We start from the raw sequence: 56,329 nt of genomic DNA, 5'->3' as shown, positions 1-56,329 counted from the left end.
CTCGCGCGCCCGGCGCCAGGCCTCGACCTCGATGCGCAGCGAGGTGCGACCCACCCGCGCGATGTTGGCGAACAAGCTCACCTCGTCGCCCACCGCCACCGGGGAGAGAAAGCTCATCGCCTCCACCGCCACAGTGGCCGCGCGGCCACGCGAGCGCCGGGCAGCCACGTTTCCGGCGGCAAGGTCCATCTGCGACATCAGCCAGCCGCCGAAGATATCGCCGCTCGGATTGGTGTCCGCCGGCATGGCGATGGTGCGGATGACCGGAATCCCGTCCGGCATCTGCGACTCCTTGTCGTGCATCCCTACTCCCCGCACGCCTGAGGCGCGCTCACTCCAACGTTCCGCCGAAGCTGATAGCAAAATTTCGCCGCAGCGCAGCCAAATTTGATCCATCTCAGAGAATCGGGAGCGCAGGCGTGGTTTCTAGCACTTGTCCATGTCTTTTCGGGGCAGACAGGGCATGGATGACCGGCTCCGCCTTGCTGTGTGGGCGGAGCCGGTATCTCTTTCAGCCGAACCTTTTCACAAGGCCGGCGCATGATTCCGCCGGAACGAGGCTTCCTCGTTACCGGCGGTTTTCATTTGGGGCCGGCCGCATCGGAGGCCGCCATGGTCCAGATCCGTCCCGAAAGCCGCATCCGCCGCCGCGCCCTCGCCGCCACGGTGCTGGCCGGAGCGCTCGCCTCCGCGCTCGCCCCGATGGCGCAGGCCTGCACGCGCGCGGTCTATCTGGGCTCCGACGGCATCGTCATCACCGGCCGGTCCATGGACTGGATGGAGGACATGCGCACCAACCTGTGGGCCTTCCCGGCCGGCATGGCGCGCGATGGGGCGGCAGGAGCCAACACACCGAAATGGGTGTCGAAATACGGCAGCGTCGTCGCCTCGGGCTATGATGTGGGCTCGGCTGACGGCATGAACGAGAAGGGCCTCGTCGCCAACCTGCTCTACCTCGCCGAATCCGAATATGCGAAGCCCAACGGCAAGCCGGCCCTCTCCATCAGCGTCTGGGCGCAGTACGTGCTCGACAATTTCGCCACCGTCGCCGAGGCGGTCACGGCGCTCTCGGCCGAACCGTTCGTGGTGGTGACGGCGGATCTGCCCAACGGCTCCGGCGCCCAACTCCACCTCGCCATCTCCGATCCGTCCGGCGACAGCGCCATCTTCGAGTATCTCGGCGGCAAGCTGGTGGTGCACCACGGCCGGCAATACCAGGTGATGACCAACTCGCCGAGCTACGACCAGCAGCTCGCGCTGAACAGCTACTGGCAGGAGATCGGCGGCACCGTGTTCCTGCCCGGCACCAACCGCGCGGCAGACCGCTTCGCCCGCGCCAGCTTCTTCATCAAGGCCGTCCCCGCCAAGGCGGCGCCGGAAATCCTGTCCGCCGTTCCGGACAAGACCTACGCCAATCAGGCGGTGGCGAGCGTCGCCAGCGTGATGCGGTCGGTGAGCGTGCCGCTCGGCCTCTCGACGCCAGGCGAGCCGAACATCGCCTCCACCCTGTGGCGGACGGTGAGCGACCAGAAGGACAGGGTCTATTTCTTCGATTCCGCGACCAGCCCGAACACCTTCTGGGTGCCCCTCGCCGACCTCGACCTGAAGGTGGGCGCGCCGGTGAAGAAGCTCGATCTCACCGGCGGCAAGGTCTATGGCGGCAACGCGGCCGCGCGGTTCGTGCCGGCACAGCCCTTCACCTTCCTGTCCGTCAAGGTTGACTGACCGGCGCGCCCGGGCCTCCGGTCACTGAGGCGGCGGCGAGAAGGTGCTGGTGGAGGGCGGCGGAGCAAAACCGCCGCTCGACGGGGGCGGTGCGAACCCGCCGCCACTGGTGCCGCCGCCCGACGGGGGCGGGCCGAACACGTCCTTGGAGCCGGAAGACGAGCTGGAGGACGACGTGCTTGCGGGCGGCGCGCTCGCGGCGGCCGGTGCCGGGGCGGGCTGCGCGGCGGTCGCCGGAGGCTTCGGCTTCGGCCGCGAGGCGGACGGCTTGGGCCGCTCGCGCACCTCGGGCGTGCCCTGCGGGTCGAAGCCCACATAGATGATGTAGCGCTCCATCTCGTTCGGCTTCAGCAGCGGGAACGCGATCTGGTCCTCCACCACGGTGAAGGGCGCGTGGCCCGGATCGGCCGGAACATCGACGGCAACGGCGAAGAACTTGGTGGTGACGGTCTTGGGCGAGGGCCCCTCGTTCACCACGGCAATGCGAACGGGGACCTTCACCTGCCCGGGGCTGCCCTTTTCGCCCATCAGGACGCGGCCTTCGATGCCCACCTTCACCAGCATCATGCCGTTGGCGATGGTGCATTCGCGGGCGAGGCGGCCGATGGTGGCCTGGTAGCGCAACCCGCCGCCGGTGGTGACCTGCCAGCTCCCAGCACCGGTGCGCACGGTGAGCATGGGGCAATCATAGGACAATTGATCCGGACCGGCACCGACCACGAGCGAGCCGGAGGTGGCGCTGTTCACGACACCGGCAGAGGTGGCGCCCGGCGTCGCAATGGTGGTGCCGCCGGCGACGCCCGTGTCCTGCGCACCGAAGGAGCCATCGAGGCCTTCGCCGCCGGCGCAGCCGGCGAGGACGGCCGCCATGAGGCCGGGCAGCATCAGCCGCGCGACGGGCAGCCGGAGGAACGTGAGGCCGCGGACAGCCGGCGGAGACGACAGGGGTGCGGACACGCGCGTGGGCACCGTCACGGGCCCGTCGGTGGCCCGGATCTGCGCGACCGTCCGTGTTGCACCCGCCATATCGTCAACTCCATGGGCGCCCTGGATCGCGCGCTTATAGCAAAGGGAAGCCGGCATGAGGACTCCCCGCCCGCCCCTGCGGGTCCCCGGCGCCGGCTCCGTGAAAGTAAGGTTACCGGGCCCCGTCAGCCCCCGAGACCGACGGGCTTGCCCACCACCACCGTCAGCGCATCCTTTGCCGTGGCCAGACGGCCGGCGACGCGCTTGAGGTCGTCGAGGGTGACTGCAGCGATCAGCGCGTTGCGACGGTCGATGTAATCGATGCCGAGCTCGTCGAGCTGGATCTGCAGCAGCTGGCCGGCGACCTTGGACGAGGTGTCGAAGCGCAGGGCATAGCTGCCCATCAAATAGCTCTTCGCCTCCTCCAGCTCCTTGGCGGTCGGCCCGTCCTTCAGGATCTGGCCGAACTCGTGGGTGATGAGGGAGATGGATTCCGCCGCCCGCTCGTTCTTGGTGGCCGTGCCGGCGAACCAGAGGCCCACGTGGGAGAGCGCCACCTGATAGGAATAGACCGAATAGGCGAGCCCGCGCGCCTCGCGCACTTCCTTGAACAGGCGCGAGGAGAAAGCGCTGCCGCCGAGGATGTGATTGAGCACATAGGCCGGGATGAAGTCCGGATCGCGCCGCTCGAGACCACCGGTGCCCATCACCACCACCGACTGCGAGACGTCGAGGGGGATGACCTCCACCGTGCCGATCTTCTGCGGCGTCACATTAGCGACGGGAACGAGCGTCGCCTGGGCCGGAAGCTTGCCGAACACCTCGTCGAGCCGCTTGCCCAGCTCCTCCGCGCTGATGTCGCCCACCACGGCGACGCGCAGGTTCGAGCGGGCGAAGGTCTTGCCGATGAAGCCGGCGATGTCCTCGCGGGTCAGCTTGGCGACGCTATCCAGCGTGCCGTCCACCGGCCGGCCATAGGGATGGCCCGGGAATGCGAGCGCGAACCAGCGGTCGTTGGCGATGGCGTTGGGCTCGGTGGAGCGGCGGCGCAGCATGGCGAGCTGGGAGGCGCGGATGCGCTCCACCGCCTCACCATCGAAACGCGGCTCGTTCACGGCGAGGCGCAGCAGTTCGAAGGCCTTGTCGCGGTTTTCCGAGAGGGTGCGCAGGGACCCGCGCATCTCGTCGCGGCCAGCGTCGAAATGCAGTTCCACCGCATGATCGGCCAGCGCCCGCTGGAAGGCATCGGAATCGAGCGACCCAGCGCCCTCGTCCAGAAGCGAGGAAGCGAGGTTGGCGAGGCCGGCGTGATCGGGACCGTCCTGGGCGGCGCCGCCGAGGAACGCGAACTCGAAGGCGATGAGCGGGAGCGTGGTGTCGTGGACCAGCCAGGCCTTGATGCCGCCGGGGCTCGTCACCTCGGTGATGCGGCTCGACTGGGACTGCGCCGTATCAGCGGCGAGAAGGGAAAGGGCCATCGTAACCATCGCAAGAAAGAGCCGGGCGGCAGGGCGAAGGCCCGCGCCCGCGAAAAAGGCGCGCCGGCCCGAACGGGCCGGCGAACGGAACGCGAAAGCCGGGACGGCCGTCGTCACGAGCGATTGTCCTTCTTGCCGTCCTTGCCCGCCTCGCCGGCCTTCGGCTCGGCCTGCTTGAGGTAGCCGGTCACGGCGCGATCGGTGACGAGGTAGCGGCGGGCCACGTCGCGGACCTGATCGGCGGTCACGGCCTTGAGCCGCTCCGGCCATTCGCGGACGTCCTTGGCAGACAGGCCGGTGGCCCAGGAGGCGCCATAGATCCGGGCGAGGGTCGCCTGGTTGTCCTGCGCGTAAATGGTGTCGGCGATGAGCCGGGTCTTGGCGCGGGCCAGTTCCAGGTCATCGACCCCCTTGTCCTGCAGCTCGGCCACCACCGCATCCACGGCGGCCTCCAGCGTCTCGAGGCTCACGCCCGGGCGCGGCGAGGCATAGGCGACGAAGCGCGTCGCGTCGTAGGCCGTCCCCTGATACCAGGAGCCGGCACCGGCCGCGAGGCCCTTCTCCGCCACCAGCGTGCGGTACATGCGGCTGGTCTGTCCGCCGCCGAGGATGTGGGAGAGCACTTCCAGCGCTTCCGCATCGCCCGGCGCGGCGGTGCGAGCGGACGGCACGAGATAGGAACGCTGGAGGCTGGGCTGGGCGACGCGCGGGTCGGCGAGCGACACCCGCCGGTGGGCACGCGGCTCGGGCTCCTGCGGCCGGCTGCGCGGCGGAGTGTCGGCCTGGGCGACCTTGCCGTAGGTCTTTTCCGCCAGCGCCTTGACCTCGGCGGGGTCGACGTCGCCGGCCACCACCAGAAGGGCGTTGTTGGGGGCATAGAAGCGGCGGTAGAAGGCCAGGGCGTCCTCGCGGTTGAGGCCCTTGATCTCGTGTTCCCAGCCGATGATCGGGTGCTGGTAGGGATGGTTCACGTAGGTCGTGGCCTGCAGCACCTCGGAGAGGCGGGCACCGGGATCGTTGTCCGTGCGCATGCGACGCTCTTCCAGCACCACGTCGCGCTCGGGCAGCACCACCTCGTCGGAGAGCTTGAGGCCGCGCATGCGGTCGGCCTCGAAGCCCATCACGGTCTCAAGGTGCTCCTTCGCCACGCGCTGGAAATAGGCGGTGTAATCTTGCGAGGTGAAGGCGTTCTCCTGCCCGCCGAGCCGCGCCACCTCGGCCGAGAACTGGCCCTGGGGATGCGCATCGGTGCCCTTGAACATCAGGTGCTCAAGGAAATGGGCGATGCCGGACTTGCCCGGCTGCTCGTCGGCCGATCCCACCTTGTACCACACCATGTGGGTGACCACCGGGGTGCGGTGATCGGGGATGACCATGACCTGAAGGCCGTTGGCGAGCTTGAATTCGGTGACTTCGGGGCCCGCCGCGTCAGCAAGGCGGGGAGAAAATGCGGCCGCTCCAGCGGCGAGAATGGCAACCATGGCGAGACGGCTCATCTGCACGTGACGATCTTTCGGCATTCGACGCACCCGCGGGTGCGTCCGTCAAGGAAAGATAGGAGGCCCGCCGCCGCCGAAAAGGACCGGCCGGAGCGGTATCGGGCCGCGCCTGCAGACCGTTCGACCCTCGCGTCCGTCACTGGCGATCGAACAGGGTCGGCATCTTCCAGGGCTCCTTCTTCTCCTCCACCACGCCGTAGGGGGCATTGGGGGCGGGCGTCTGGTAGCCGGGCGGCGGCTGGATCAGGTTTTCACGGCTCGGCTCACCGTTGAACGTGAGCTGCTCCTGCTTGGCACCACCGAGCCCCGGGAAGCTGAACGAGCCCAGCTGGCTCGGCATCAGCACGTCGCGCGTGGAGCCGGCGCCCACCGGCTCGGTCGGCGCCGTGCTGTTGCCCACCGCCCGCTTCTTGTTGCGGTTCAGTTCGGACGGCATCAGCGGCTTGCCCGGATCATCGCGGAGGATCGGCTGCTTCGCCGCCTGCGCCGCGGCGGCGCGGCGCTGCTGGTCGTAATCCTTCGGCCAGTTGGGATTGACCTCGGCGGCGCTCTTCTGGGGCGCGGGAAGGGCATCCGGAACGCGCGGCGGCACCACGAGGGGCGCGCGCTCGCGATAGTCGATCTCCGGCTTCTCCTCTTCCTCCTTGAGGCCGAGGATCTGCATGGCGCTCTCGAAGATATTGGTGCTGCCGTCGAGGCTCTGCGCGGCGGCCGGGGCGGGCGCGGCGAGCATCACGGCAAAGGCGGCCAGCAGCACGCCGCCGCCGAGACGGCGCGGAGCCAGATGGAGTGCGGGGGGCAGAACGGTACCGACCGCGCGCGGCGCGGCATCAGCGCTATGCGGGAAAAGGGAAATCTCTCGCATGGGTCTCACGTCCTCGATGCCATCCTCTAATGCGTTCTCAAAGCATGCGCTCTCATAGCTCGCGCTCGGCCTTGGACCGGGGCGCCATTGGCGCGGCCGAGGGCGGCGATTTTGAGGCGCCACCGAGAAATGCATCGTAAAGAAGCAGGGCCACGCCCACAACAACCGCCACATCGGCCAGGTTGAACACGTACCAACGGTACCCGAAGGCGTGGAGCGACACGAAATCGAACACCGCGCCATAGACCACGCGGTCCACCGCATTGCCGATGGCGCCGCCGATCAGCAGGCCCAGCGCGAACGCCTCGAACCGGCTGCGGGCGCGGGCCAGCCACACGGCGAACAGGATGGCCGCCGCCACCTTGATGGCCACCAGCACCCAGCGCCCGGTCTCCCCCTGGGGAAACAGGCCGTAGCTGATGCCGTAATTCCACAGCGCGGCGAAGTCGATGAAGGGCGCGACGGGCTTGATCGGCGCATTCCAGGAGGCCGACCATGCGAGCACGAGGCCCTTGGAGGCCTGATCCGCCACCAGCACCGCGAGCGCGACGAGAAGACCGAAGAAGATGGGACGGCGCTGCAAGGGGCCTCTCTCAGGAACGGCCGCTCTGACCGATGGCCGGACGCGATCCGCCGTTCATAGACGAGCCGGCCCGCCCCGGCAACGCGAGGGCGGGCGGGGTTCGCTTCACTCCGCCGCAGCGCGGGCGGCGTAGAACTCCCTAAGCGCGGCGGCATCGCGCGGCGTCACGTCGGGGAATTCCGCGTCGCTGCCCACCTCGGGCGAGACCTTCCACGAGCGGGCGCACTTGGTGCCTTCCGCGCGAACCGGCACAACGGCCACGCCGGGCACGTCGGCAAGGCGGAAGGCATCGGCCGGCCCCTCGCCGCGGATCAGCTTCGCATCCGAGGTAATGGCGATCTCGGCGAGATCGAGCCCGGTGAGGGCCTCGGCCAGCGCGTCGTCGCTCACATGGACCTCGGGCGCGGCCTCAAGGGACGAGCCCATGCGCTTGGCGGCACGCTCGACTTCCAGAGCGCCGAGGACGACGCGACGGATGAGGCGGACCTTGCGCCACTGCTCCGCCAGAGCCTCGTCGCGCCACGCGGCGGGCGTCTCCGGAAAGGCGAGCAGATGGACCGAACCCTCTTCATCCCCGGTGCGGGCGATGTAGGCCTCCTCGCAGGTGAAGGCGAGGATGGGCGCGAGCCAGGTGATGAGGCGGTTGAACACCTCGTCCAGCACGGTCAGGCAGGCGCGCCGCGTCACCGAGGAGATGGGATCGCAATAGAGCGCATCCTTGCGGATGTCGAAATAGAAGGCCGACAGCTCGATGTTCATGAACTGGGCGAGCGCCGCGTGCACCTTCTTGTAGTCGAAGGCGCGATAGGCGGCGCGGATCTCCCCGTCCAGCTCGGCGAGCCGATGCAGGATGAAGCGCTCCAGCGACGGCATGTCCGCCACCGCCACCTTCTCCTCCGGCCGGTAGTGGTGCAGCGAGCCCAGCAGCCAGCGCAGCGTGTTGCGCAGCTTGCGGTAGGTATCGGCCGTGGTCTTGAGGATTTCCGGGCCGATGCGCAGGTCGTCCGCATAATCGGAGGCGCACACCCACAAGCGCAGGATGTCGGCGCCGGACTGCTTGATGACGTCCTGCGGCGAGGTGACGTTGCCCAGCGACTTGGACATCTTGCGGCCGTCCTCGTCGAGGACGAAGCCGTGGGTCAGCACCACGTCATAGGGCGGGCGGCCACGGGTGCCGCAGCTCTCCAGCAGCGAGGAATGGAACCAGCCGCGGTGCTGGTCCGAGCCCTCCAGATACATCACCTTGTCCCGGCCTTCGGGGGCGCGATCGGCCTTGACGTCGGGACGCACCTCCAGGGTGAAGGTGTGGGTGGAGCCGGAATCGAACCACACGTCGAGGACGTCATCCACCTTCTGCCAGCCCTCGGACGCGCGCTCGCCCAGGAAGCGGGCGGTGGCGCCCTCCTTGAACCAGGCATCCGCACCCTCGGCGGCGAAGGCCTCGGCGATGCGGGCGTTGACGGCGGCGTCCTTGAGGATTTCGACCGTGCCGTCGCCGTTGTCCTTCACGAACACGGCGATGGGCACGCCCCAGGCGCGCTGGCGCGAGACCACCCAGTCGGGCCGGTTCTCGATCATGCCCGTGATGCGGTTCTCGCCGGCCGCCGGCACCCACTCCACCGTCTTGATGCCGGCGAGCGCACGGGCGCGCAGGGTATCGGGCGCGTTGCCGGGGAGCGTCGCAGGACGCGGTGCCGCCTTGCCGTCCGCCGCGCGGATGTCCTGGTCCATGGCGATGAACCATTGCGGCGTGTTGCGGAAGATCACCGGCTTCTTGGAGCGCCAGGAGTGCGGGTACTGATGCTTCACCCGGCCGCGCGCCAGCAGGTTGCCGGCCTTGATGAGCGCGTCGATGACGGCGCCGTTGGCGTCGCCCTTCTCGCCCTTCTCGGTGATGACGCGCCGGCCCTCGAAGCCTGGCGCCTGGGAGGTGTAGAAGGAGTCCTCATCCACCGTGTAGGGGATGGCGGGATTGATGCCGCGCTCCTCCAGCCAGCGGCGATGATTCACCCACGCCTCGAAGTCCTCGCGGCCGTGGCCGGGAGCGGTGTGGACGAAGCCGGTGCCGGCGTCGTCCGTGACGTGCTCGGCCTCTAGCAGCGGCACCTTGAAGGTGTAGCCGCCGAGACCGAGGTCCGCGAGCGGGTGGGCGAGGATGAGGCTCGCCAGCACTTCAGCCGGCACGCCGCCCCACCGCTGGAAGGCGGTGACGCGGGCGGCCTTGAACACGTCGTCCGCCAGCTTGTCGGCAAGAATCAGGCGGTCGCCCGCTTTGGCCCAGTTGTCGGCGGGGGCGTCGATGACCTCATAGACGCCATAGGCGATCTTCGGCGAATAGGTCACCGCGCGGTTGCCGGGCATGGTCCAGGGGGTGGTCGTCCAGATGACGACGGTCGCGCCCTTCAGCTCGCCCTCGGACACTACCGGGAACTTCACCCACACCGTGTCCGAGGTGAAATCCTGGTACTCCACCTCCGCCTCGGCCAGCGCGGTCTTCTCCACCACCGACCACATGACCGGCTTGGAGCCGCGATAGAGCAGGCCGTTTTCGGCGAACTTCATAATCTCGCGGGCGATCTGCGCCTCGGCCATGAACGCCATGGTGGTGTAGGGACGGTCCCAGTCGCCCTCGACGCCGAGGCGCTTGAACTCCTTGCGCTGCTCGTTCAGCCAGTGCTCGGCATAGGCGCGGCATTCCTGGCGGAAGGCGACCATGGCGGCGGCGTCGGAGAAGTCGGGCTTCTGCTTGCCCTTCTTGCGGTAGTTCTCTTCCTCGATCTTCCACTCGATGGGAAGGCCATGGCAGTCCCAGCCGGGCACGTAGTTGGAGTCATAGCCCAGCATCTGCTGGGAGCGCGTCACCACGTCCTTCAGGATCTTGTTGAGCGCGTGGCCGATGTGGATGTTGCCGTTGGCATAGGGCGGGCCGTCGTGCAGCACGAAACGGTCGCGACCGCGGCCGGCCTCGCGCAGGCGCTCGTAGAGGCCGATGCGCGCCCAGCGGGCCAGCAGCTCCGGCTCCTTCTGGGGCAGGCCGCCGCGCATGGGGAAGGCCGTCTCCGGCAGGAACAGGGTCTTGGAATAGTCCGGGGCGGACGCCTTGGTCTCGGTGGCGCCGGACGTGCTGGGTTCGGTCATGGAAGGCTCGGGGGAAGAGGGCAGGGATCAGGCGAAAACACCCGGCGTCCCCCGCGCGCTCAAACGCGCCGGCGGGGGGCCGGGCCGATAATTCGCGCGCCGATGGCGAAGCCGGGGACGGCCGGGCCGCAGGCGCAGCGAAAGCTGATCCCGCCTATGGGCAGAAGGTGACGCATCGCACGGCTTATATCCGGCAAGCCCTGCGGAAAAAAGCCCATCCATGGCCGCAGCGCCTGTGCGCCTGCCCCGGAACGGAAAAAGCCCCGGCGCCGTGGCGCCGGGGCTCTTCCTGGTTCCCCTCTTTTTGAACCTGAACGGGGCGGCTTTGACCGCTCCCGAACCCTTGAACCGGGACGGCCGTGGCCGCCCCGGACCTGGGCCGAAGCTCAGGAGTGATACGCGCGCTCGCCGTGCTCGTTGATGTCGAGACCCTCGCGCTCCACGTCCGTGGAGGGACGCAGGCCGACGATGACCGAGATCACGAACAGGATGACGGCGGTGCCGACGCCCGACCACACCACGGTCACGCCGACAGCCTTGAGCTGGGCGATGACCTGGGCGGTCATGTCGTAGGCCGCGACCGCACCGGTGGTGTAGTCGTAGATGCCCGTGCCGCCCAGCGAGGGGCTCACCAGGATGCCAGTGGCGATGGCGCCGACGATGCCACCGATGCCGTGCACGCCGAACACGTCGAGAGCGTCATCATAGCCCAGCGCGTTCTTCACGGCGGTGCAGAAGATGAAGCAGATCGGCGACACGACGAGGCCGAGGACCAGCGAGCCCATGATGCCGGCGAAGCCCGACGGCGGGGTCACGGCGACGAGACCGGCGACGATGCCCGAGGCGAGGCCGAGCATGGAGGGCTTACCCTTCACCAGCCACTCCACGAACATCCAGGACATGCCGGCCGCGCAGGTGGCGATGAAGGTGTTCATCATCGCGAGGGCGGTGGTGGCATTGGCCTCGAGGTTGGAGCCGGCGTTGAAGCCGAACCAGCCGACCCACAGGAGGGAGGCGCCGACCATGGTGAGCGTCAGGGAGTGGGGCGAGAGCGCTTCCTTGCCGAAGCCCAGACGCTTGCCGACCATGATGCAGGCCACGAGACCGGCGATACCGGCATTGATGTGCACCACGGTGCCGCCGGCGAAGTCGATGGCGCCGAGCTGGAAGATGTAGCCCGAGTCCGCGTTCACGGCGTCGAGCGCAGCCTGCGCGGCGGCCTTCGCGGTGCCGTCAGCGGCGGCGGCGAGGGCCTTGGCGGCGGCATCGATCGCATCCGGGCCGGCCCAGTACCAAACCATGTGGGCAATGGGGAAGTACACGAAGGTGACCCACAGCGGCACGAACAGCACCACGGCGGAGAACTTCATGCGCTCGGCGAAGGCGCCGAAGATGAGGGCCGGGGTGATCATGGCGAAGGTCATCTGGAAGGCGATGTACACCCACTCCGGAATGGCCACACCCACCGAGAAGGTGGCGGCGAGGGATTCGCCCGTGACGCCTGAGAGGAACGCCTTGGAGAAGCCGCCGATGAAGGGCGAGCCGCCGGTGAAGGCGAGCGAGTAGCCGTAGAGCACCCAGATCAGGCCGACGATGCACACGCTGTAGGCGACCTGCATCAACACGGAGAGCATGTTCTTGGCGCGCACGAGGCCGCCGTAGAACAGGAACAGGCCTGGCACCGACATCATCAGCACCAGCAGCGCGGACGTGAGCATCCAGGCGACGTCGCCCTTGTTCACGGTGGGGGCGGCTGCAGCGGCGGGAACGGCGGTTGCGGCGTCAGTCGCCGGCGGGGCCGTCTGGGCCAGTACCGGCGCGGCTACCGCCAGCGCCAGAAGAAGCGCGGGAACCCCCACGCGGGACCACGTCTTGGACGTCATGGATGAATGCTCCGTGAAAGAGATGAGGCTCAAAGGGCGTCGGCGTCGGTCTCGCCGGTGCGGATGCGCACGGCGTGCTCGATCGGGATGACGAAGATCTTGCCGTCGCCGATCTGACCGGTCTTGGCGGACGCGGTGATCGCCTCCACCACCTTGGAGACCTGGTCGGCGGACACCGCGACCTCGATCTTCAGCTTCGGCAGGAAGCTCACGGCGTATTCGGCGCCGCGGTAGATCTCGGTGTGGCCCTTCTGACGCCCGTAGCCCTTGACCTCGGTCACGGTGAGGCCGTGTACACCGATACCGGTGAGGGCGTCGCGCACCTCCTCCAGCTTGAATGGCTTGATGATGGCCATGACGATCTTCATGGATCGGTCCCTGTCCCCTGATGCCGCTGCGCTTCGCATGAAGCCCGAGCGGTGTTTCTCGCGGCGGCTTCGCCGAGCGGGTCGGGGAGATCCGCGCCGCGGCTGGCAAGCCTGCGGCCAGAGGAATCAAGTACCGTGCCAAGAGAGTGGCAAGGCGGCGGATGCCGGGAGTCCCGTGCATATTTTTCCGCCACGGCGCGCGCCGCAGGGGCTTCGCCGCCTGCTCGCCGCTTTTAGTGCCTATTTTTTAATCTTAGCGCCCAAGGGAACGACACATATCGTTCGCACTTGCGTGATGACGCACTGCGGCGCCGAAGACGACGCCTGCCTATGCGCGCGGCGTTACCGGCCGCATGAGGCCTTCCTGTGCCGCCGAAGCAACCAGAATCCCGTCGCGGGTGAACAGCTCGCCGCGGCAGAACCCACGTCCGGCCGAGGCTGCCGGGCTTTCCTGGGTGTAGAGCAGCCAATCGTCGGCGCGGAACGGGCGGTGGAACCACAGGGCATGGTCGAGGCTCGCCACCTGCACGTCCTCATCGAACACGGACTTGCCGTGGGGCAGCAGCGCCGCTTGCAGCAGGGACAGATCGGAGGCGTAGGCGAGCACCGCCTGATGAATGGGCAGATCGTCCGGCAGCGGGCCGCGGGCACGGATCCAGATGCTCGGTCGGGCGCCCGCTGATCCGAGATAGGACATGTCCAGGCTGGTGGGCTTCACCTCCAGCGGCCGGTGCGCCATCCAGTCGCGGCCGGCGGCGCCGGGGAAGCGGGCGAGCAGGCGATCCCGCCACACCTCGTCGCCGGGCAGATCCTCGGGCTGGGGCACGTCGGGCATCTGGCTCTGGTGGGTGAAGCCCTCCTCGGGCTTCTGGAACGACACCGACATGCTGAAGATGGCTTCGCCATGCTGGATCGCCACCACCCGGCGGGTGGTGAAGGAGCGGCCATCGCGGATGCGGTCAACATCGTAGATGATGGGGACGGTCGGATCGCCGCCCAGCAGGAAATAGCCGTGCAGCGAGTGGGTGACGCGTGCGTCCTCCACCGTGCGGCGGGCGGCGACGAGGGCCTGGGCGATCACCTGCCCGCCGAACACCCGGCCCCCGGTGGGCGATACGCTGCGACCCCGGAACAGGTTGATCTCGAGCGGCTCGAGGTCAAGGATGCCGAGGAGCTTCTCCACGTCGGGATTCTGGGCGGTCATGCGGGGGGCTCGCCGACGGCAGCGCGCCCTCGGGGCGGCAGCGTCAATAGGTGGAACGGGATGCGGGTCGCGCGGTTCAGTCGAGGGCAGGACGCCACGCCCACGCCTCGACCGTCAACCCCAAAACGTCAGCTGGCTCCCCTATAGGCGAGCCGATCTGCCTTGGTCCGCGTACAACGAGAACAATCAGTAGGAGTGAAGGTCATGGGCTCCCCGAACGCACCGCTTCCGGAGACCGGCTGGTCCGCAAAACCGGCCGCCGCTTATGCTGCGCCGGCGGAACGGGCGGATGTCGCCATCGTCGGCGGCGGCCTCGCGGGTCTGAGCCTCGCCCTCGCCCTGCGCCAGGGCCTCGGCCCGGACGCCGACATTGCCCTTTACGATCCCACCCTCTCCCGTGCCGGGCTCGACGACGGCCGCTGCTCCGCCATCGCCGCCTGCGCGCGCCGCATGCTCACCAGCCTCGGCGTATGGCAGGAGCTTGCCGGCAAGGCCGAGCCCATGCGTACCATGGTGGTGACGGACAGCCGCACCAAGGACGTGGCGCGCCCCACCTTCCTCACCTTCGACGGCGATGTGGAGCCGGGTGAGCCGTTCGCCTTCATGGTGCCGAACCTCGATCTGCAGCAGGCGCTGGTGACGGCCGCCCGCTCCGCCGGCATCGATCTGCGCGAGGAGGCCGTGACCTCCTTCCGCAGCGAGGGCGGCGGCGTGGAATTGGCCTCCGCCTCGGGCGCACCGCTGCGCGCCGGCCTTCTGGTCGCCTGCGACGGCGCGCGCTCGCGCATCCGGGAGATGGCCGGCATCTCCACCGTCTCGTGGGGCTACGGGCAGAGCGGGATCACTTTCGTGGTGGAGCACGAGCGCCCGCACGAGGGCCGCGCCGAGGAGCATTTCCTGCCCGCCGGCCCGTTCGCCATCCTGCCCCTGCCGGGCAATCGCTGCTCGGTGGTGTGGACCGAGCGCACCGCCGATGCCGAGCGCCTTCTTGCCCTCCCCTCCGCCATCTTCCAGGAGGAGCTGGAGCAGCGCTTCGGCCATCGCCTCGGCTGGGTGAAGCCGGTGACGAAGCCCCGCGCCTATCCCCTCGGCTTCGCCATGGCCCGCGCCTTCATCGGCGACCGGCTCGCGCTGGTGGGCGATGCCGCTCATGTCATCCATCCCATCGCCGGGCAGGGCCTCAACATGGGCCTGCGCGATGTCGCCGCCCTCGCCGAGGTGGTGACGGATGCCGCCCGCGTCGGCCTCGATTTCGCCTCTCCCACCGTGCTGGAGCGCTACCAGCGCTGGCGGCGGTTCGACACCTTGGCCATGGGCGTCGCGACGGACGGGCTCAACCGGCTGTTCTCCAACCATTCCGACGCCCTGCGCGCCATCCGCGACGTGGGCCTCGGGCTGGTGGACCGCCTGCCCCGCCTCAAGGGCCTGTTCATCAAGGATGCGGCCGGCCTCACAGGCGAGGTGCCGAAGCTGCTCCGGGGCGAGACGCTCTAGAGGCGCGCGCTTCGCCATCTTGCCCTGCCCGGCCTCGCCTGCGAAAAGCCGGGCATGATCGTTCTCGACGATATTTCCCTGCGCCTTGCCGGGCGCCTGCTCATTGACCATGCCTCCGTCGCCCTCCCCGAGAACGCGCGCGTGGGCGTCGTCGGCCGCAACGGCTCGGGCAAGACCACGTTGTTCAAGGCGCTGGTGGGTGAGCTGGAGCTGGAATCCGGCGCTATCCGCCTGCACAACCGGACCCGCATCGGCCGCGTGGCGCAGGAGGCGCCGGCCGGGCCGGACAGCCTCATCGAGCGCGTGCTCGCCGCCGACACGGAGCGCGCGGCGCTGCTGCATGAGCGGGAGACCACGCAGGACCCCAACCGCATGGGCGAGATCGAGATGCGGCTCCTCGACATCGGCGCCCATGCGGCGCCGGCGCGGGCGGCCACCATCCTCGCCGGCCTCGGCTTCGACGAAAGCGCCCAGCAGCGGCCCTGCTCGGAATTCTCCGGCGGCTGGCGCATGCGCGTGGCCCTCGCCGCTTTGCTCTTCACCGAGCCGGACCTGCTGCTGCTCGACGAGCCCACCAACTATCTCGACCTTGAAGGCACCCTGTGGCTGCAGGACTACCTGGCGCATTATCCGCGCACGGTGATCCTCATTTCCCATGACCGCGACCTTCTGGACGAGAGCGTCGACCACATCCTCCACCTCACCGGGCAGAAGCTGACGCTCTACAAGGGCGGCTTCACCTCCTTCGACCGGCAGCGGCGCGAGCGGCTGCTCTTGGACCAGAAGGCGCGCAAGAAGCAGGAAATGCAGCGCGCCCACATGGAATCCTTCGTCGCGCGCTTCCGCGCCAAGGCCACGAAGGCGAAGCAGGCCCAGTCCCGCCTCAAGGCCCTCGCCCGCATGGAGCCCCTGGCCGCGCAGGTGAGCGAGGAGGCGGCGGCGATCTCCATCCGCCATCCGGAAAAGCTGCTCTCCCCGCCCATCGTGGTGCTGGAGAAGGTGGCGGTGGGCTATGTGCCCGGCCGGCCCATCCTCCAGAACCTCAATCTGCGCATCGACGAGGACGACCGCATCGCCCTCCTCGGCCCCAACGGCAACGGCAAGTCCACCTTCGCCAAGCTCCTCGCCGGCCGGCTGAAGGAGGAAAGCGGCCGGGTGGTGCGGGCGGACAAGCTGGAAGTTGCCTACCTCGCCCAGCACCAGATCGACGAACTGATCCCCGGCGACAGCCCCGCCCAGCATGTGCGGCGCCTGATGCCCGACGCGCCCGAGGCGCGGGTGCGGGCGCGGGCGGCGGAAATGGGCTTTTCCGGCGGCGCGGCGGACACGAAGGTGTCGTCCCTGTCGGGCGGCGAGAAGGCGCGGCTGCTGCTGGGGCTCGCCACCTTCCACGGGCCGCATCTGCTCATCCTCGACGAGCCCACCAACCATCTCGACATCGAGGCGCGCGCGGCGCTCATCGAGGCCATCAACGACTTCCCCGGTGCCGTCATCCTCGTCTCCCACGACCGGCACCTGCTGGAGGCCTGCGCCGAGCGGCTGTGGCGCGTCTCGGGCGGCACGGTGAAGGCCTATGACGGCGATCTCGACCAGTACAAGAGCGAGGTGCTCTCCCGTTCCGATGGCGACCGGATGACCGACAAAGGGCGCAAGGACCGCTCCGAGACCAAGGCGGAAGCCACCTCCGCCCCCGCGCCCCGCCGCATCGCCACCGGCCCGCTCAAGAAGCGCATCCGCGAGCTGGAAGGGGCGGTGGACAAGCTGACGCAGCAGATCGAGGGGCTGGATGCAAAGCTCTCCGACGCCGGCCTCCATGCTGCAAAGCCGCTGGACGCCGCCCGCTTCGCCAAGGAGCGGGCCGAGGCGGCGGACAAGCTGGCGCAGGCGGAAGAGGAATGGCTGGAGGTCAGCGCCGAGCTCGAGGCCGCGGGCGGCTGACCGGCGCGGCGGGGGCACCTTCGGGCGCCGTCTCCGGCTCACGCACCAGCGCCAGCAGGGCCTGTGCCGCCCGCGAATTGTAGCGGTCGGCGTGGCGCAAGGCGTAGAAACGCCGGGCCGGCAAGGTCAGGGGCAGTTGCTTCAGCGTGCCCATGGCGAGGCCCGAGGCGGTGACGAGATCGGAAATCACCGTCGCCCCAGCCCCCGCGGCGACCGCGCTCACCACCGCCTCGTTGGACGGCAATTCCAACACCACCTTCAGCCGGGACGGATCGACCCCCGACACGCGCAGGGCATCCTCGAACACCTGCCGCGTGCCCGAGCCCGGCTCGCGCAGCACGAAGGGCATGTCGAGGAGATCGGCCGGGGTCAGCGCCTTCAGCTCGGCCCGTGGATCATGGGCCGCCACCACCAGCACCAGCCGGTCGCCGGGGACCGCGACCTTGGCAAGAAGCATTTCCTCGACTTCACCTTCCACGAAGCCGAGATCGGCATCACCGGCCCGCACGGCGGAGGCCACCTGCGCGGTGTTGCCGATCACCACTTCCAGCGCGATGTCGGGATAAAGCTTGTGGAAGCGGTGGAGCAGCGGGCCGAGCCAGTAATTGGCGATGGTCTGGCTGGCGTGGATGGACAACCGGCCACGCCTGAGGCCGGACAGATCGGCCAGGATCGTCTCGGCCGCGCCAGCACGGGCCAGCACGGCCTCGGCTTCGGGAACGAAGACGCGCCCGGCTTCCGTCAGTTCGATGCGGCGTCCGACGCGGTGGAAGAGGGCGACGCCGCAGGAGGCCTCAAGGGCCGCGACAGAAGCGCTGACCGCCGACTGGGTCATGTTCAGCGTTTCGGCGGCGCGGGTCATGTGGAGCGCGCGGGCGACGGCGACGAAGACCTTCAGTTGCTCCAGCGTCATTCGCGCCCGATGACCCCCACGCTCAAACGCCGCGCGGGCTTGAGTACGCCGCGCTCAAACGCCGCGCGGGCTCAATGAAAAGGCCCGTGAGGCATGCTCACGGGCCTTTGGTATCACATGAAGGTCTTGATGAGGATGAAGCTCAGCCCGGAGATGAACAGCCACGCGGCGGCACCGAGCAGGAGGGGCTTGATGCCCTTGAGCCGCAGCTTGCGCATGTCCGTCTCCAGCCCCATGGCGCCCAGCGCCACGGCAAGCAGGAACGTGGTGGTGGTGGCCACCGGCATCTTCACCTCCGGCGGCACGTAGCCGCTGGACGCGACCATCACCATGGCGATGAAGCCGAACACGAACCACGGCATAGGGGGGCTCGCATGGCCGGCCGACTTGTCGCCGCGCGCCCGCATCACCGCCGCCGCGCCGAGGCCGATCACGAGGGGCGCCAGCAGCATCACCCGCGAGAGCTTCGCCACGGTGCCGAACTCGCCGGCCTGCTGGCCGCCCTGGAAGGCCGCCGCCACCACCTGCGCCACCTCATGGATGGAGGCGCCGGTCCACAGGCCGAAGGCATGGGCGTCGAAGCCGGTGAACGGGATCAGCGCCGGCATCAGCAGCATGGACAGAGAGCCGAAGATGGTGACGCAGGCCACCGCATAGGCCACGTCCTCGTCCGATCCGCGCGTCACCGTATTGGTGGCGATCACTGCCGAGGCGCCGCAGATTGCGGTGCCGGCGGCGATCAGCTCCGAGAGCTGCCGGTCCACGCCCATGGCGCGGCCGATCCAGCGGGTGACGAAGAATGTGGCGAACAGGGTGAAGGCGACGATGGAGAAGCCCACCACGCCCACCGAGCGCACCTGCTCGAAAGTGAGCTGCAGGCCCAGCAGCACGATGGCGAAGCGCAGGATGCGCCGCAGCGCGAACTTCACGCCCGGCTTGATGATGGCCGCCGTGCCGAAGATGTTGTGCAGCGCCATGCCGATGACGATGGCGAGGATGAGCGGGCTGACGAGCCCCATCCCCGGCACCTGCCGGATGGCATAGGCCGCGGCCGCGATCACCACCGTGTAGGCAAGCCCCGGCAGGATGCCGCCGAAGGCCGTCACCAGCGGACCGCTCGAAGACGGCGCGGAGACGGGGGGCACGGCGGGAATGAGCGCGGGATCGGTCAGGTGCTTGTCGGTCATGGCAGGGGTCCTCTTGCGACGAGGATGCCCCCCTGCCATAGATCGATCAAACGAGTTGTTTTTCTACAATTGATCGAATTATTCGATCAGCGCACCACCACGCCCCGCCGCACAACCGTGTTGCCGGCCGGGCCGCGCGTGGCGCCCACATGGCGGCAGACACCGTTTCGGCAGCTGGTGGCGCCCACGTGGCCGACCGGGCCGCGGGCGTAGGGGCCATAATAGCGGTTCCACTGGCCATACCAGGGCCGACCCACATAATGGGTGTTCCAGTAGGACTGGTTGAACGCCACCGCGGCGATGCCGAGGCCCGCCGCAACCGCCGCCGTCATCACCACCGGCGAGGCACCGGCGGAGGGCACGACCTTGATGTATTGCGCCGCCATCCAGCCGCGTACGTTGCCCAGCGCGACATCGCACCAGGTATAGTCTGCGAGACAGCCATAGGTCTGGAGCGCGGCGCCGGCCGGAACCGTGACGACCGCGGGGAAGCTGGTGCTCGGCCCCGCCCGAAGGTTCACATTCGTCACGGCCACCGCCGGCTGGGCCGCCGCGGCAGCACCGGCAGCAACGACGCCGGCCAGCATGACGGCTGCTCCGGCCAGCGCGCGCAGGCGCGATCCAAAATCGAAACGTATCGACACCAGCATCTCCATCATCGGGATCTGGCGCCGTAGCCTAGCTTCGGATCGTTACCGGCGCGTTGCATGATTTTGCAATCTGCAACGCTCAGCGCTCGGCGAAGGCTTTCTCGACCACATACGTCTCCGGCCGGTTGCCCGCGCCTTCCACGAAATCGCGCGATTCGAGAAGCGCCTTGGTGTCGGCAATCATCTGGGGGGAGCCGCACAGCATCACCCGGTCGTGCTCGGCGTCGAGGTCTGGAAGGCCGAGGTCGGCGAAGAGCTGGCCGCTCTCCATGAGGTCGGTGACGCGGCCGCGATTGCGAAACGGCTCGCGGGTGACGGTCGGATAGTGCAGCAGCTGCGCCTGCGCATATTCGCCGAGGAAATCGTGCGCCTTCAGGTCCGCCACCACCTGCTCGCCATAGGCGAGTTCCGCCACCTCGCGGCAGCCATGGACGAGGATGATGTGCTCGAACCTTTCATAGGCCTCCGGGTCCTTGGCGATGGAGACGAAGGGCGCGAGGCCCGTGCCCGTGGCGAGCAGATAGAGGCGCTTGCCCGGCTTGAGATTGTCCAGCAGCAGCGTGCCCGTGGGCCGGCGGCCGACGAGAATGGGATCGCCGGGCTGCAGCATCTGGAGGCGGGATGTGAGCGGCCCATCCGGCACCTTGATGGAGAAGAATTCCAGCTGCTCCTCGTGCGGCGCGCAGGCGAGCGAATAGGCCCGCAGCAGCGGCTTCTCGTTCACGTCGAGGCCGATCATGGTGAACTGGCCGCTCTTGAAGCGGAAGGCACTGTCGCGGGTGGCGGTGAAGGAGAAGAGGCGGTCGGTCCAGTGGCGGACCTCAAGGACGGTCTCGGTGTTCAGATTGCTCATGATCGCCTCACGCTTCAGCCGGCGCCGGGGAGAAAGCGCTCTCGAACTTGCCGTCCACGTTCATCCACTGCGCGGCATCCGCCGGCGGCTCCTTCTTCTCGGCGATGTTGGGCCACAGGGCCGCATATTTTGCATTGAGCGCGATCCACGGCGCGGCGGCCGGATCGCTGTCGGCGGAGATGGCGGCCGCCGGGCATTCCGGCTCGCAGACGCCGCAGTCGATGCACTCGTCGGGCTTGATGACGAGCATGTTCTCGCCTTCATAGAAGCAGTCCACCGGACAAACGGCGACGCAATCCATGAATTTGCAGCGGATACACTTGTCGGTGACGACGTAGGCCATGGGGCAGGTCCGGTTGTTGTTCGATCTTTATTTTAACCGGAGGGCGCCGCGCTCCTGAGGACTAAGGCCTTGCATGGTCAATTAATTGCAGATTTTCTGACCATCGGGAGGATGTGGAAATAGTCATGTAAAACGCCGTCGTCCTCCGACTTGACCGGAGGACCCCTGACGACGTTTGTCCCTGTCTTACCAAGCCAGCAACGATGGAAAGATAGGCCCTCCGGTCAAGCCGGAGGGCGACGGCATCAGGTTGCTAAGCCTCACACCACCTCGGCCAGGTTCGCCCCATTGAGGTTCACAGCCAGACCTTTCAGAGCATCCTCGTTCAGCTCGCCGCCCATGGCCTTCAAGCTCTCCTCGCGGATAAGCGCGCCGAGGTCAGCCCGAAGCTGCACGAATTCCGGGGTCAGCTGGAGGGCGGCATCGCGCGGACGCGGCAGGGGGACGGTCACCTCGGCCTTGATGGTCCCGGGGCGGGCGGTCATCACGTAGATGCGGTCGGAAAGGAAGATCGCTTCGTCGATGTCGTGGGTCACGAACAGGACGGAGATGCCCAGCCGCTGCCAGAGGTTGGTGAGGATCTGCTGCATGATGACCCGCGTCTGCGCATCGAGCGCACCGAACGGCTCGTCCAGCAACAATACCTTCGGCCCGGTGGCGAGCGCCCGGACGATGCCCACGCGCTGCTTCATGCCGCCGGAGAGGCGGTCTGGATAGTGGTCCTCGAAGGCGGACAGGCCGGCGAGGCCAAGCAGCGTGCGCGCGGCAACCGCCCGCTCGGACTTGCCCATGCCGCGCATCTTGAGGCCGAACTCCACGTTCTCCCGCACCGTCTTCCAGGGGAAGAGCGAATATTGCTGGAAGACCATGCCCCGATCGGCGGAGGGGCCCTTCACCGGCTCGCCATCCACCGTGACCGCGCCGGAGGTGGGCTTGAGAAAGCCCGCCACTGCGTTGAGGAACGTAGACTTGCCGCAGCCCGACGGCCCGATGATGGAGACGAACTCGCCGGGATTCACCACGAGGTCCGCATCGCGCACCGCGATGACGGCGCCGTCGATGGTGTCGTAGGCGAGGTTGAAGTCGGAGACTTCGATGAGGCCGGTCCTCGCCGGCGCGGTCGCGGGGATCGCCATGATGGCCTCACTTGGCCCGCGACCAGGGCGTCACAGCCCGGCCCGCGATGCGGATGAGAAACGAGGAGCCGAGCCCGAGCACGCCGATGGTAATCATGCCCAATGCGATGTCCGGATACTGCACCAGCGAGTAGGCCTCCCAGGTGAAATAGCCGATGCCGAACTGGCCGGAGATCATCTCGGCCGCGATCAGCGAGACCCAGGCGACGCCCATGCCGACCGTGAGGCCGGTGAACACCTGCGGCAGCACGGCGGGGAAATAGACTTCGCGAAAGGTCGCCCGCTCTGTGGCGCCGAGGCAGCGGGCGGCGCGCACCAGTACCTCGTCCACATTCGCCATGCCGTGCAGGGTGTTGATGAGGATGGGGAAGAACGAGCCGAGGAAGGTGATGAAGACGATGCTTTCCTCGTTGGTCGGCCACAGCATGATGGACATGGGCACCCAGGCGATGGCCGGGATGGGCCGCAGCACTTCCGAGACGGGAAAGACGAACTCCTTCAAGAGCTGAAAGCGCCCCATCAGCAGGCCCAGCGGCACCGCCACCACGGCGGCCAGCGCGAAGCCGATGAAGATGCGCCGGCAGGAAATGTAGATGTGATTGAGGAAGGCGCCCGTGGAGAACGCCGTACGCGCGCTCTCCAGCACCTGCTCGGGCGAGGGCACGTTGATGAAGCGCACGTAGAAGGTCATGCGGTTCACCGTCACCACATGCCAGGCGAGGATGAACAAGCCGATGGCCAGCGCCCCGAGCAGTGTGGCGCGGATGGTGCCCGCGTTGAGCTTCAGCCAGCGCCGCGCCCGCCCCGCGAAGGAACGGTCGGGCGCCGGCATCGCCGCCACCGCGTCCCGCTCCGGCCGCAGCACGATGTGTCCCGGGACGGTCGGCCGGGCGGTCAACCCGTCGGCGAGATGGAGCGGCGATGCGACGGGCGCAGACTTTACGGCGGCTTTCATGGCAATGCTGTTCATGGCGCTCACCCGCGGGCCGCGGACGCGGCTTTCAGCGCATCGGGGAAGGGCAGCACCTTGCCGCCGCCCTTGGCCGCGGCCGCCTCGGCATCGGCCTTCAGCATGAAGGGCTCGATCTGCGTCTTCCCGTCCTTGGTGGAGACGGCATAGAAGGCGTCGGTGGCGAACAGCTTGATGCCGCGGGCGGTGTCGAACAGATAGGTCATGTTGATCTTCTTGCCGGCCGCGTTCAGCTCGGCCAGCGCGCCAAGGGTGCAGGCGGCGCTGGAATAGGGCTTGATGCCTTCGCCCTCCACCCAGATCTCGCCGGCCTTGCGCGGCTCGGAGATCTTGACCTTGCAAAAGGTGTCATCGCCGGCGACCTCGTAATTGGAGAGGCTCTTCAGCTGCGCCTCGTAATCGAGGCCGAGTTCCTTGTAGGCCTGGCGGACATAGCTGTCGTTCACCCAGGCCTTGACGTCGAATTCCTTCATGCGGCCGAGCTTCTGCAGCACCGCGGCGTCCTGCGCGGCGTCCTCCACCAGTTGGGGCTTGATGGTGGGGTCCATGGTCATGATGCCGCCCGGGCCGAGGAAGATGTAGACCACTTCCTTGTCGATGCCCGTCCACTTGGCGATCTTCTCGGCGGCTTCCTTCGGGTCCTTGCGGACCCAGTCATTGGCCTCGATGACCGCCTTGATGTAGCCGACCACGACCTCGGGATACTTCTCGGCGAAGTCCGTGCGCACCACGACGCCGTGCCAGGTGGGGGCGTTGGTCTCCACACCGTCGAAGATCTTGCGGGCGAAACCGCGGAAGGGGAGCAGCTCGGCGAAGGGTACGAAATCGGCGTGGGCGTCGATTTTCTTTTCCTGGAGGTTGGTGGAGCCCACCTCCGGAGACTGGCTGACCAGGCGGAAATAGTCCGCCGGCCAGTTCTTGTCCTGCATGGCTTTCAGGATCATGCCATGGGCCGCGGAGCCGAACGGCACGCTCAGCACCTTGCCCTTCAGATCGCTCAGTTCGTAATAGGGCGAGTCCTTGTTCACCACCACGCCGTTGCCGGAGCCGTAGATGTTGTAGGCGGCGACCGCGATGAGCTGGGACTTGGATTGGGGATTGGACTGGAAGGTGTAGCCGTTCACCACCAGCGGGTAATCGCCCATGCCGCCGAACTGCAGCTTGTCGGCCATCATGCCGTTGGTGACGGGCGGGCCGGAGGTGAAGTTCTGCCACTCGATGTTGTAGGTGGCGCCGGCATATTTGCCGTCCTTCGGCAGATACTTGTCGAGAAGCTTCAGCTCCTTGATGACGACGCCCGTGGTCACCGTATTGGTCGTGGTGTCCTGCGTGCCGATGCCGATGTTGATGGTCTCGGCGGCGGCGGGAAGCACGGCGGCGCAGCTGGTCGCGAGGGCAAGGGCAAAGGCGCGAAGAATGCTGGGGCGAAACGGGTTCATCAGATCCACCTCTCGGGGCTAAGACGGCTCTCGACGGTGATCTTCAGGCGTCAGGTTCGATCCGTTCAAAGGAAGATGCGGCCGAGGTGTCGATTAGTTGCCTCCTTTGCGGACCCGCCTTATTTTTCATCAATACGCGCATTTCTGGAGCGCGAGACCGCGATCCGCCTCACCGGTCGCCCCGCATCACGTGCAGCGCTTCGAGGTCGTAGACCACGATCTTGGCCTTCTCCGCCTTCAGAACACCCTGTTCCTGCAAGCGCTTGAGACTGATCGTGACCCATTGGCGGGTGGCGCCCACCATGTGGGCTAGGTCTGCGTGGGTGAAGGCGGAGCCGATGGCGATAGCGCCCTCCTCCTTCACGCCATAGGTGTCGGCGAGATGTATCAGGAGGTGAGCGAGGCGTTCGGTGACCGAGCGGGTGCCTAGCATCTGGGCAAGGGCCGAATAGCACTTCCCCTTGAAGGTGAGCCCCTCGATGAGGCCGATGGCAAAGGCCGGGACCTGGGCGATCAGCCGGCGGAGGGTCTTTCCGGTCAGGTGGACGACGACGCTGTTGGTTGCCGCGACCCCGGACCAGACGTGCTGGCCCTGGCCGAACAGCTCCGGCCCTCCGACGAAATTGCCCGCGCTCCAATAGGCGAGCGTGATCTCCCGGCCGGACGGCGCGATGTAGAAGACCCGGATGCGGCCGCTCTCGATCAGGAAGATGCCATCGTGCGGCGTGCCTTGGGAGAACAGCATCTTGCCGCGATAGACCACCCGCTTCTGGCCCTCGCGCAGGACCTCCTCCCGCTCCTTCGCCGTCAGGCGTTGGAACAGCAGCGGAGGCCCGTTCGTGAGCGCGGCATTCTCGGTGAGCAGCAGCGCCTGCGCGGGATTGGACCCGGCCAGGAGGGGCGATGCGGCGGGCACTGTTTGGGCGTGCAGGGGGGCAGACTGCATGCGAGGCTCTCCCGTTTGGACGGCTTCCAAGCGGCAAGAAGCATACCAGCCATAAGATCAGTTCGTCGATTTTTTTAATCGACTATTTCCTGTCGAACAGCGCCAGCGCCTCGGGCGCGAGCACGCCGCCGGTGATCTCCACCTTCAGGAAGGGCGCAGCGTCCGCCATCGTTCGCGCCACATCGAGGGCCGGCATGCCGATCTGCGGCTGCCGGCCATACTTCGCAGCCACCTGCTCAAGCGAGGCGCCGAAGACCACGCGGTTGAGCCCGCACCAGAGGATCGCGCCCATGCACATGGGGCAGGGCTCCGCCGAGGCATAGAGGGTCGCGCCCTTCAGCTCTTCCGCCGGCCGGGCGGCGAGGAAGCGGCGGATCGCCACCATCTCTGCGTGGGCCGTGGGATCGTTCAGTTGCCGACCGAGATTCGGGCCTCGCGAAAGGATGTCCCCACCCCGCACGATCACCGCGCCGAAGGGAAAATCGGATCTTGCGGCGATGGCGATCGCCTCGCGCATCAGTCCTACATCCTCCGGCCGCGGCGGACCCAGCACAGCATCCGCCCGGGTCTCGCGCGGGAAGAAGGACAGCACACCGCCAGCCGCCGTCATCGCGAGACCCGCCAGGATGCCACGGCGGCTCGGGGCTGGTGCGGCCCGCGCCGGCTGTCCGGGTAGTGCCGTATCTTTTGCGGCCATGGCGGTCCCCCCTGTTGCCGGGAAGCTGACCATGCGGCGCGCGCGGGAGCAACCGCCGGCGAGAGTGGCCGGACAAAGAAAAGGCCCGGGCTTGAGGCCCGGGCCGATTTCTAAACAGCGCGTGTTAGCCCGCGCTCAGTGCGTGGTGGCGCCGGTCCGGTCGCGCTCCAGCGCCTCGTAGACCTGCTGCAGGTCGGCCAACTGGCGGGAGGCCCGCTGCTTGGCGTCGTCTCCGCTGGCGTCGTTCACGTCCTCGCGGGCGTCCTGGATCTGCTGCGCGAGAACGGCGAGGTCAAGCTCTTCGACCGGCTTCGCCTCTTCGGCGAGGATGGTGAGGCCAGCCGGATTCACCTCGGCGAAGCCGCCGCGGACGAAATAGCGGCGCGCGCCGCCGTCGGCCTTGATGGTGAGGATGCCGGGCTTGAGCATGCCGATGAAGGGGGCATGGCCGGCCAGCACGCCGAACTCGCCTTCCGCGCCCGGCACGATCACCTCGGTCACGGCGCCGGAAAAGACGAGGCGCTCGGGGGAGACCAGCTCAAAAGGTAAGGTCGCCATCTGTTCAATCTCCGGGTCGTCCCCGCCGGGGATCCCGCGGGAGCCGTGCCGGCCGCCCTCGGGAGGATCGGGCCGGCGAAACGTCTCCGCCATGGGTGGGAGCCGGATGGCTCCATGAAATCTAAGGTCCGATCAGCGGCGGCGGTCGGCGACGAAACCGACGCCCAGGCCGATGATCGCGCCCACCACGGCCGCAAGTAGGATGTGGCGGGTCTGCTCGGAGGTGAGGCCGCCGCGCGGCCCCTCTCCCTGAACACGGATGTCGATGCCCGGGAGGCGCAGTTCCGCCACCTGGGGCCGGGTGAGCCAGCCGGTGATGCCACCGGCCAGCAGCCCGAGCACGAGGCAGACGATCTTGATGTTCATCGCGATCGCTCCGCCGCGTGGATGGGATCAGGCCGCCTCGGCGGCCAGCTTCTTGCCCTTCTCGATAGCTTCGTCCATGGAGCCGACCATGTAGAAGGCCTGCTCGGGCAGATAGTCGTACTTGCCTTCGACGAGGCCCTTGAAGCCGGCAATGGTGTCCTTCAGGTCCACGAGCTTGCCCGGGGAGCCGGTGAACACTTCCGCGACGTGGAAGGGCTGCGAGAGGAAGCGCTCGATCTTGCGGGCGCGGGCCACGGTGAGCTTGTCCTCTTCGGAGAGCTCGTCCATGCCCAGGATCGCGATGATGTCCTGCAGCGCCTTGTAACGCTGGAGGGTCTGCTGCACCTGGCGCGCCACATTGTAGTGCTCCTCGCCGATGACCAGCGGGGAGAGGATGCGCGAGGTGGAGTCCAGCGGGTCCACCGCCGGGTAGATGCCCTTCTCGGCGATGGAGCGCGAAAGCACGGTCGTCGCGTCGAGATGGGCGAAGGAGGCGGCGGGCGCCGGGTCGGTCAGGTCGTCGGCCGGCACGTAAATGGCCTGCACCGAGGTGATCGAACCCTTGGTGGTAGTGGTGATGCGCTCCTGCAGGGCGCCCATGTCGGTGGCCAGCGTCGGCTGGTAGCCCACCGCCGAGGGAATGCGGCCGAGCAGAGCCGACACTTCCGAGCCGGCCTGGGTGAAGCGGAAGATGTTGTCCACGAAGAACAGCACGTCCTGGCCCTGGTCGCGGAAGTGCTCGGCGACGGTGAGGCCGGTGAGCGCGACGCGGGCGCGAGCGCCCGGGGGCTCGTTCATCTGGCCGTACACGAGGGCGCACTTGGAGCCGGCGGCCGAGCCGTTGTGCTCGTGGGGGTCCACGTTCACCTTGGACTCGATCATCTCGTGATAGAGGTCGTTGCCCTCACGGGTGCGCTCACCGACGCCGGCGAACACGGAATAGCCGCCGTGCGCCTTCGCGATGTTGTTGATGAGCTCCATGATGAGCACGGTCTTGCCCACGCCGGCGCCGCCGAACAGGCCGATCTTGCCGCCCTTGGAGTAGGGCGCGAGCAGGTCCACCACCTTGATGCCGGTGACGAGGATTTCCGCTTCCGTGGACTGGTCCGCGTAGGACGGGGCGGGCTGGTGGATGGCGCGCTTGGTCTCGCCGACCACCGGGCCGAGCTCGTCCACCGCCTCGCCGATCACGTTCATGATGCGGCCGAGGGTGGCGTCACCCACGGGCACCAGGATCGGGGCGCCGGTGTCGGTCACGGGCTGGCCGCGCACGAGGCCCTCGGTCGCGTCCATCGCGATGGCGCGGACGGTGTTCTCGCCGAGATGCTGGGCCACCTCGAGCACCAGGCGGTTGCCGTGGTTGGTGGTCTCGAGCGCGTTGAGGATTTCCGGCAGGTGGCTGTCGAACTGCACGTCGACAACGGCGCCGATGACCTGGGTGATGCGTCCGGTGGGGTTCGCCATGTTCGTCGTCCTTTGTCCTCGTCCAGGCCGTGGTCAGAGCGCTTCGGCGCCGGAGATGATTTCGATGAGTTCCTTCGTGATCATGGCCTGACGCGTCCGGTTGTAGATCAGCGTCTGCTTCTTGATCATGTCGCCCGCATTCCGCGTCGCGTTGTCCATGGCGCTCATCTGCGAGCCGTAGAACGACGCCTGGTTTTCCAGGAGGGCGCGGAAGATCTGCACCGCGATGTTGCGGGGCAGCAGGTCGGCGAGGATGTCCTCCTCGGCCGGCTCGTATTCATAGACTGGACCGGCCGCATCCGCGTCCCGCGCCTCGAAGGTGGCGGGGATGATCTGCTGGGCGGTCGGCACCTGCGAGATCACGCTCTTGAACTGGGCGTAGAAGAGCGTGCAGACGTCGAACGCGCCGTGGTCGAGCAGGGACAGGATCTTCGACGCGATGGCGTCGGCATCCTTGAAGCTCAGCGTGCGGACGGAGCGCAGATCCACCAGCTCGATGATGCGGTCGGGATAGACCCGGCGCAGCTGGTCATAGCCCTTGCGGCCGATGCAGAAGAACTTGACGTCCTTGCCTTCGCCGAGGAGCTGCTGCGCCCGCTCACGGGCGAGGCGGACGATGGAGGTGTTGAAGGCGCCGCACAGGCCGCGCTCGCCGGTCGCGACCAGGAGCAGCTGCTTCTGGTCGGAGCCGGTGCCGGCGATGAGGACGGGCGCCTGCCCGCCGCCGATGATGCCGGCGGCGAGATTGCCCAGCACCGTCTCCATGCGCTCGGCATAGGGACGGGCCGCTTCCGCCGCCATCTGGGCACGACGCAGCTTCGCCGCGGCGACCATCTGCATCGCCTTGGTGATCTTCTGCGTCGCCTTCACCGAGGCGATGCGGTTTCGTAGGTCTTTCAGGCTCGCCATCGTGCCCGTCCGTCAGGTTCGAGGAACAGGCGCCGTTCAGGCAAAGCTCTTGGCAAAGGCGTCGATCGCCTTCGTCAGCTTCTCGGCGGTGTCCTTGGACAGTTCCTTGGACGTGCGGATGGCATCCAGGATCTCCGGATGCTGCGAACGCAGCGCCAGGAGCAGACCCTGCTCGAACTCGCGCACCTTGGAGACCGGCAGCGGGTCGAGATAGCCGTTGGTGCCGGCATAGATCACCGCCACCTGCTCCTCGACCTTCAGCGGCGCGAACTGGCTCTGCTTCAGCAGCTCGGTCAGGCGGGCGCCGCGGTTGAGCAGCTTCTGGGTGGAGGCGTCGAGGTCCGAGCCGAACTGGGCGAAGGCCGCCAGCTCACGATACTGGGCGAGCTCACCCTTGATCTTGCCGGCCACCTGCTTCATCGCCTTGATCTGGGCCGAGGAGCCCACGCGCGACACCGAGAGGCCGACGTTCACCGCCGGGCGGATGCCCTGGTAGAACAGGTCGGACTCAAGGAAGATCTGGCCGTCGGTGATGGAGATGACGTTGGTCGGGATGTAGGCCGACACGTCGTTCGCCTGGGTCTCGATGACCGGGAGGGCGGTAAGCGAGCCGGCGCCGTGGGCGTCGTTCAGCTTGGCCGCGCGCTCCAGTAGACGGGAGTGCAGGTAGAACACGTCGCCGGGATAGGCTTCGCGGCCCGGCGGGCGGCGCAGCAGCAGCGACATCTGGCGGTAGGCCACGGCCTGCTTGGACAGGTCGTCGTGAATGATGAGCGCGTGCATGCCGTTGTCACGGAAATACTCGCCCATGGCGGTGCCGGTGAACGGCGCCAGGAACTGCATCGGCGCGGCGTCCGAGGCGGTGGCGGCGACGACGATGGAATATTCCAGCGCGCCCTGCTCCTCGAGCACCTTCACGAACTGCGCGACGGTGGAGCGCTTCTGGCCCACCGCGACGTAGACGCAGTAGAGCTTCTGGCTCTCGGGGGCGTCGCCGGCGTTGAGGGGCTTCTGGTTCAGGATGGCGTCGAGCGCAACGGCGGTCTTGCCGGTCTGGCGGTCGCCGATGATCAGCTCGCGCTGGCCGCGGCCGATCGGGATCAGCGCGTCGATGGCCTTGAGGCCGGTCTGCATGGGCTCATGCACCGACTTGCGCGGGATGATGCCCGGCGCCTTCACGTCGACGCGGCGACGCTCGGTGAACATGATCGGGCCCTTGCCGTCGATCGGGTTGCCGAGGGCGTCCACGACGCGGCCGAGCAGGCCCTTGCCGACCGGGGCGTCCACGATGGCGCCGGTCCGCTTGACGGTCTGGCCTTCCTTGATCTCACGGTCGGAGCCGAAGATCACGATACCGACGTTGTCGATTTCGAGGTTCAGCGCCATGCCGCGCGTGCCGTTCTCGAACTCGACCATCTCGCCGGCCTGGACGTTGTCGAGGCCGTAGACGCGGGCGATGCCGTCACCGACGGAGAGGACCTGGCCGACCTCGGAGACTTCAGCCTCCTGGCCGAAGCCCTGGATCTGCTCCTTGAGGATGGCGGAGATTTCAGCGGCTCGAATGTCCATCAGCGGACCTCTTTCATCGCATGCCGGATAGAATTGAGTTTGGTCTTGAGCGACGCGTCGACCATGCGGGAGCCGAGCTTCACGATGAGACCACCGAGGATGGACGGATCGACGGTGACGTCGAGGTTCACGTCCTTGCCGGTCTGTTGCGCCAGCGCATCCTTGAGCGCGGCGAAGTGGGTGTCGCTCAAGGGAGCGGCCACCGTCACCTGCGCCGTCGTCTCGCCGCGCTGGGCGGCCACGAGGGCGGCATAATCGGAAATCATCCTGGGCAGCGCGAACAGGCGGCGGTTCTGCGCCACCAGCTTCACGAAATTTCCGGCAAGACCGGAAATGCCTGCCTGACCAAGAACCGCGGCGATGGCCTTCAGCTGCTCCTCGGCCGAAAAGACCGGGCTCTTCACCAGCCGCGCCAGATCCGCGCTTTCTGCAATCAGGGCCGACAGGCGATCGAGATCCGCCTTAACGGAATCGACGGCGCCGGCCTCGCTCGCCAGTTCGAACAGCGCGGTCGCATAGCGCCCCGCCATGCCTGACACGATCGTATCCGCCACCCCGCACCTCTCTCGGACTTCCAGGGCCGGTCACGCACCTTGCGTCACCTCTCCCCAAGCCCTTGATCTGTTGGGAATAAAATTGTGCGATTTCGTGAGGGGGCTGAACCCGTCCCTCGAAATCCCGGAGTGCCTAACACAGGCAGATCAAGGCGGCAACATGACGGGAGGATGGCGCATAGGCCGCATTGCCGCACCGCGACGGGCTTGACCGTAACGAAACCCGAGCCGGCGCCTCAGCTTTGGCCGAGAAACTGCCGGAGCTCTGCCGTTTGAGGATTCGCAAATACATCTTCCGGGGGACCGATCTCATGCACCCGTCCCTGGTGCATGAACACCACCCGGTCGCACACTTCCCGCGCGAACCGCATCTCGTGCGTGACCATGAGCAGGGTCATCCCCTCCTCGGCCAGCTTTTTCACCACCGCCAGCACCTCGTTGACCAGCTCGGGATCAAGCGCGGAGGTGATCTCGTCGCACAGGAGGGCGAGCGGCTTCATCGCCAGCGCCCGTGCGATGGCCACACGCTGCTGCTGGCCGCCGGACAGCTCGTCGGGGTAGGCGTCGAACTTGTGGGCGAGCCCCACCTGTTCCAGCCGCACCCGCGCTTCGGTCTCCGCCTCCTTCTGCGACACCTTCTTCACCACCATGGGCGAGAGCATCACGTTGCGCCCGGCGGTGAGATGGGGGAACAGGTTGAAGCCCTGGAAGATCATGCCGACCTTCAGCCGGAGCGCACGCAGATGCACCTCGTCCGGCGCGAGCTGGGCACCGGCGACGGTGATGGAGCCGTCGTTGATGGTCTCCAGCCCGTTGATGCAGCGCAGGAGGGTGGACTTGCCCGATCCCGACTTGCCGATGATGGCGATGACCTCGCCGGCCGCCACGTCGAGATTGATGCCCTTCAGCACCTCGTTCGTGCCGAAGCTCTTCCGGACCTCAGTGATGGTGATGAGCGACATTCAGCTTCCTTTCGAGAAGCTGGCTGCTCTTCGACAGAGGCCAGCACAGCACGAAATAGATGAGGGCGGCGAAGCCGTAGACGGTGAACGGCTCGAACGTGGCGTTGGTGATGATGGTGGAGGCCTTGGAGAGCTCCACGAAGCCGATGATGGAGGTCAGCGCCGTGCCCTTCACCACCTGCACCGAGAAGCCCACCGTGGGCGGCACGGCAATGCGCAGGGCCTGCGGCAGCACCACGTAGCGCAGCTGCTCGAAGAAGCTCATGGCGAGCGAGGACGAGGCCTCCCACTGGCCGCGGGGAATCGCTTCCACGCAGCCGCGCCAGATCTCGGCGAGGAAGGCGGAGGTCCACAGCGTCAGCGACACGAAGGCCGCGGCCCACGGCGAGACGTCGAGGCCCAGGAGCGGAAGACCGAAGAAGATGAGGAAGAGCTGCATCAAGAGCGGGGTGCCCTGAAACAACTCAATGTAGAGATTGGCGGCGCGCTGCAGCCACACCTTGCGGGCGATGCGGCAGTAGAGCACCACAAGCCCCACCACGCCGCCGCCGATGAAGGCAACGATGGAAAGCAGCACCGTCCAGCGCGCGGCCAGAAGCAGGTTGGAGACGATGTCCCAGGTGGTGAATTGGGTCATGTCGCCTTCCTCCGGCGGGGAAAGAGAAACAGCCCGAGCCCTCGCATGACCTGGCGCAGCAGCACCGCCAGGAGGAGATAGAGGACGGTGGCGACGATGTAGGCCTCGAAGGCCCGGAAGGTGCGCGACTGTATGAAGTTGGCGGCGAAGGTCAGCTCCTCCACCGAGATCTGCGAGCACACCGCCGAGCCGAACATGACGATGACCATCTGCGAGGTCAGCGCCGGCCAGATCTTCTGCAGCGCCGGCACCAGCACCACGTGGCGGAAGGTCTGAAGGGGGCTCATGGCGAGGCTGGCGCCGGCCTCGAACTGGCCGCGCGGCGTCGCCTCGATGCCGGCGCGGATGATCTCGCAGGCGTAGGCGCCGAGATTGATGACCATGGCGAGGATGGCCGCCTGCATCTCGGTGAGCCCCACGCCGACCGCCGGCAGGCCAAAGAAGATGAAGAACAGCTGGATCAGGAACGGCGTGTTGCGGATCAGCTCCACATAGGCCGAGACGGCAGGGCGGAGCCAGCGCGGCCCCAGCGCCTTGGCCCAGGCGCAGGCGATGCCGAGCCCGACGCCGAGGGCACCGCCGACCACGATCAGCTCCACGGTGATGGCGACACCCTTGGCCAGCACCGGCCCGTAGTCGGCCAGGGATGAAAAGTCGAAACTGTAGGCCATGTCCGGCTGGTCCCCCGATGGCGCCGCGCCCGTGGATCGCCCCCTGCCCGTCACCGGACAGGGAGCATCGTCCTCAGAGGTCCTTCGGCAGCGGGGCGCCGAGCCACTTTTCGGAGATCTTCTCCAGCGCGCCGTCGGCCTTGGCGGCGGCGAGGATGGCGTTGACCTTCTCCAGCAGCTTCGGCTCGTCCTTGTTCAGGCCGACGTAGCAGGGCGAGTTTTTGATGAGCACCTTCACGGTGGGCTTCTTCGGTGGGTTGCGGGCGAGGATGGCGGCGGCCACCACGTTGCCGGTCGCCACCACCTTCACCTGGCCGGAGAGGAAGGCAGAGATGGTGGAATTGTTGTCCTCGTAGCGCTTGATGTCGGCGGTGGGCGGGGCAACCTTGGTCAGCTCCAGATCCTCCACCGAGCCGCGGGTGACGCCCACCGTCATGCCGGCGATGTCCTCCACCTTCTCCACCTTCACGTCGGCGGGGCCAAAGATGCCGTTGAAGAAGGGCGCGTAGGCCACCGAGAAGTCGATCACCTTCTCGCGGTCGGGATTCTTGCCGAGGCTGGAGATGACGAGATCGACCTTCTTGGTCTGCAGGTAGGGAATGCGGTTGGCGCTCGACACCGGCACCAGCTCCGCCTTCACCCCCAGCCCCTTGGCGATGAGGTTGGCCACGTCGATGTCATAGCCCACGGGCTTGAGATCGGTGCCCACCGAGCCGAACGGCGGGAAGTCCTGCGGGACGGCGATCTTGATGACACCGGCCTTGAGGATGTCGTCGAGCGCTTCCGCCGCGGCCGGAGCAACGGTGAGGCCGAGAACCAGCGCGCTGCCGAGGGCGGCTCCGGCCAGGGTCCGGGCGAGGAAAGATCTGCGGGTTGCCTGCATGGCGGGACCGAAACTCCGTGGGCGGCGCCTGCGCGCCATTCCACCCTCCGGAGCAAGGGGTATGCCAGCGTGCATGCAATCGCCCGCGCGGCGGTCGGCTGGGACCAAGCCTTGCTGGCGGGGGCTCCCCGGCAGCAGCCATAAACGCAAAATGCCCCGTCCGAGCATTCGGACGGGGCATTTGCCTAAAGTATAAGCAGATGCCGAACGGCGCGCCGTCCGGCTTCCGTTAAGGCGTCAGTTCGCCTGCGAGGACTTGTTGGGCGTCGCCGGGAAGGCGGCGTTCTTGACGGTGCCCTTCATCAGTTCGACGGCGAGCTTGAGCTGGGTGTCGTCCTTCGGATCCGGCGGGACGTAGGAGGGCGAGCCGGTCTGCTCGTCGTCGCCGTTCTTGAGGTGACCCTTCAGCGAGGCCTCGCCACGGGTCGAGTCGGTGGACACGCCCAGCTTCTGCTTCATCTCGTCCGGCAGGTCCTGCACCAGGACGATGTCGGGCTCGATGCCCTTGGCCTGGATGGAGCGGCCCGACGGCGTGTAGTAGCGCGCGGTGGTGAGCCGCAGCGCACCCTGCTGGCCGAGCGGGATGATGGTCTGCACCGAGGCCTTGCCGAAGGTACGGGAGCCGAGGATCGTCGCCCGCTTGTGATCCTGCAGGGCGCCGGCGACGATCTCGGACGCCGAGGCCGAGCCGCCGTTCACCATCACGATCACCGGCTTGCCCTTGGTGAGGTCGCCGCCGCGGGCGTTGAAGCGCTGCGTCTCTTCCGGGTTGCGGCCGCGGGTGGAGACGATCTCGCCCCGCTCGAGGAAAGCGTCGGACACCGCCACCGCCTGGTCGAGCAGGCCACCGGGGTTGTTGCGCAGGTCGATGATGTAGCCCTTGATCTTGTCCGGGCCGATCTTCGCCGTGAGATCGTCGATGGCCTTCTTCAGGGTCTCGAAGGTCTGCTCGTTGGTGAAGGAATTGATGCGGATATAGGCGATGTCATCCGCCTCGACGCGCGAGCGCACCGTCTGAAGCTTGATGGTGTCGCGCACCAGCTTCACTTCGATGGGCTTCTCCGCGCCCTTGCGCAGGATGGTGAGCGTGATGGGCGTGTTGACCGGCCCACGCATCTTGTCCACCGCCTCGTTCAGGGTCATGCCCTGAACCTGGTCGCCGTCGAGCTTGGCGATAAGGTCGCCGGAGAGCACGCCGGCCTTGGCCGCGGGGGTGCCCTCCATGGGAGTGACCACCTTCACGAGGCCATCTTCCATGATGACTTCGATGCCGAGGCCGCCGAACTCCCCGCGGGTCTGCACCTGCATGTCGCGGTGATTCTTCGCGTCCATGTAGGAGGAGTGCGGATCGAGCGACTGGAGCATGCCGTTGATGGCCGCCTCGATCAGCTTGGCGTCATCGGGCTTCTCGACATAGTCGGAGCGCACGCGCTCGAACACGTCGCCGAACAGGTTGAGCTGCTTGTAGGTGTCGGACGACGCGGCCTCGGCCGCGGTCCCGAGGATCAGCCGTGGCTGGACCGCTGCAACCGCCACGAGGGCGCCAGCCGCCACGCCAAGTAGAAAGAGAGACGTCCGACGCATTATCCACGTACCTTCTGACTGTCCGTTGCCGCCCACCATGGCGTGGGGTCGATCGAGAGCCCGTCTTTTCGGAACTCGACATACAATTGGGGCTGTCCCGTGGCCGTTGCCGGCGACGATGAGCCGTTTTGGGCGGATGCGCCGCTCCCCCCGGAGCCGATACCCCCCGGACCGCGCTGCACTGTATTGGCCACGGTGCGGGACAGGCCCCCCATGACCCCTACCGGCTCGCCCGCGAGGACGAACTGGCCGAGGTCCACGGTGATCCGTTCCATGCCTGCCATCAGAATATGGTAGCCACCGCCCGCGTTGATAATCAAGAGTTGGCCATAGCTGCGGAAAGGTCCCGCATAGACCACCCAGCCGTCGGCGGGCGCGCTTACCGGAGCACCCGTGCGGGTGGCGATGGTGATGCCTTTCTCGGTCCCGCCCACCCCGTCGGCAGCCCCAAAATTCCGCAGCGTCACACCCGCCACAGGAAGCGGTAGCAGCCCTTTGGCCTGCGGGAATGCGATGGCCGGCGTGATGCGCGCCGGATCCTTGAGGGCCGTCAGGTCGGGCCGGCCGGGCTCCTGGGGACGCGTGACCGCCTGCGCGGCGTCCGCTGCCCTAGCGGAAGGCCCCACCTCGTTCTCCAGCCTCGTCACGAGATCGTGCACATCAGGGGTCGCCTTGGCGACGCTTTCCGCCTGCGCCTTGTCGGCGGAGGCGACCGGATGCTCCTCGGCCTGCCGCTTCTGGCGCTCGCCCACCAGCACGGCGAGCCGGCGGCTGTCCTCGTCGAGGTCGGCCCGCAGGCCGGTGAGGCTGTCGCGGGCGGACGCGAGTTCAGTGCGCACCCGCGACAGCTCGGACAGATCGGAGGCGAGCGTCTCCGCCTCCACCCTGAGCTCCGGCAGCAGGGCGCCGAGCAGGATCGCCGAGCGCACCGCATCGAGCGCATCGTCCGGCCGCATCAGGATGGCGGGCGGCGGCTCGCGACCCATGCGCATCAACGCGGCCAGGACCTGGGCGAGGATGCCCCGGCGCTTGCCGAGGGAGGTGCTGAGATCGGCGGCGGACCGGTCGAGTTGGGCGATCCGCCCTTCCACATCGATAAGCTGCTGCTCCACCGCGCGGGTGCGTGTGGCGGTGTCGAGCAGCATCTGGTTGAGGCGGCCGCGATCGCCCTTGGCCGCCTCCAGATCGGCGCGGAGCTTGCGCTGCGCCTCCTCGGAGCCCTTCACGTCGGCCTTCAGCGCGTCGGTATCTATGCCGGTGCGGTTGGGAACCGGCGGCGGCAAGGGCACCGCCGGCGCGGGGGTGCCCGGCTGGGCGACGGCCGGCGGTACACGCAGCCACGGCGCCGCGGCCATAAGGGTCGCGGCCAGCGTCAGGAGGATCAGGACCGACCGCGGCATCATGAACCGATCCTCAACGAACAGGGTTGAGGATCGGTAAAGCCCAAGGCGTCCGCAAGCGGTTCCTTGAGCCGTGCCGGCTCAGTCCTCCATGCTCTCCAGCTCGGAGATCATGCGGTCGATGAGGTTGAGGCCGGTCTGCCAGAACGCCGGATCGCGGGCGTCGAGGCCGAACGGGGCCAGCAGTTCCGCATGGTGCTTGGTGCCACCCGCCGCCAGCATCTCGAGATACCGTTCCGCGAAGCCGTCTGAGGCTTTCTCGTAGACCGCATACAGCGAATTCACGAGGCAGTCGCCGAAGGCGTAGGCGTAGACATAGAAGGGCGAGTGGATGAAGTGCGGAATGTAGGTCCAGAAGGTCTCGTAGCCCGCACCGAGGTGGATCGCCGGGCCGAGGCTCTCGCTCTGCACCTGCATCCAGATTTCGCCGATCTTGTCCGAGGTCAGCTCGCCCTGGCGGCGCTCGGAATGGACGTGGCGCTCGAAGGTGTAGAAGGCGGTCTGGCGGACAACGGTGTTGATCATGTCCTCCACCTTCTGGGCGAGCATGATCTTGCGGGCCTTCGGATTTTCAGCCGAATCCAAGAGCTTGCGGAAGGTCAGCATCTCGCCGAACACCGAGGCCGTCTCAGCCAGCGTCAGCGGGGTCGGCGCCATCAGTGCGCCCTGGCGCGCGGCGAGCACCTGGTGGACGCCGTGGCCCAGCTCATGGGCCAGCGTCATCACGTCCCGCGGCTTGCCCTGGTAGTTGAGCAGCACGTAGGGGTGCGCCGACGGCACGGTCGGATGGGCGAAGGCGCCCGGCGACTTGCCGGGACGAACCGGCGCGTCGATCCAGGACTTATCGAAGAAGGTGCGGGCGATGTCGGCCATCTTCGGCGAGAAGTTGCCGTAGGCGGTGAGCACCGTGTCCTTCGCCTCGCCCCAGCCGATGTCGCGGCTCTCCACCTTGGGCAGCGGCGCGTTGCGGTCCCAGAACTCCAGCTTGTCCTTGCCGAACCAGCGGGCCTTGAGCGCGTAATAGCGGTGCGACAGGCGCGGATAGGCCTCGCGGATGGACGACACCATGGCATCCACGACCTCCTTTTCCACCCGGTTGGCGAGGTGGCGGGAAGAGGCGACATCGGGGAAGCCGCGCCAGCGGTCGGAAATCTCCTTGTCCTTCGCCAGCGTGTTGGTGATGAGGGTGAACAGGCGCAGGTTCTTCGAGAAGGTATCGGCCAAGGCGAGACCGGCGGTGCGGCGCACCTCCTCCTTGGGGTCCTGCATGAGGTTCAGCGTGGGCTCGATGGCAAGCTCCTGCCCGTCCACGTTGAACCGCAGGGACGAGATCGTCTCATCGAACAGCCGGCTCCAGGCGCTGCGCGACGGGCTCGACTTCTCGTGGAACAGCTGCTCGATCTTGTCGTCGAGCTGATAGGGCTTGTCCTTCCTGAGGTCCTCGACCCACGGCCGGTAGTAGGCGAGCGCCGCATCGGCCATGGCGGCTTCCAGCGCCGCGTCGTCCAGACGGTTCAGCTCCAGCGTGAAGAACAGGAGATGGGTGGACGAATCGGTCAGCTTCTCCTGGATGTCGCCGTAGAACTTGGCGCGGGCAGGGTCTGAGGTATCCCCGGCATAGATGAGGCTGCCATAGGAGGCGATGCGGCCGAGGAGGTCGTCCACCGCCTCATAGCGCTTCACCGCCTCGGCCAGAGCCGCGCCGGCGCCGGGGGCGGCGAGGATGTCGGCGAGCTTGCCCTTGTAGGCGTCCTCGAACGCGCGGCATTCGGCATCGGCCTTGGCGATGTCCGCAGCCAGCTCCGGCGCGTCCATGGCGGAATAGAGGTCGGTCAGGTTCCACTCCGGCAGCGCCTCGGTGGCTGCGGCGGAGGCGACGGCGGTCTGGGCGGCGTGGCGGGCGGCGGCAAAGGCGCTTTCGAAATCGTGCGAACGAACGGGCATCGCCGAAACGCGGGCAATGACGTGCGGAAGAGTGTGCGGCATGGAACCTCCGGAAACGGGCGGCGCGGTCCGTTTCGGCCGCACCCGCTCTTGCTCTCGATCGTGGCGGACAAAATCGCCGCAATGGCCCTGCGCCGCAAGCCGGGTCGGTGGACGGGCTTTCGGACTTCCGCGGCCCAGGAGGATTTGGGTCAGGGGTTCTTAACCATCGCCGCCCAATCTCGCTGACGAATCCCTGCCAGCCTGAGTCGCCCGCCTCTCCATGTCTTCCTCCCTTCTGATCGTCGAAGACGATTCCGATGAGGCGCGCCGCCTCGAACAGGCGCTGACCCGAATGGGCTACCGTTGCACCGTCGCCCATGACGGCGACGACGCCCTCGCCCTCCTGTCGACGGAGCGATTCGACGCGGTGCTGCTGGACCTCGTGCTGCCGGGGCTCGACGGCATGGGCGTCCTGGCAGCCCTCGCAGCAGGCGGTGACGCGACCCCTGTCGTGGTTCAGGTGACGCCCGCGGGACTCGACGCGGCCAACGGCGCCATCCGGGCCGGAGCCCGCGATTTCGTGGTGAAGCCGGCCGGCGCGCTGCGCCTGGAGGTGGCACTCGGCAATGCGGTGGCGCTCGCGCGGGCCGCAGCGGGCGGCCGACCGGCCCCGCTGCGGGCTCCGTCACCCGCAGCTCAGGACAATGTGATCGCCTTCCCCTCGGCAGCGGTGCAGGCGCGTCAGGAGTACGCGGGCGAGGAGATGATCGGCTCTGCGTTCGCCCGGCTTGACGCCTCCGGCCACGCCCGCAGGCTCGACCAGATCGAGGCGGAAGCCATCCGTTTTGCTTGCCACCTCTATGGTGGGCGGATGGCCGAGGTGGCCCGCCGGCTCGGCATCGGCCGCTCGACCCTCTACCGCAAGCTCGCCGAGCTGGGCGAGACAGAGGTAGATGAAAACCATCCGATGGAACCGTCAGCGGCACAATTTGTTGCTGCCGAGTGACAAGCCACCATAAACCCGGCATTCGCCCAAGCTTGTGAGTTGATCGAAGCCTCCCGGCACGGCACCAACACAGCGGGTGGAGGCGAGGAGAGCACAATGGGTATCGCGCAGCGTGAGGTTAGCGTCGCGGGCACGTTGTGCCGGCTGATGAGCGCTGGCCTGGTGGGTCTCTCCCTCGGCGTCGCCCCGGCCGCCGCCGCACCGGGCGACATTCCCGTCACCGCCAATGCCGGCATGGGCACGGGGGATATCGGCGCGAGCGATGCCGCGCCCGCCAGCACCCGCGCGACCGGCGGCATCGACGGCGCAGGCAACGCAGCCGCTCCCCTCAGCCCGTCCATGCCCCCGGCAGCCGCATCGCCGGCTGCACCGGCATATCTGCCCCGTGCCGCCGCTCCCGCCTCAGTTGCGAGCCCGGTTCGCGGCGGCGTCGATTCGGCTGGTGACGGTCAAGCACCGGCCTCGGTTCAAGCGCCCGCATCGGCCCAGTCCAACCCGGCTCCCGCAACTCCTGCCCAGCCTGCCCCCGTCCAGGCGGCGACACCCACGCCAGCGCCGCAGCCTGCGGTCGCCGCAAACCCGCTCGCGCCGGTGAGCGAGGCCATCGCCACGCTCCTCGCCACGCCCGAGACCGTCACCTCTTCCAAAAAAGAACAGGAGGCGCTCGCTACCTTCTACGGCGCCCGACAGACCATGCCGGTGTTCGTCACCGACACGGGCCTCGATGCGCGCGGCAAGGCCGTGATCGCCCGCCTCGATGCGGCCGGCGAGGATGGGCTGGACCCTGCCGACTATCAGGTCCCCCTGCCCAAGAAGGGTGCCACGGCCGCCGATCTCGCCCGCACCGAGCTGAAGATCGCCGTCGCGGCGATGACCTATGCGCGCCATGCGCAGTCTGGCCGCTTCGATCCCGGCCGCATCTCGTCGCTGGTCACCCCTGTGCGCGATATCCCGGACCCGACCGCGGCCCTGACCAAGGTCGCCTACGCGCCCGACGCCAACGCCGCGCTCGCCGCCTTCAACCCGCCCCATGCGGGCTACAAGGCGCTGAAAGCGCAGCTCGCCAGGGCCAATGGAAGCGCGCCGACCATCCCCGCCATTCCCCCTGGCCCCCAGGTCAAGCCCGGTGCCAGCGACCCGCGCATGCCCACCCTGCGCGCCCGCCTCGGCATCGCGGGCAGGCCGGGAGATGATCTCGTCTACGACCCGGCGCTGGTGGAGGCGGTGAAGGCCTTCCAGGAATCGGCGAAGATCAAGCCTACCGGCATCATCGGGCCGGCGACGCTCGCCGCGCTCAATGTGGGCGCCACCAGCGGTGGCGGGAGCCTGCGCAACGACGTGATCGCCAATATGGAGCGCTGGCGGTGGCTGCCGCGCGACCTCGGCGAACGATACGTCATGGTGAACATTCCCGAGTTCATGGTGCGCATCAACCAGGACGGCCGGGTGATCCATGAAACCCGCGTGGTGGTGGGCAAGCCGGAGACGCCGACGCCGCTGCTGACCCGCGACATGCAGTACATCGTCGTCAATCCGGCCTGGAACATCCCGCCGAGCATCGCCCGCAACGAAATGATGCCGCTCTTGCGCAGCGATCCGGGCGCCCTCGCCCGTCGCGGCATCCAGGTGGTGCGCAACGGCTCGGGCGGCTACTCGTTCCGCCAGGACCCCGGCGAGCGCAACGCGCTGGGGCGCATCAAGTTCATGTTCCCCAACGACCACTCCGTCTATCTGCACGACACGCCATCCAAGGCGCTGTTCCAGAACGACCGCCGCGCCTACAGCCACGGCTGCGTGCGCGTCTACGAGCCGCTGAAGTTCGGTGAGGTCATCTTCAACATGGGCCTGCCTGGCGACACCTGGAGCGAGCAGCGCATCTCCAAGATGTTTGGCGGCTCGGAGCGCTACATCAACCTGAAGCAGCGCTTTCCGGTCCACATCGTATACTTCAATGCCGTCGTGGACGGCTCCGGCCGCCTCGTGATGCGCGAGGACCTCTACGGCATCAACGCGGCCACGAAGACCTACCTGGGCCTCGACGGCAAGCAGCGAATCGCCGACGGCACAGCGCCCAAGACGGCGCCCCGCGCGCGCTGAGCATTCCGCACTGCAAAGGCCCGCTTCGGCGGGCCTTTTGTTTTAGATCAATAGCTTAGCCTCTTTGTCGCAGCCCGATCCGCGTCAACCTGCCGCGATTTTTGCCGGAAAGTCAGCACTGCTGCCCCTTGCCTGATGCGTCAGGGCCACAGCCCAACGCAACGCCTGGCACGTTTTCGCCATACTCCGCCGCTACTCACGGGACCGTGACCCGAGGCGCCGGCCATCTGCCGACCTCGGGGAGCTGGGGGAGCTGGGCGTCAACACGCCCTTAACCGAACCCGACAAGACTCCGTCTCCATCGCTTCGCGGCAACACATCGCGAAGTCCTTGAAATCTGAGCCTCGGGTTCGAGACATTGGCCATCCACACCGCGCCTGAAACCGTCCGCCACACGCGCCGCATGAGCGGCCAGCGCGGTCGGTCCGCCTTTCAGGCGACCTTGCCAGCCCTCGCAATGGCCGCCAGCCTCCTCCTCGCCGGCACCACCTCGCTGCAGAATGCCGTCGCCAATGGCGACACCCGCACCATCACCCTGCACCACACCCATTCCGGCGAGAGCGGCAGCTTCACCTTCAAGAAGGACGGCCGCTACGATCAGGCCGTGCTCGCCGAGCTGAACCATTTCCTGCGCGACTGGCGAAACCAGAAGTCGACCCAGATGGACCCGCATCTGTTCGACATCGTCTGGGAGGTCTACCGGGAGGTGGACGCCAGTGCCCCGATCCAGATCGTCTCGTCCTATCGCTCGCCGGAAACCAATTCCATGCTGCGCTCCCGCTCCAGCGGCGTGGCGAAATTCTCCCAGCACATGCTGGGCAAGGCGATGGACTTCTACATCCCCGGCGTGAACCTCACCGACCTGCGCGTGGCCGGCCTCAGGCTCCAGCGCGGCGGCGTCGGCTTCTATCCCACCTCCGGCTCACCCTTCGTCCACATGGACACCGGCAACGTGCGCCACTGGCCGCGCATGACCCACGACCAGCTCGCCCGCGTCTTCCCCGATGGCAAGACCGTGCATGTGCCGACCGACGGTCGGCCGCTGGCGAAATACGACGTGGCGCTGGCAGAAATCCAGGCGCGCGGCTCGAAGCCCGGCGTCGCCGTGGCCGATGCCGGCAAGGGCAAGAATTTCTTCGCCAGCCTGTTCGGCAAGAAGGACGCGGACGACGACGAGGGCGGCGAAACCCCGACCGCCGCCTCCTCCACGGTCGCGTCCGGCGAAGAGGCCGCCTCTCGCGACGCGCCGGCGTCCGCGCCCGCTCGCGCGGTGCGCACGGCTTCCGCGACCATGCCGGTTCCCCCGACCCGCCCGGCTGAACTCGTCGCCGGCGCCATGGTCAGCGCCCAGGCGACGCGGAACGGCTTCCTCGCGCCGCTGCCCCTGCCCCGCCCGGCGGAGGCCGACCGCGACACGCGCACGGCCAGCTTCGCCTCGGCACCGGTGCCGCTGCCCTCCGTCATCACGCGCGGTACCGATGGCGAGACCGGACCGGTTCTGGGCTATGCGTCCGCCGGCTCCATGATGGATCAGCGCATGCCGCTCACCGGCGGCTTCATGGCCGGCGCCCACGCACACCCGCCGGCACCTGTCGCGACGACGCCGGTGGCGGCAGCCAGCGCCCCGACGACCGGCCGGCAGCGCACCAAGCTCTCGGAAATTGCCTTCGGGCGGCTGTTCCTGTCGCCGAGCCTCTCCAACGAGCTTTATCTGCGCGTGCCGGAGATGCGGCAGCTGGCGACCTTCATGGCGCCGCCGCGTGAAGTGGTGGCGACAGCGTTCTCGAGGGATGGCTCTTTCGGCCTCAAGGCCCGCTTCGCCGGCACCGCCGTGGCGGACCTGCCGACCTACGTGTTCCGTGCGCCCCAGGTGGCCTACAACAGCCAGCGCATGTGATCCGCGCGGGCGCCCCCTGCGCCCGCTGCCGTCAGACGAAGATGCCCAGCGCCTGCATATAGAGATCGACGATGGCCTCGTGCTCCTTGCGCTCGTCGACGTCCTCCTTGCGGATTTTCAGGATCGTGCGCAGCGCCTTCACGTCGAAGCCGTTGGCCTTGGCCTCGGCGAACACGTCCTTGATGTCGTCGGCGATGGCCTTCTTCTCCTCCTCGAGCCGCTCGATGCGCTCGATGAAGGACTTGAGCTGTTCCTTGGCAAAGCCCGCGGGGGAATCTGAAACGTCTTCCGCCACCTGGACGGTCTCCTTGGGTTCCGCCGCGCGTCCGTCGAGGCCATGCCGGGCCGGCGCGCAGGTCAAAGGGTGGAGCCGTGATGGCTCCGGGGGGAAAGCTGATAGAGGCGGGCCGGACGCCGCGCGTCAAGGATGCGTCCCCGCTTTCCACCCCGCCCGTGATCCACAAGTGGCTCGAGACCCGGGCGCGGACGAACTTTCGTGAGCAGAACGCCCTCCTTCCCCTTGGCGTTCGGTACCTTGATGCTGACGCTCGGGGCGCTGGCCATGGGCGCCTCGGTGCTGTTCGTCCGGCTTGCAGACGTCGGACCCTTCGCCAGCGCCTTCTGGCGGGTGGGGCTGGCCCTGCCGCCTCTGGCCCTCTGGGCGGCGCTTGCCGAAGGGACGCGCGCCTTCCAGCCCGACCGGCTTTCGCTCCTCGCTGGCGCCTTCTTCGCCGGAGACCTGTTCTTCTGGCATCTCGCCATCCTCGGCACCACTGTCGCCAACGCCACGGTGCTGGCCACCACCTCGCCCTTGTGGATCACCGCCTTCGCGGTGCTGGTGCTGCGCCAGAAGGTGTCGCCCGCCGGCCTCATGGGCCTCGCGCTGTGCATCGCGGGGGCTCTGGCGCTGGTGGGGCGCTCGTGGCAGTTCGATCCGCAGCATCTGCCCGGCGACGCCGCCGGGCTGGCGACGGCCGTGTTCTTCGCGGGCTATTTCCTCGCGGTGAGCCGGGCGCGGGCCTCGCGCGGCGCCGCGGCCGTCACCCTCATCTCCACCGCGACGACCGCGCTGATCCTGCTGGCGGTGGCCCTCGTTGCGGAGCCGACCCTGTGGCCGGCCAGCACCGGCGGTGTGGCAGCGCTGGTGGCGCTGGCCCTCGTCTCGCAGGTGGGCGGACAGGGGCTGATGGCGGTGGGCCTCGCCGCCGTGCCGCCGGCGTTCGGCGCGCTGGTCTTCTTCCTGGAGGTCGCCTCTGCCGCCGCCCTCGGCGCGCTGCTGCTGGCTGAGCCGATCACGGCGCTTCAGGCCGCCGGAGGCGTGCTGATCCTCGCCGGGATCGTGGTGGCCCGTCCGCGCGCGCGTCGCGCCCGCACGGGGGAGGCCGGGATGGATGCGTCCGGCACCGGGTACCGGGAGGGCAGGCATTGACGCCCCGGCGCCCACGGGGCACACAACATCTCATCATGCCCTTCGCTGCCACGCCCTCCCGCTTCGACGGCATGCCCGAACCCTGTGCGTCGCGCGCGCCGGGCCGGCGGGTGAATCCCACGCCGCGAAGCCTCGTGCTTCTGCTCGGCACCACCCTCGCACTCGGGATCGGCATCACGCTCATCCCCACGCCCGCGGCCGCCGAGTTCCGGCTGTGCAACCGCACCCAGAGCCGGGTCGGCATCGCGCTCGGCTACAAGGACGGCGACGCCTGGGCCACGGAAGGCTGGTGGAACGTGGCAGCCAACAGCTGCGAGACGCTGCTGCGGGGAGACCTCTCGGCGCGCTTCTATTACCTCTACGCCGTCGACTACGACCAGGGCGGCGAGTGGGCCGGCAAAGCCTACATGTGTACCCGGGAAAAGGAGTTCACCATCAAGGGCGCGGAGGATTGCCTCGCCCGTGGCTTCGACCGCACCGGCTTCTTCGAGGTGGACACGCAGGAGCAGAAGTCCTGGACGGTGCAGCTCACCGAATCGAACCAGGCGAAGCAGGGACAGGGTCCCGCCCCCCTGCCGCCACCGGCGCCGCGGGCAAAACCCTGAGGCGGATCAGATTCCGCGCCCCTCCACCTTGATGGTCAGCTGGCCTTCCAGCTCGCCCGCGCCATCGAGGCGGGGATTGACCGCCAGCGCCTGCCGCACAGCCTGCAATGCGCGCTTGTCGTCGCCGAGGTCGCGCATGATGAGGGCGAGACCGTAGAGCATGGCGAAATGGCGCGGCTCGCGCGCCAGCACCTCCCGGATGTCCGCGAGGGCCGAGCCATAGTCGTCGCGCAGGTAGAAGATGGTCGCCCGGCGACTGAGCGCACCGATATAGTCGGGCTCGATCTCGATCACCGCGTCCAGCAATTGGAGGGCGAGATCCGTCTCCTTCGCCTCCGCTGCGGCGGCCGCCCGGGCCATCAGCAGGTCCGCGCTGGGACTGCCGGAATCGCCGAAAATCTGGTCGAGGCGGTCGGCGATCATCTTGGCGCTGCGATCGTCGGGGGCGACCTTCAGGGCGGCGAACAGGCCCTCCACCTGGGTGCGCTTGTCCTTCGGCAGGCGCGGACGCGCAGGAGCGGAATCGGACGGGCTGGCGGACGGAGGGCCGGGTTGCGGCATCGCCTTGTCGCCGCGCAATTGCTGCGCCTGCGCGAGGCCGCCGGAGATCGCGATCAAGAGAGCGGCGGCGAGGCCGAGACGCGCGGCACGGAGCGTGCGGCTGGCGGGGACGGGAGGCATCGCGCGGAAGTTCATCGGCGAAGTCTCCGCCGCGTTGCACGCGCCGTCAACAGTTGCGCCGGCCGCGGGGAGGCCCCGGGCCGGCGCAAGAGATCACATCTGCTCAAGACCGCCGCCTTGACCTGAGTCCGGCGGCGCTCAGGCCGGGCTTCAGCCCTGGCGGGCCTTGTAGCGCTTCTGGGTCTTGTTGATGATGTAGACGCGGCCCTTGCGGCGCACGAGACGGTTCTCGCGGTGGCGGCCGAGCAGCGACTTCAGGGAATTGCGGATCTTCATGACAAACTCGCTCGTGTCGAAATTCGGAGCCGACCGCGGCGCGCTTGCCGCGCGGCCTATCGACACCGGGAATTGGATCGGAGCCGGCGTGATAAGGGTCCGGAACGGGGATGTCAATGCGAGCGGCGGATTCGCGCCCCCGGCGATCAGGCCCGGTGATAGGGATGCCCGGCGAGAATGGTGACCGCCCGATAGAGCTGTTCTGCCAGCATGACACGCACCAGCTGGTGCGGAAACGTGGCCGTGCCGTAAGCAATCATGAGGGACGCCCGCGCCCGCACCTCGTCGCCGAGGCCGTCCGCGCCGCCAATGACGAAAACGAGGGCCGAAAGGCCGCCGTCCCGTTCGGCCGCGATGCGGCGGGCGAAGTCCTCGCTGGAGAAGTTGCGTCCGCGCGGATCGAGCACCACCAGCCCGGCTCCGGCGGGCAGCGCCGCAAGCAATGCCGTCGCTTCCTCGGCCATGCGGTCCTCGGCGCGGCGGGCGGCAGATTCGGCAATCTCGATCATGTCGCACGGACCGAGGCCCAGGGGCCGGCCGGCGGGGCGGATGCGATCCACGTAGCGGGCCACAAGGTCCCGCTCGGCGCCGGCTTTCAGCCGGCCGACACAGGCGAGGACGAGGCGCACGTCGTCACAGGCCCGCCTGGACGGAAAACCGCATCAGGAGCGGGGCGTCCCGGCCCACATCTTCTCGATGTTGTAGAAGCTGCGGACCTCGGGCTGGAAAACGTGGACGATCACGTCGTTCGCGTCGATGAGCACCCAGTCGCAGGCCGGCTGGCCTTCCACCCGAACGTGCTTGATCCCCACCGCCTTGAGCGCCTCGATGAGGTGCTCGGCAATGGCGCCCACGTGCCGCTGCGAGCGGCCGGAGGCGATCACCATGTAATCGGCGATGGAGGTCTTGCCGCGCAGGTCGATGGAGACGATGTCCTCGGACTTGTCGTCTTCCAGCCGGGCTTGGACGAGGGCGAGGATTTCCGCAGCGTCGGGAAGCGCCTCGGAAACCTTGGCGTCTGAAACCGTGGCGGGCGGTGTCATCTCAGCGGCCGCCAGAAGTGCCGTCGTGGACAGGGGTCCAAATCCTCTCGCTCAAGGCGACGGTCCAAACCGTCGCACCCCCTCAGAATGCCTGCAAATCAATGAATTTTCAAGACGTGTGGCAGACGGGCCCGTTCCGGCACGCTTACCGTGCCCCCCGGGCGGCCCGGATTCCCGTTGAAGACAGGGGGGATTTCAGCCCGTGGAGGAACACCCACGCGGGTGGCGCGCAGTCCGCCAGAAGGCGCGCCTCCTGTTCGCCGAGCCGGTAGCGCGCCAGCGCCTGCGCCGCAGGGGAGGCGGTCGCGGCGAGGCTCTGGCCCATGCGGTCGACCACCGCGATGGGCACGAGGTCGGCGATGCCGCGCCAGTGCTGCCAGCGATCGAAATGGGCGAGGTTGTCCGCCCCCATGATCCAGACGAAGCGCACGCCCGGCAGCCGCCGCACCAGATAGGCCAGCGTCTCATAGGTGTAGCGGGTGCCGATGCCGGCCTCGAAGCCGGTCACATCGATGCGCGGATGGCGCGCCACTGCGCGGGCGACGGCGATGCGCTCCTCCAGCGGCGGCAAAGCACGGTTGTCCTTCAGGGGGTTGCCCGGCGTCACCAACCACCACACCCGGTCGAGGCCGAGCCGTCGCAGGGCGAGGAGGCTCGCCGCGCGGTGCGCGTCATGGGCCGGATTGAAGCTGCCCCCGAACAGGCCGACGCGCAGCCCCGGCGTGACGAAGGGCAGACGCCGCGCGGCGCGCGGCGTCACGGGCTCCACCCCGGGGCCGGGCGACGTCACGGACGGGTCTGTCCCGACCCGTGGATGCGGTACTTGAACGAGGTGAGCTGCTCGGCGCCCACCGGCCCGCGCGCATGCATCCGCCCGGTGGCGATGCCGATCTCCGCGCCGAAGCCGAACTCGCCACCATCGGCGAACTGGGTGGAGGCGTTGTGGAGCACGATGGCGCTGTCCACCTCGGCGAGGAAGCGATCGGCCGCCGCCGCATCCTCGGTGACGATGGAATCGGTGTGGTGGGAGCCGTGCGCCTCGATATGGGCGATGGCGTCGCCCACCCCATCCACCACCTTCGCGGCGATGATGGCGTCGAGATATTCCGTGTCCCAATCCTCGGGGAGCGCCGGCTTCACGCGCGCATCCACCGCCTGCACCTCGGCATCGCCGCGAATTTCGCAGCCCGCGTCGATCAGCATCTCCACCAGCGGCTTGAGATGTGTTCCGGCGACCGAGCGGTCCACCAGCAGCGTCTCGGCGGCGCCGCAGACGCCGGTGCGGCGCATCTTGGCGTTCAGCACCACGGTCTTTGCCATGTCGAGATCGGCGGCCTTGTCCACATAAACATGATTAATGCCGTCGAGATGGGCGAACACCGGCACCCGCGCGTCACTCTGGACGCGGGCGACGAGGCTCTTGCCGCCGCGCGGCACGATCACGTCCACGGTGTTGCCGAGGCCGGCCAGCATGTGGCCCACGGCCGCGCGGTCCGGCACGCTCACGAACTGCACCGCATCCTCGGGCAGGCCGGCAGCGGTGAGCCCGGCGACGAAGGCGCGATGGATGGCGCCGGAGGAATTCAGGCTGTCCGAACCTCCACGCAGGATCACGGCATTTCCGGCCCGCAGGCACAAAGCCGCGGCGTCCGCCGTCACGTTGGGCCGGCTCTCGTAGATGACGCCGATGACGCCGAGGGGCGTGCGCACGCGCTCGATGATGAGGCCATTGGGGCGGGTCCAGCGCTCGGTGACGAGGCCGATGGGATCGGCCAGATCCGCCACCTGCTCCACGCCCGCGGCCATGGCCTCCACCCGCGCGGGGGTAAGGGTGAGCCGGTCGAGGAAGGAGCCGGTCATGCCGTCCACCTTGGCCTTGGCGACATCGATGGCGTTGGCGGCGAGGATGTCGTCAGCCGCTTCACGGATCGCCGCGGCTGCGGCCTTGAGCGCCTCCGTCTTCACCTCGGGCGCCGCGAGGGCGAGGCTGCGGGCGGCGGCGCGGGCGCGCTTGCCCATGGCCAGCATCACCCCCTCCAGCTCCGCCGGCGGCACGGGCCGGCCCGCAGTGGCGGCGGCATCGGTGCGGAGGGCGGAGGCGGTGGACATGGGAGGACTCTCGAAAGCAGGACAGGACGTTGCCCCTCATATGGGGGCGCAGGTTCTCCCTAGCACATTGCCCGCCGGGTGCGACAGGTGGGCGCGGAGGGTCAGAAGTCCTCGGGCGGCTCGTTGGGGTCCCGATCAATGGGCGGAGCTGATGGGGCGTCCTCGGCGACCTGGCGGAGATACGCGAAGGCGAGCGAGATATAGGCGGCGAGAGCGATCGCGCCAATGACAGACAGTATGCTGGAGAGGAGCCCGTTGATGAGGGCCGGGATGAACGGCATGCCGGGCGTCTCGAACGACCGCATTTCCAAGTGAAGCGGCCCGAGGGGCGTGGATTTCGTCTGCGATACGACGTGCATGTCCGTCGCCGAAAGCGAGCCGAAGAGCAACTGAACGGGGAGCACCACGACAATGACGGCCGCCAGCATGGCGAGCGAGAGGAGCAATGTGCCGCCGACGAGCCGCAAGGTATTTCCGCGCCCCAGGCGCCAGACGTCGTTCCATGGCATCGGCTGGCCGATCGACCGCGACGGCAGCCTGAGGCTCAGCCGGGTGACGACACCGATCCCGACAAGCCAAACGGCAAGCACGCCGACGAAGAGAACCAATGTCGACCCGCTTCCGATTCGGGCGAGAGCAACGATGGCAGCGATCACGGCGCCGGAGAGCATCACCAGAATGAGAGTTGCCAGAAGCAAGACAAGGGAATCGAAAAGGTATGTGAGGCCGCGAATGCCGAGCGGACCCATGGTCTCGGCATTGAAGCCGCCTGATCCACGCAGGATTTCGTTATGGGTCAGCAACGCCAGATAGATATAGGCGAAGCCCTCTACTGCGTATAGCCCGTAGATTTTCAAGAACGCCATAGTCGTTGGCGCCCGTCCGGACTGGACCACATCGCCCACCATGATGACACCGACGTAATTCCAGGCCAGGGTTCCGACCGCATAGATCAGTACCACGATCCAATGCTTGCTCAGAACAGTCAGCGTCCACCGATAGGTGAATTTGAGCGCCTCGAAGACGGGAAACTTCACGCGCTGCGCCATCGCGGGTCGCCTGTGGGAGGCGACGCGGGCGACGGGCGAAGGCGCGCCCCTCGCCCCCGCGATCACAACCGCTATCCCGCCGCACACAACCTGTCGAGCGGTTTAAGTGCCTTCCCTAGCGGTATCTCGTTGTGCTGGTGACGTTCACTCCACCCCGAGCGCCAGATCGTCCCGGTGCACCATCTCGGAGCGGCCCTTCACGCCCAGCAGCGCCTCGATCTCGGAGGTGGAGTGGCCCATGATGCGGGCGGCGTGGGTGGAATCGTAGGCGACGAGGCCGCGGCCGACTTCAGCGCCGTCGGGGCCGCGCAGTACCACGGCGTCGCCGCGGTCGAACTGGCCATCGATGCGCTTCACGCCGGCCGGCAGCAGGCTCGCCCCGCGCCGCAGCGCAGCCACTGCGCCGTCATCGAGATGCAGCGTGCCACGCGGCTCAAGCGCCCCGGCGATCCAGCTCTTGCGGGCACGCACCGGATTGGCGGAGGTGAGGAACCAAGTGCAGCGGCCGCCCTCCATGATGCGCTTGAGCGGATTCTTCACGTGGCCGGAGGCGATCACCATGTGGGTGCCGGCGGAAGTGGCGATCTTGCCGGCCTCGATCTTGGTCCGCATGCCCCCGCGCGACAGCTCGGAGCCGGCATCGCCGGCGATCGCCTCGATCTCGGCCCCGATGCGCGGCACGACCGGGATCAAGGTCGCGTTGGGGTCCTGCGCGGGCGGGGCGGTGTAAAGGCCGTCGATGTCGGAGAGCAGCACCAGCAAGTCCGCGCTCGCCATGGTGGCGACGCGGGCGGCGAGGCGGTCGTTGTCGCCGTAGCGGATCTCGGCGGTGGCGACCGTGTCATTCTCGTTGATGATGGGCACGGAGCGCAGCTCCATCAGCCGGCCGAGGGTGGAGCGCGCGTTGAGATAACGGCGGCGCTCCTCCGTGTCGCCCAGCGTCAGCAGCACCTGCCCGGCGGTGATGTTGTAGTGGCCGAGGATGTCCGCCCAGGTCTTGGAGAGCGCGATCTGCCCCACGGCGGCGGCGGCCTGGCTGTCCTCCAGCTTCAGCGGGCCCGACGGAAGTCCGAGCACGGTGCGCCCCAGCGCGATGGCGCCGGAGGAGACCACCAGCACTTCGCAGCCTTTGGCGTGCAACGCGGCAATGTCCTCCACCAGCGAGGTCAGCCAGGCAAGACGCACCCGCCCCTGCGCGCGATCGACCAGAAGGGCCGAGCCCACCTTGATGACGATGCGGCGGAAATCGGCGAAGGCTGGCGTCCTCGCCTGCGCGTCGGAAGACGCTTCAACGGCAGTTTCGGGGGAGGCGGTCTCGGGGGAAGCCATGGACTTGTGAACCGGCAAGGCACGTCAGGCGTGCGGACGGCGCACGTCGGTGCGGGAGAGATCATCCCCCTTGAAGAGGAGCGGCACGTCATGCGCCTTGGCCACGGCATAGGCCATAGCCTGCCCGATGTTCAAGCCCGGCCGTCCGCGGTCAGCCGATGGAGCGGATCCGCAAGGCGCCCTAAGGCTGCCACCCTTCCCGCGGCGCTGCCTCTTCCTTCTCGACGCCGCGCGCCTCTTCCACGACCGCAAGAAGCGCCCTGAGCGCCTCCGGCACGCCTTGACCTGAGGTGGCGGAGAGGAGCAGCGGTTTCTTCTTCGCCGCGCGCTGCAGGCGCTCCTTCTGCTGCTTGAGCAGTTCGGGCGAGAGCGCATCCACCTTGGAGAGGGCAACGATCTCCGGTTTCTCGTCGAGGCCGTTGCCATAGGCGGCAAGCTCGGCACGGACAGTCTTGTAGGCCTTGCCGGCGTGCTCGGACGTGCCGTCCACCAGATGCAGAAGCGCGCGGCAGCGCTCCACATGGCCGAGGAAACGGTCGCCGATGCCGACGCCCTCGTGGGCACCCTCGATCAGCCCGGGAATATCGGCGAGCACGAACTCGCGCCCGTCCACCCGCACCACGCCGAGGCCGGGATGCAGCGTGGTGAAGGGATAATCGGCGATCTTGGGCTTCGCCGCCGTGGTTGCCGCGAGAAAGGTGGACTTGCCGGCATTGGGCAGGCCGACGAGACCGGCGTCGGCGATGAGCTTCAACCGCAGCCAGATCCACCGCTCCTGCCCCTCGAGGCCGGGGTTGGCGCGGCGCGGCGCCTGGTTGGTGGAGGTCTTGAACTGGGCATTGCCGAAGCCGCCGTTGCCGCCCTCCAGAAGCTTGATGCGCTGGCCGACCTCGGTGAGGTCGGCGAGGATGGTCTCCTCGTCCTCATCGAGGATCTGGGTGCCGGCCGGCACCTTCAGCACCACGTCCGCGCCCTTGGCGCCGGTGCATCTGGCGCCCCTGCCGTGGTCGCCCTTCTTGGCCTTGAAATGCTGCTGGTAGCGATAGTCGATCAGCGTGTTGAGGCCGTCCACGCACTCGATCCACACGTCACCGCCCCGCCCGCCGTCGCCGCCATCGGGACCGCCGAACTCGATGAACTTCTCGCGCCGGAACGAGACGCACCCCGCCCCGCCGTCACCGGAGCGCACATAGACCTTGGCCTGATCGAGGAATTTCATGGGTTCGAGGTAGACGCGCGCAACCTGGAACGCAAGGGGAGAAACCCCCTTTGACCTTTCCCGCGCGCCGGACCAAAAGACGAACATGAGCCCGCGCACCGTCGATGTCCTCCTGCCCCTCGGCCTCGACGCCGCCTATTCCTACCTCCTGCCCGAGGGGATGGAGGTGTCGCCCGGCGACCTGGTGCAGGTGCCGCTCGGCACCAAGAGCGTCATCGGGGTGGTCTGGCCGCGCGCGCACGCAGCCGGCGGCAAGGCGGTCGAGGCCGGCAAGCTCAAGGCGGTGAAGGCCAAGCTCGATTACGTGCCGCTGCCGCCCGACCTCATCAGGCTCATCGACTGGATGGCCGACTACACGCTCGCGCCGCGCGGCATGGTGCTGCGCATGGCGCTGCGGCACGGCGAAAGCCCGGGCGCGGCGCGCGAGCGGGTTGGGGTACGGCTCACCGGCACGGCGCCGGCGCGCATGACGGCCGCCCGGGCGCGGCTTCTGGACACGCTGGCCGACGGCTTCGTGCGCGGGAAGACCGAGGCCGCTCGGGAGGCCGGTGTCTCCCCCTCCGTGGTGGACGGGCTGGTGGATGACGGTACGCTGGAAGCTGTCGTTCTGCCGCCCGAGCCCGCTGCCTACCCGCCCGATCCCGACCATTCCGTGCCCGAACTCTCCCAGCCGCAGGCGGAGGCGGCAGCGACCATGGTCGCGGCGGTGAAGGCGAAGACATTTGCCGTCCACCTGCTCGACGGCGTGACCGGCTCCGGGAAGACCGAGACCTATTTCGAGGCGGTTGCGGAAGCAATCCGCGCCGGGCGGCAGGCGCTGATCCTGCTGCCGGAAATCGCCCTCACCCAGGCCTTCCTCGACCGCTTCACCGAGCGCTTCGGCGTGAGGCCGGCGGAATGGCACTCCGGCGTGTCCACCCGGCGGCGGGCAAAGGTGCTCAACGAAGTCGCCTCTGGACAGGTGAAGGTGGTGGCGGGGGCACGCTCAGCCCTGTTCCTCCCGTTCCGGGATCTCGGCCTCATCATCGTCGATGAAGAGCACGACCCGGCCTACAAGCAGGACGATGGCGTCTGCTACCACGCCCGCGACATGGCGGTGGTGCGCGCGCGCCTCGCTTCGGCGCCCATCGTCCTCGCCTCGGCGACGCCCTCCATCGAGACAGAGGTGAATGCCCGGCGCGGACGCTACCGACGGTTGGCTTTGCCGGTGCGCTTCGGCGGTGCCAAGGTGCCCGGGCTCTCCCCCATCGACCTGCGCAAGGAAGGCCCGCCGCGCGGCCGCTGGATCGCGCCGCGGCTGGAAGCGGAGATCAACACGACGCTGGAGGCGGGCGAGCAGGCCCTCCTGTTCCTCAACCGCCGGGGCTATGCGCCGCTCACCCTGTGCCGTTCGTGCGGCCACCGGATGCGCTGCCCCTCCTGCTCCGCCTGGCTGGTGGAGCACCGCTTCCGCCGCCGTCTCACCTGCCACCATTGCGGCTATCAGGCCCCGGTTCCCGAAAAATGCCCCGCCTGCGATGCGCCGGACAGCCTTGTACCCGTCGGGCCCGGCGTGGAGCGGCTCCAGGAGGAGGTCCAGACCCTCTTTCCAAATGCCCGCGCCCTCGTCCTCTCCTCGGACCTGCTGGGCGGGGTGGAACGGATGCGCGCCGAACTCGATGCGGTCGCGAAGGGCGACGTGGATGTGGTGGTGGGCACCCAGCTCGTCGCCAAGGGCCATAATTTCCCCGGCCTCGCCTTGGTGGGCGTCATCGATGCGGATGTGGGCCTCGGCCATGGCGACCCGCGCGCCGCCGAGCGGACGTTCCAGTTGGTGCATCAGGTGGCCGGA

The 56,329-nt window shown here is 67.9% G+C and carries 52 protein-coding genes (2 of these 52 cut by a window edge); 9 read left to right on the top strand and 43 right to left on the bottom strand.

Annotated features, from left to right (window positions below; all coding sequences use genetic code 11):
• Positions 1 to 303 carry the 5' portion of an acyl-CoA thioesterase gene (locus ACT54R_RS24075; protein ID WP_168457165.1) on the bottom strand. Its footprint begins 90 nt before the window's first position, so 303 of the gene's 393 nt are visible here — the first part of the coding sequence; the start codon lies at positions 301 to 303; its stop codon lies beyond the left edge, outside the window.
• A 309-nt stretch (positions 304 to 612) separates the two neighbouring features.
• On the opposite strand from ACT54R_RS24075, the gene ACT54R_RS24070 reads away from it, so the two are divergent.
• Positions 613 to 1,725, top strand: coding sequence for a linear amide C-N hydrolase (locus tag ACT54R_RS24070; protein ID WP_476331155.1), 1,113 nt, complete (start codon positions 613 to 615; stop codon positions 1,723 to 1,725).
• Positions 1,726 to 1,746: 21 nt separating this feature from the next.
• Here ACT54R_RS24070 and ACT54R_RS24065 read toward each other — a convergent pair whose 3' ends face one another.
• The 9 genes from ACT54R_RS24065 to tesB all read right to left on the bottom strand — a co-directional run bounded on the left by ACT54R_RS24065 (position 1,747) and on the right by tesB (position 13,709).
• A complete protein-coding gene (locus ACT54R_RS24065) occupies positions 1,747 to 2,751 on the bottom strand; it encodes a hypothetical protein (RefSeq protein ID WP_476331152.1) in 1,005 nt (334 codons plus the stop codon).
• A 125-nt stretch (positions 2,752 to 2,876) separates the two neighbouring features.
• A complete protein-coding gene (locus tag ACT54R_RS24060; RefSeq protein ID WP_476331149.1) occupies positions 2,877 to 4,169 on the bottom strand; it encodes a M16 family metallopeptidase in 1,293 nt (430 codons plus the stop codon).
• A 113-nt stretch (positions 4,170 to 4,282) separates the two neighbouring features.
• Complete coding sequence (locus ACT54R_RS24055) at positions 4,283 to 5,689, bottom strand: M16 family metallopeptidase (protein WP_476331147.1); 1,407 nt, start codon at positions 5,687 to 5,689, stop codon at positions 4,283 to 4,285.
• Between the two features lie 115 nt (positions 5,690 to 5,804).
• Positions 5,805 to 6,533, bottom strand: coding sequence for a hypothetical protein (locus tag ACT54R_RS24050; RefSeq protein WP_476331144.1), 729 nt, complete (start codon positions 6,531 to 6,533; stop codon positions 5,805 to 5,807).
• Between the two features lie 52 nt (positions 6,534 to 6,585).
• Entirely contained in the window at positions 6,586 to 7,116 is a 531-nt protein-coding gene (gene lspA, locus ACT54R_RS24045) for a signal peptidase II (protein ID WP_476331141.1), read from the bottom strand.
• Positions 7,117 to 7,221: 105 nt separating this feature from the next.
• Entirely contained in the window at positions 7,222 to 10,254 is a 3,033-nt protein-coding gene (ileS, locus tag ACT54R_RS24040) for an isoleucine--tRNA ligase (RefSeq protein ID WP_476331138.1), read from the bottom strand.
• Between the two features lie 386 nt (positions 10,255 to 10,640).
• Entirely contained in the window at positions 10,641 to 12,137 is a 1,497-nt protein-coding gene (locus ACT54R_RS24035; protein ID WP_168457158.1) for an ammonium transporter, read from the bottom strand.
• A 29-nt stretch (positions 12,138 to 12,166) separates the two neighbouring features.
• Positions 12,167 to 12,505, bottom strand: a complete 339-nt coding sequence (locus tag ACT54R_RS24030; protein ID WP_024276769.1) for a P-II family nitrogen regulator — start codon at positions 12,503 to 12,505, stop codon at positions 12,167 to 12,169.
• A gap of 328 nt (positions 12,506 to 12,833) precedes the next feature.
• The gene (gene tesB / locus ACT54R_RS24025; RefSeq protein ID WP_476331135.1) at positions 12,834 to 13,709 is read right to left on the bottom strand and encodes an acyl-CoA thioesterase II; all 876 of its coding nucleotides are present in this window, start codon (positions 13,707 to 13,709) and stop codon (positions 12,834 to 12,836) included.
• 204 nt (positions 13,710 to 13,913) lie between these two features.
• Between tesB and ACT54R_RS24020 the strand changes: the two genes are divergently transcribed.
• A complete protein-coding gene (locus ACT54R_RS24020; RefSeq protein ID WP_476331132.1) occupies positions 13,914 to 15,203 on the top strand; it encodes a ubiquinone biosynthesis hydroxylase in 1,290 nt (429 codons plus the stop codon).
• 54 nt (positions 15,204 to 15,257) lie between these two features.
• Complete coding sequence (locus ACT54R_RS24015) at positions 15,258 to 17,141, top strand: ABC-F family ATP-binding cassette domain-containing protein (RefSeq protein WP_476331129.1); 1,884 nt, start codon at positions 15,258 to 15,260, stop codon at positions 17,139 to 17,141.
• On the opposite strand, the gene ACT54R_RS24010 is transcribed toward ACT54R_RS24015, so the two are convergent.
• From ACT54R_RS24010 to ACT54R_RS23900, 23 genes are all read right to left on the bottom strand, one after another.
• Positions 17,110 to 18,054, bottom strand: a complete 945-nt coding sequence (locus ACT54R_RS24010; protein ID WP_476331127.1) for a LysR substrate-binding domain-containing protein — start codon at positions 18,052 to 18,054, stop codon at positions 17,110 to 17,112. The genes ACT54R_RS24015 and ACT54R_RS24010 overlap by 32 nt on opposite strands.
• Before the next feature lie 113 nt (positions 18,055 to 18,167).
• Positions 18,168 to 19,241 (bottom strand): YeiH family protein, encoded by a 1,074-nt coding sequence (locus tag ACT54R_RS24005; RefSeq protein ID WP_476331124.1) that lies wholly within the window; start codon positions 19,239 to 19,241, stop codon positions 18,168 to 18,170.
• A gap of 86 nt (positions 19,242 to 19,327) precedes the next feature.
• On the bottom strand, positions 19,328 to 19,885 hold the full coding sequence (locus ACT54R_RS24000) for an SH3 domain-containing protein (protein WP_476331121.1): 558 nt from the start codon (positions 19,883 to 19,885) through the stop codon (positions 19,328 to 19,330).
• 85 nt (positions 19,886 to 19,970) lie between these two features.
• Entirely contained in the window at positions 19,971 to 20,744 is a 774-nt protein-coding gene (locus tag ACT54R_RS23995; RefSeq protein ID WP_476331119.1) for a ferredoxin--NADP reductase, read from the bottom strand.
• A 7-nt stretch (positions 20,745 to 20,751) separates the two neighbouring features.
• Positions 20,752 to 21,087 (bottom strand): ferredoxin FdxA, encoded by a 336-nt coding sequence (gene fdxA / locus ACT54R_RS23990; RefSeq protein ID WP_476331116.1) that lies wholly within the window; start codon positions 21,085 to 21,087, stop codon positions 20,752 to 20,754.
• Between the two features lie 260 nt (positions 21,088 to 21,347).
• A complete protein-coding gene (locus ACT54R_RS23985) occupies positions 21,348 to 22,223 on the bottom strand; it encodes an ABC transporter ATP-binding protein (RefSeq protein WP_476331113.1) in 876 nt (291 codons plus the stop codon).
• Positions 22,224 to 22,230: 7 nt separating this feature from the next.
• Positions 22,231 to 23,055: an ABC transporter permease gene (locus ACT54R_RS23980; protein WP_476331391.1), complete on the bottom strand. Its 825-nt coding sequence runs from the start codon at positions 23,053 to 23,055 to the stop codon at positions 22,231 to 22,233.
• Positions 23,056 to 23,198: 143 nt separating this feature from the next.
• Positions 23,199 to 24,632, bottom strand: coding sequence for an ABC transporter substrate-binding protein (locus ACT54R_RS23975; RefSeq protein WP_476331110.1), 1,434 nt, complete (start codon positions 24,630 to 24,632; stop codon positions 23,199 to 23,201).
• A gap of 169 nt (positions 24,633 to 24,801) precedes the next feature.
• Positions 24,802 to 25,578, bottom strand: coding sequence for a Crp/Fnr family transcriptional regulator (locus ACT54R_RS23970; protein ID WP_168457147.1), 777 nt, complete (start codon positions 25,576 to 25,578; stop codon positions 24,802 to 24,804).
• 82 nt (positions 25,579 to 25,660) lie between these two features.
• Positions 25,661 to 26,275 (bottom strand): nucleoside deaminase, encoded by a 615-nt coding sequence (locus ACT54R_RS23965; protein WP_476331106.1) that lies wholly within the window; start codon positions 26,273 to 26,275, stop codon positions 25,661 to 25,663.
• 135 nt (positions 26,276 to 26,410) lie between these two features.
• Positions 26,411 to 26,833 (bottom strand): F0F1 ATP synthase subunit epsilon, encoded by a 423-nt coding sequence (locus tag ACT54R_RS23960; RefSeq protein ID WP_168457146.1) that lies wholly within the window; start codon positions 26,831 to 26,833, stop codon positions 26,411 to 26,413.
• A 132-nt stretch (positions 26,834 to 26,965) separates the two neighbouring features.
• The gene (locus ACT54R_RS23955) at positions 26,966 to 27,199 is read right to left on the bottom strand and encodes a hypothetical protein (protein WP_168457145.1); all 234 of its coding nucleotides are present in this window, start codon (positions 27,197 to 27,199) and stop codon (positions 26,966 to 26,968) included.
• 27 nt (positions 27,200 to 27,226) lie between these two features.
• A complete protein-coding gene (atpD, locus tag ACT54R_RS23950; RefSeq protein WP_476331102.1) occupies positions 27,227 to 28,663 on the bottom strand; it encodes a F0F1 ATP synthase subunit beta in 1,437 nt (478 codons plus the stop codon).
• 33 nt (positions 28,664 to 28,696) lie between these two features.
• Positions 28,697 to 29,572 carry a F0F1 ATP synthase subunit gamma gene (locus ACT54R_RS23945; protein WP_476331099.1) on the bottom strand — a complete coding sequence of 292 codons (876 nt, stop codon included), beginning with the start codon at positions 29,570 to 29,572 and terminating at the stop codon, positions 28,697 to 28,699.
• 36 nt (positions 29,573 to 29,608) lie between these two features.
• Complete coding sequence (atpA, locus tag ACT54R_RS23940) at positions 29,609 to 31,141, bottom strand: F0F1 ATP synthase subunit alpha (protein ID WP_168457142.1); 1,533 nt, start codon at positions 31,139 to 31,141, stop codon at positions 29,609 to 29,611.
• Entirely contained in the window at positions 31,141 to 31,695 is a 555-nt protein-coding gene (locus ACT54R_RS23935) for a F0F1 ATP synthase subunit delta (RefSeq protein WP_168457141.1), read from the bottom strand. The genes atpA and ACT54R_RS23935 overlap by 1 nt, the downstream gene beginning before the upstream one ends.
• A 236-nt stretch (positions 31,696 to 31,931) precedes the next feature.
• Entirely contained in the window at positions 31,932 to 32,657 is a 726-nt protein-coding gene (locus ACT54R_RS23930; RefSeq protein WP_476331095.1) for an amino acid ABC transporter ATP-binding protein, read from the bottom strand.
• On the bottom strand, positions 32,635 to 33,294 hold the full coding sequence (locus ACT54R_RS23925) for an amino acid ABC transporter permease (RefSeq protein ID WP_476331092.1): 660 nt from the start codon (positions 33,292 to 33,294) through the stop codon (positions 32,635 to 32,637). The genes ACT54R_RS23930 and ACT54R_RS23925 overlap by 23 nt, the downstream gene beginning before the upstream one ends.
• On the bottom strand, positions 33,291 to 33,965 hold the full coding sequence (locus ACT54R_RS23920) for an amino acid ABC transporter permease (protein ID WP_476331089.1): 675 nt from the start codon (positions 33,963 to 33,965) through the stop codon (positions 33,291 to 33,293). Before ACT54R_RS23920 ends, ACT54R_RS23925 begins: the two co-directional genes overlap by 4 nt.
• Before the next feature lie 73 nt (positions 33,966 to 34,038).
• On the bottom strand, positions 34,039 to 34,848 hold the full coding sequence (locus ACT54R_RS23915; RefSeq protein ID WP_476331086.1) for a transporter substrate-binding domain-containing protein: 810 nt from the start codon (positions 34,846 to 34,848) through the stop codon (positions 34,039 to 34,041).
• 237 nt (positions 34,849 to 35,085) lie between these two features.
• Positions 35,086 to 36,435, bottom strand: coding sequence for a S41 family peptidase (locus tag ACT54R_RS23910; protein WP_168457680.1), 1,350 nt, complete (start codon positions 36,433 to 36,435; stop codon positions 35,086 to 35,088).
• Complete coding sequence (locus ACT54R_RS23905) at positions 36,432 to 37,835, bottom strand: murein hydrolase activator EnvC family protein (protein ID WP_476331083.1); 1,404 nt, start codon at positions 37,833 to 37,835, stop codon at positions 36,432 to 36,434. The genes ACT54R_RS23910 and ACT54R_RS23905 overlap by 4 nt, the downstream gene beginning before the upstream one ends.
• 78 nt (positions 37,836 to 37,913) lie before the next feature.
• Positions 37,914 to 39,776: a M3 family oligoendopeptidase gene (locus ACT54R_RS23900; protein WP_476331388.1), complete on the bottom strand. Its 1,863-nt coding sequence runs from the start codon at positions 39,774 to 39,776 to the stop codon at positions 37,914 to 37,916.
• A 262-nt stretch (positions 39,777 to 40,038) separates the two neighbouring features.
• Between ACT54R_RS23900 and ACT54R_RS23895 the strand changes: the two genes are divergently transcribed.
• The 3 genes from ACT54R_RS23895 (at position 40,039) to ACT54R_RS23885 (ending at position 44,758) form a co-directional block, all read left to right on the top strand.
• Positions 40,039 to 40,764, top strand: a complete 726-nt coding sequence (locus tag ACT54R_RS23895; RefSeq protein ID WP_476331080.1) for a response regulator — start codon at positions 40,039 to 40,041, stop codon at positions 40,762 to 40,764.
• A gap of 96 nt (positions 40,765 to 40,860) precedes the next feature.
• The gene (locus tag ACT54R_RS23890; protein WP_476331077.1) at positions 40,861 to 42,861 is read left to right on the top strand and encodes a L,D-transpeptidase family protein; all 2,001 of its coding nucleotides are present in this window, start codon (positions 40,861 to 40,863) and stop codon (positions 42,859 to 42,861) included.
• Positions 42,862 to 43,318: 457 nt separating this feature from the next.
• The gene (locus ACT54R_RS23885; protein ID WP_476331074.1) at positions 43,319 to 44,758 is read left to right on the top strand and encodes a peptidoglycan L,D-endopeptidase MepK; all 1,440 of its coding nucleotides are present in this window, start codon (positions 43,319 to 43,321) and stop codon (positions 44,756 to 44,758) included.
• Between the two features lie 31 nt (positions 44,759 to 44,789).
• On the opposite strand, the gene ACT54R_RS23880 is transcribed toward ACT54R_RS23885, so the two are convergent.
• Complete coding sequence (locus ACT54R_RS23880) at positions 44,790 to 45,053, bottom strand: DUF2312 domain-containing protein (protein WP_029876550.1); 264 nt, start codon at positions 45,051 to 45,053, stop codon at positions 44,790 to 44,792.
• Positions 45,054 to 45,254: 201 nt separating this feature from the next.
• Here ACT54R_RS23880 and ACT54R_RS23875 point away from each other — a divergent pair, with 201 nt between their 5' ends.
• Positions 45,255 to 46,187 carry a DMT family transporter gene (locus ACT54R_RS23875; RefSeq protein WP_476331071.1) on the top strand — a complete coding sequence of 311 codons (933 nt, stop codon included), beginning with the start codon at positions 45,255 to 45,257 and terminating at the stop codon, positions 46,185 to 46,187.
• Between the two features lie 35 nt (positions 46,188 to 46,222).
• Entirely contained in the window at positions 46,223 to 46,792 is a 570-nt protein-coding gene (locus ACT54R_RS23870) for a DUF1036 domain-containing protein (RefSeq protein ID WP_476331068.1), read from the top strand.
• 6 nt (positions 46,793 to 46,798) lie between these two features.
• Here ACT54R_RS23870 and ACT54R_RS23865 read toward each other — a convergent pair whose 3' ends face one another.
• The 9 genes from ACT54R_RS23865 to obgE form a co-directional block, all read right to left on the bottom strand.
• A complete protein-coding gene (locus ACT54R_RS23865; protein WP_476331065.1) occupies positions 46,799 to 47,488 on the bottom strand; it encodes a tetratricopeptide repeat protein in 690 nt (229 codons plus the stop codon).
• A 135-nt stretch (positions 47,489 to 47,623) separates the two neighbouring features.
• Positions 47,624 to 47,749: a type B 50S ribosomal protein L36 gene (gene ykgO / locus ACT54R_RS23860; RefSeq protein WP_024276737.1), complete on the bottom strand. Its 126-nt coding sequence runs from the start codon at positions 47,747 to 47,749 to the stop codon at positions 47,624 to 47,626.
• Positions 47,750 to 47,895: 146 nt separating this feature from the next.
• The gene (rlmH, locus tag ACT54R_RS23855; RefSeq protein ID WP_476331062.1) at positions 47,896 to 48,378 is read right to left on the bottom strand and encodes a 23S rRNA (pseudouridine(1915)-N(3))-methyltransferase RlmH; all 483 of its coding nucleotides are present in this window, start codon (positions 48,376 to 48,378) and stop codon (positions 47,896 to 47,898) included.
• A gap of 33 nt (positions 48,379 to 48,411) precedes the next feature.
• Entirely contained in the window at positions 48,412 to 48,792 is a 381-nt protein-coding gene (rsfS, locus tag ACT54R_RS23850; protein WP_168457132.1) for a ribosome silencing factor, read from the bottom strand.
• A gap of 145 nt (positions 48,793 to 48,937) precedes the next feature.
• A complete protein-coding gene (locus tag ACT54R_RS23845) occupies positions 48,938 to 49,582 on the bottom strand; it encodes a nicotinate-nucleotide adenylyltransferase (RefSeq protein ID WP_476331059.1) in 645 nt (214 codons plus the stop codon).
• A complete protein-coding gene (locus tag ACT54R_RS23840; protein ID WP_476331385.1) occupies positions 49,579 to 50,820 on the bottom strand; it encodes a glutamate-5-semialdehyde dehydrogenase in 1,242 nt (413 codons plus the stop codon). Before ACT54R_RS23840 ends, ACT54R_RS23845 begins: the two co-directional genes overlap by 4 nt.
• Positions 50,821 to 51,002: 182 nt before the next feature.
• Complete coding sequence (locus ACT54R_RS23835; RefSeq protein ID WP_476331056.1) at positions 51,003 to 51,950, bottom strand: hypothetical protein; 948 nt, start codon at positions 51,948 to 51,950, stop codon at positions 51,003 to 51,005.
• Positions 51,951 to 52,094: 144 nt separating this feature from the next.
• On the bottom strand, positions 52,095 to 53,279 hold the full coding sequence (gene proB / locus ACT54R_RS23830) for a glutamate 5-kinase (protein WP_476331053.1): 1,185 nt from the start codon (positions 53,277 to 53,279) through the stop codon (positions 52,095 to 52,097).
• 181 nt (positions 53,280 to 53,460) lie between these two features.
• Positions 53,461 to 54,498, bottom strand: coding sequence for a GTPase ObgE (obgE, locus tag ACT54R_RS23825; RefSeq protein WP_168457127.1), 1,038 nt, complete (start codon positions 54,496 to 54,498; stop codon positions 53,461 to 53,463).
• Between the two features lie 85 nt (positions 54,499 to 54,583).
• On the opposite strand from obgE, the gene ACT54R_RS23820 reads away from it, so the two are divergent.
• Positions 54,584 to 56,329: the 5' portion of a primosomal protein N' gene (locus tag ACT54R_RS23820; RefSeq protein ID WP_476331049.1), read on the top strand. Its footprint extends 435 nt past the window's final position; only the first 1,746 of its 2,181 coding nucleotides appear in the window; it begins with the start codon at positions 54,584 to 54,586; the stop codon falls past the right edge of the window.

This window comes from Xanthobacter sp. DMC47 (assembly GCF_056313845.1).
This window is presented reverse-complemented; position numbering and strand designations above follow the sequence as displayed.

Bases quoted from the DNA above. Each gene is read 5' to 3' on its own strand.
- fdxA (WP_476331116.1), bottom strand. From the start codon at position 21,087: ATGGCCTACGTCGTCACCGACAAGTGTATCCGCTGCAAATTCATGGAT.
- ACT54R_RS23900 (WP_476331388.1), bottom strand. From the start codon at position 39,776: ATGCCCGTTCGTTCGCACGATTTCGAAAGCGCCTTTGCCGCCGCCCGC.
- obgE (WP_168457127.1), bottom strand. From the start codon at position 54,498: ATGAAATTCCTCGATCAGGCCAAGGTCTATGTGCGCTCCGGTGACGGC.
- ACT54R_RS23895 (WP_476331080.1), top strand. From the start codon at position 40,039: ATGTCTTCCTCCCTTCTGATCGTCGAAGACGATTCCGATGAGGCGCGC.
- ACT54R_RS23925 (WP_476331092.1), bottom strand. From the start codon at position 33,294: ATGACCCAATTCACCACCTGGGACATCGTCTCCAACCTGCTTCTGGCC.
- ACT54R_RS24050 (WP_476331144.1), bottom strand. From the start codon at position 6,533: ATGCGAGAGATTTCCCTTTTCCCGCATAGCGCTGATGCCGCGCCGCGC.
- ACT54R_RS24060 (WP_476331149.1), bottom strand. From the start codon at position 4,169: ATGGCCCTTTCCCTTCTCGCCGCTGATACGGCGCAGTCCCAGTCGAGC.
- ACT54R_RS23980 (WP_476331391.1), bottom strand. From the start codon at position 23,055: ATGCCGGCGCCCGACCGTTCCTTCGCGGGGCGGGCGCGGCGCTGGCTG.
- ACT54R_RS24030 (WP_024276769.1), bottom strand. From the start codon at position 12,505: ATGAAGATCGTCATGGCCATCATCAAGCCATTCAAGCTGGAGGAGGTG.
- ACT54R_RS23890 (WP_476331077.1), top strand. From the start codon at position 40,861: ATGGGTATCGCGCAGCGTGAGGTTAGCGTCGCGGGCACGTTGTGCCGG.
- ACT54R_RS23865 (WP_476331065.1), bottom strand. From the start codon at position 47,488: ATGAACTTCCGCGCGATGCCTCCCGTCCCCGCCAGCCGCACGCTCCGT.
- ACT54R_RS23915 (WP_476331086.1), bottom strand. From the start codon at position 34,848: ATGCAGGCAACCCGCAGATCTTTCCTCGCCCGGACCCTGGCCGGAGCC.
- ACT54R_RS24055 (WP_476331147.1), bottom strand. From the start codon at position 5,689: ATGCCGAAAGATCGTCACGTGCAGATGAGCCGTCTCGCCATGGTTGCC.
- ACT54R_RS23840 (WP_476331385.1), bottom strand. From the start codon at position 50,820: ATGCTGGCCATGGGCAAGCGCGCCCGCGCCGCCGCCCGCAGCCTCGCC.
- ACT54R_RS23885 (WP_476331074.1), top strand. From the start codon at position 43,319: ATGGCCGCCAGCCTCCTCCTCGCCGGCACCACCTCGCTGCAGAATGCC.
- ACT54R_RS24005 (WP_476331124.1), bottom strand. From the start codon at position 19,241: ATGACCGACAAGCACCTGACCGATCCCGCGCTCATTCCCGCCGTGCCC.
- ACT54R_RS24015 (WP_476331129.1), top strand. From the start codon at position 15,258: ATGATCGTTCTCGACGATATTTCCCTGCGCCTTGCCGGGCGCCTGCTC.
- ileS (WP_476331138.1), bottom strand. From the start codon at position 10,254: ATGACCGAACCCAGCACGTCCGGCGCCACCGAGACCAAGGCGTCCGCC.
- ACT54R_RS24020 (WP_476331132.1), top strand. From the start codon at position 13,914: ATGGGCTCCCCGAACGCACCGCTTCCGGAGACCGGCTGGTCCGCAAAA.
- ACT54R_RS23965 (WP_476331106.1), bottom strand. From the start codon at position 26,275: ATGGCCGCAAAAGATACGGCACTACCCGGACAGCCGGCGCGGGCCGCA.
- tesB (WP_476331135.1), bottom strand. From the start codon at position 13,709: ATGACCGCCCAGAATCCCGACGTGGAGAAGCTCCTCGGCATCCTTGAC.
- ACT54R_RS23960 (WP_168457146.1), bottom strand. From the start codon at position 26,833: ATGGCGACCTTACCTTTTGAGCTGGTCTCCCCCGAGCGCCTCGTCTTT.
- ACT54R_RS24070 (WP_476331155.1), top strand. From the start codon at position 613: ATGGTCCAGATCCGTCCCGAAAGCCGCATCCGCCGCCGCGCCCTCGCC.
- ACT54R_RS23870 (WP_476331068.1), top strand. From the start codon at position 46,223: ATGCCCTTCGCTGCCACGCCCTCCCGCTTCGACGGCATGCCCGAACCC.
- proB (WP_476331053.1), bottom strand. From the start codon at position 53,279: ATGGCTTCCCCCGAGACCGCCTCCCCCGAAACTGCCGTTGAAGCGTCT.
- ACT54R_RS23970 (WP_168457147.1), bottom strand. From the start codon at position 25,578: ATGCAGTCTGCCCCCCTGCACGCCCAAACAGTGCCCGCCGCATCGCCC.
- ACT54R_RS23930 (WP_476331095.1), bottom strand. From the start codon at position 32,657: ATGTCGCTCATCACCATCACTGAGGTCCGGAAGAGCTTCGGCACGAAC.
- rsfS (WP_168457132.1), bottom strand. From the start codon at position 48,792: ATGACACCGCCCGCCACGGTTTCAGACGCCAAGGTTTCCGAGGCGCTT.
- ACT54R_RS24035 (WP_168457158.1), bottom strand. From the start codon at position 12,137: ATGACGTCCAAGACGTGGTCCCGCGTGGGGGTTCCCGCGCTTCTTCTG.
- ACT54R_RS23955 (WP_168457145.1), bottom strand. From the start codon at position 27,199: ATGAACATCAAGATCGTCTGCCTCGTGCTCGGGCTGCTGGCCGGTGGC.
- ACT54R_RS23985 (WP_476331113.1), bottom strand. From the start codon at position 22,223: ATGGCGATCCCCGCGACCGCGCCGGCGAGGACCGGCCTCATCGAAGTC.
- atpA (WP_168457142.1), bottom strand. From the start codon at position 31,141: ATGGACATTCGAGCCGCTGAAATCTCCGCCATCCTCAAGGAGCAGATC.
- ACT54R_RS23945 (WP_476331099.1), bottom strand. From the start codon at position 29,572: ATGGCGAGCCTGAAAGACCTACGAAACCGCATCGCCTCGGTGAAGGCG.
- atpD (WP_476331102.1), bottom strand. From the start codon at position 28,663: ATGGCGAACCCCACCGGACGCATCACCCAGGTCATCGGCGCCGTTGTC.
- ACT54R_RS23905 (WP_476331083.1), bottom strand. From the start codon at position 37,835: ATGATGCCGCGGTCGGTCCTGATCCTCCTGACGCTGGCCGCGACCCTT.
- ACT54R_RS23975 (WP_476331110.1), bottom strand. From the start codon at position 24,632: ATGAACCCGTTTCGCCCCAGCATTCTTCGCGCCTTTGCCCTTGCCCTC.
- ACT54R_RS23835 (WP_476331056.1), bottom strand. From the start codon at position 51,950: ATGGCGCAGCGCGTGAAGTTTCCCGTCTTCGAGGCGCTCAAATTCACC.
- ACT54R_RS23920 (WP_476331089.1), bottom strand. From the start codon at position 33,965: ATGGCCTACAGTTTCGACTTTTCATCCCTGGCCGACTACGGGCCGGTG.
- ykgO (WP_024276737.1), bottom strand. From the start codon at position 47,749: ATGAAGATCCGCAATTCCCTGAAGTCGCTGCTCGGCCGCCACCGCGAG.
- ACT54R_RS24010 (WP_476331127.1), bottom strand. From the start codon at position 18,054: ATGACGCTGGAGCAACTGAAGGTCTTCGTCGCCGTCGCCCGCGCGCTC.
- ACT54R_RS24065 (WP_476331152.1), bottom strand. From the start codon at position 2,751: ATGGCGGGTGCAACACGGACGGTCGCGCAGATCCGGGCCACCGACGGG.
- ACT54R_RS23995 (WP_476331119.1), bottom strand. From the start codon at position 20,744: ATGAGCAATCTGAACACCGAGACCGTCCTTGAGGTCCGCCACTGGACC.